At 70.3% G+C, this 53,795-nt stretch carries 44 protein-coding genes and 2 pseudogenes; 13 read left to right on the forward strand and 33 right to left on the reverse strand.

All coding sequences use genetic code 11. The features are described 5' to 3' along the window. The first annotated feature begins 92 nt into the window (after positions 1 to 92). The 4 genes and pseudogenes from ACIRF9_RS48065 to ACIRF9_RS48080 form a co-directional block, all read left to right on the forward strand. Entirely contained in the window at positions 93 to 302 is a 210-nt protein-coding gene (locus ACIRF9_RS48065) for a hypothetical protein (RefSeq protein WP_403836462.1), read from the forward strand. A gap of 63 nt (positions 303 to 365) precedes the next feature. Then, the gene (locus tag ACIRF9_RS48070; protein WP_403836464.1) at positions 366 to 2,003 is read left to right on the forward strand and encodes an alpha/beta hydrolase; all 1,638 of its coding nucleotides are present in this window, start codon (positions 366 to 368) and stop codon (positions 2,001 to 2,003) included. Positions 2,004 to 2,819: 816 nt separating this feature from the next. After that, positions 2,820 to 3,965, forward strand: coding sequence for an arabinogalactan endo-beta-1,4-galactanase (locus ACIRF9_RS48075; RefSeq protein WP_403836466.1), 1,146 nt, complete (start codon positions 2,820 to 2,822; stop codon positions 3,963 to 3,965). Positions 3,966 to 4,744: 779 nt separating this feature from the next. Further along, positions 4,745 to 4,882 (forward strand): annotated as a pseudogene (locus tag ACIRF9_RS48080) (IS5/IS1182 family transposase); the annotation flags it as partial. 152 nt (positions 4,883 to 5,034) lie between these two features. Here ACIRF9_RS48080 and ACIRF9_RS48085 read toward each other — a convergent pair. Beyond that, positions 5,035 to 8,073 (reverse strand): MGH1-like glycoside hydrolase domain-containing protein, encoded by a 3,039-nt coding sequence (locus tag ACIRF9_RS48085; protein ID WP_403836468.1) that lies wholly within the window; start codon positions 8,071 to 8,073, stop codon positions 5,035 to 5,037. A gap of 369 nt (positions 8,074 to 8,442) precedes the next feature. On the opposite strand from ACIRF9_RS48085, the gene ACIRF9_RS48090 reads away from it, so the two are divergent. From ACIRF9_RS48090 to ACIRF9_RS48105, 4 genes and pseudogenes are all read left to right on the forward strand, one after another. Then, a complete protein-coding gene (locus ACIRF9_RS48090) occupies positions 8,443 to 9,930 on the forward strand; it encodes a family 43 glycosylhydrolase (RefSeq protein WP_403836470.1) in 1,488 nt (495 codons plus the stop codon). Between the two features lie 50 nt (positions 9,931 to 9,980). Next, positions 9,981 to 11,414, forward strand: a complete 1,434-nt coding sequence (locus ACIRF9_RS48095) for a glycoside hydrolase family 43 protein (RefSeq protein ID WP_403836472.1) — start codon at positions 9,981 to 9,983, stop codon at positions 11,412 to 11,414. Positions 11,415 to 11,727: 313 nt separating this feature from the next. Beyond that, positions 11,728 to 12,291, forward strand: a complete 564-nt coding sequence (locus ACIRF9_RS48100; protein WP_403836474.1) for a DinB family protein — start codon at positions 11,728 to 11,730, stop codon at positions 12,289 to 12,291. Between the two features lie 142 nt (positions 12,292 to 12,433). Then, positions 12,434 to 13,289 (forward strand): annotated as a pseudogene (locus ACIRF9_RS48105) (transposase); the annotation flags it as partial. Positions 13,290 to 13,352: 63 nt separating this feature from the next. Here the strand turns inward: ACIRF9_RS48105 and ACIRF9_RS48110 are convergent. The 22 genes from ACIRF9_RS48110 to ACIRF9_RS48215 all read right to left on the reverse strand — a co-directional run bounded on the left by ACIRF9_RS48110 (position 13,353) and on the right by ACIRF9_RS48215 (position 41,907). Next, positions 13,353 to 16,550: a DUF6519 domain-containing protein gene (locus tag ACIRF9_RS48110; protein ID WP_403836476.1), complete on the reverse strand. Its 3,198-nt coding sequence runs from the start codon at positions 16,548 to 16,550 to the stop codon at positions 13,353 to 13,355. Between the two features lie 10 nt (positions 16,551 to 16,560). Further along, on the reverse strand, positions 16,561 to 18,579 hold the full coding sequence (locus tag ACIRF9_RS48115) for a hypothetical protein (protein WP_403836478.1): 2,019 nt from the start codon (positions 18,577 to 18,579) through the stop codon (positions 16,561 to 16,563). Beyond that, positions 18,576 to 21,248: a putative baseplate assembly protein gene (locus ACIRF9_RS48120; protein ID WP_403836480.1), complete on the reverse strand. Its 2,673-nt coding sequence runs from the start codon at positions 21,246 to 21,248 to the stop codon at positions 18,576 to 18,578. The genes ACIRF9_RS48115 and ACIRF9_RS48120 overlap by 4 nt, the downstream gene beginning before the upstream one ends. Then, positions 21,245 to 23,734, reverse strand: a complete 2,490-nt coding sequence (locus ACIRF9_RS48125) for a putative baseplate assembly protein (RefSeq protein ID WP_403836482.1) — start codon at positions 23,732 to 23,734, stop codon at positions 21,245 to 21,247. The genes ACIRF9_RS48120 and ACIRF9_RS48125 overlap by 4 nt, the downstream gene beginning before the upstream one ends. Beyond that, a complete protein-coding gene (locus ACIRF9_RS48130; RefSeq protein WP_403836484.1) occupies positions 23,731 to 24,096 on the reverse strand; it encodes a GPW/gp25 family protein in 366 nt (121 codons plus the stop codon). The genes ACIRF9_RS48125 and ACIRF9_RS48130 overlap by 4 nt, the downstream gene beginning before the upstream one ends. 1 nt (position 24,097) lies before the next feature. Then, positions 24,098 to 24,418 carry a hypothetical protein gene (locus ACIRF9_RS48135; protein WP_403836486.1) on the reverse strand — a complete coding sequence of 107 codons (321 nt, stop codon included), beginning with the start codon at positions 24,416 to 24,418 and terminating at the stop codon, positions 24,098 to 24,100. Then, positions 24,419 to 24,919, reverse strand: coding sequence for a phage baseplate assembly protein V (locus ACIRF9_RS48140; protein ID WP_403836488.1), 501 nt, complete (start codon positions 24,917 to 24,919; stop codon positions 24,419 to 24,421). It abuts the gene before it with no gap. Further along, a complete protein-coding gene (locus ACIRF9_RS48145; protein ID WP_403836490.1) occupies positions 24,916 to 26,013 on the reverse strand; it encodes a hypothetical protein in 1,098 nt (365 codons plus the stop codon). Before ACIRF9_RS48145 ends, ACIRF9_RS48140 begins: the two co-directional genes overlap by 4 nt. A gap of 5 nt (positions 26,014 to 26,018) precedes the next feature. Then, complete coding sequence (locus ACIRF9_RS48150; protein ID WP_403836492.1) at positions 26,019 to 26,321, reverse strand: hypothetical protein; 303 nt, start codon at positions 26,319 to 26,321, stop codon at positions 26,019 to 26,021. 2 nt (positions 26,322 to 26,323) lie between these two features. Then, the gene (locus ACIRF9_RS48155) at positions 26,324 to 26,884 is read right to left on the reverse strand and encodes a hypothetical protein (RefSeq protein WP_403836494.1); all 561 of its coding nucleotides are present in this window, start codon (positions 26,882 to 26,884) and stop codon (positions 26,324 to 26,326) included. 59 nt (positions 26,885 to 26,943) lie between these two features. Further along, entirely contained in the window at positions 26,944 to 30,957 is a 4,014-nt protein-coding gene (locus ACIRF9_RS48160; protein ID WP_403836496.1) for a DUF4157 domain-containing protein, read from the reverse strand. A gap of 95 nt (positions 30,958 to 31,052) precedes the next feature. Further along, positions 31,053 to 31,334, reverse strand: a complete 282-nt coding sequence (locus ACIRF9_RS48165) for a hypothetical protein (RefSeq protein ID WP_403836498.1) — start codon at positions 31,332 to 31,334, stop codon at positions 31,053 to 31,055. Continuing rightward, positions 31,331 to 33,235, reverse strand: a complete 1,905-nt coding sequence (locus ACIRF9_RS48170) for an ATP-binding protein (protein WP_403836500.1) — start codon at positions 33,233 to 33,235, stop codon at positions 31,331 to 31,333. Before ACIRF9_RS48170 ends, ACIRF9_RS48165 begins: the two co-directional genes overlap by 4 nt. Then, on the reverse strand, positions 33,232 to 34,494 hold the full coding sequence (locus ACIRF9_RS48175) for a DUF4255 domain-containing protein (RefSeq protein ID WP_403836502.1): 1,263 nt from the start codon (positions 34,492 to 34,494) through the stop codon (positions 33,232 to 33,234). The genes ACIRF9_RS48170 and ACIRF9_RS48175 overlap by 4 nt, the downstream gene beginning before the upstream one ends. Then, the gene (locus ACIRF9_RS48180; RefSeq protein ID WP_403836504.1) at positions 34,491 to 34,895 is read right to left on the reverse strand and encodes a hypothetical protein; all 405 of its coding nucleotides are present in this window, start codon (positions 34,893 to 34,895) and stop codon (positions 34,491 to 34,493) included. The genes ACIRF9_RS48175 and ACIRF9_RS48180 overlap by 4 nt, the downstream gene beginning before the upstream one ends. Before the next feature lie 394 nt (positions 34,896 to 35,289). Further along, positions 35,290 to 36,027, reverse strand: coding sequence for a hypothetical protein (locus ACIRF9_RS48185; RefSeq protein ID WP_403836506.1), 738 nt, complete (start codon positions 36,025 to 36,027; stop codon positions 35,290 to 35,292). Beyond that, positions 36,027 to 36,554 carry a phage tail protein gene (locus ACIRF9_RS48190; protein WP_403836508.1) on the reverse strand — a complete coding sequence of 176 codons (528 nt, stop codon included), beginning with the start codon at positions 36,552 to 36,554 and terminating at the stop codon, positions 36,027 to 36,029. Before ACIRF9_RS48190 ends, ACIRF9_RS48185 begins: the two co-directional genes overlap by 1 nt. A gap of 2 nt (positions 36,555 to 36,556) precedes the next feature. Next, a complete protein-coding gene (locus ACIRF9_RS48195; protein ID WP_403836510.1) occupies positions 36,557 to 38,089 on the reverse strand; it encodes a phage tail sheath family protein in 1,533 nt (510 codons plus the stop codon). Positions 38,090 to 38,136: 47 nt separating this feature from the next. Next, positions 38,137 to 38,619, reverse strand: coding sequence for a hypothetical protein (locus ACIRF9_RS48200; RefSeq protein ID WP_403836512.1), 483 nt, complete (start codon positions 38,617 to 38,619; stop codon positions 38,137 to 38,139). Between the two features lie 317 nt (positions 38,620 to 38,936). Further along, a complete protein-coding gene (locus ACIRF9_RS48205) occupies positions 38,937 to 39,953 on the reverse strand; it encodes an aminotransferase class I/II-fold pyridoxal phosphate-dependent enzyme (protein ID WP_403836514.1) in 1,017 nt (338 codons plus the stop codon). Beyond that, the gene (locus tag ACIRF9_RS48210; RefSeq protein WP_403836516.1) at positions 39,950 to 41,305 is read right to left on the reverse strand and encodes a radical SAM protein; all 1,356 of its coding nucleotides are present in this window, start codon (positions 41,303 to 41,305) and stop codon (positions 39,950 to 39,952) included. Before ACIRF9_RS48210 ends, ACIRF9_RS48205 begins: the two co-directional genes overlap by 4 nt. Positions 41,306 to 41,463: 158 nt before the next feature. Continuing rightward, positions 41,464 to 41,907 (reverse strand): nuclear transport factor 2 family protein, encoded by a 444-nt coding sequence (locus tag ACIRF9_RS48215; protein WP_403836544.1) that lies wholly within the window; start codon positions 41,905 to 41,907, stop codon positions 41,464 to 41,466. 989 nt (positions 41,908 to 42,896) lie between these two features. On the opposite strand from ACIRF9_RS48215, the gene ACIRF9_RS48220 reads away from it, so the two are divergent. Further along, positions 42,897 to 43,700 carry an MBL fold metallo-hydrolase gene (locus ACIRF9_RS48220; RefSeq protein ID WP_403836518.1) on the forward strand — a complete coding sequence of 268 codons (804 nt, stop codon included), beginning with the start codon at positions 42,897 to 42,899 and terminating at the stop codon, positions 43,698 to 43,700. Positions 43,701 to 43,947: 247 nt separating this feature from the next. Here the strand turns inward: ACIRF9_RS48220 and ACIRF9_RS48225 are convergent, their stop codons facing one another. From ACIRF9_RS48225 to ACIRF9_RS48240, 4 genes are all read right to left on the reverse strand, one after another. Beyond that, complete coding sequence (locus ACIRF9_RS48225) at positions 43,948 to 44,430, reverse strand: hypothetical protein (RefSeq protein ID WP_403836520.1); 483 nt, start codon at positions 44,428 to 44,430, stop codon at positions 43,948 to 43,950. Positions 44,431 to 44,623: 193 nt separating this feature from the next. After that, positions 44,624 to 45,103 carry a DUF4240 domain-containing protein gene (locus ACIRF9_RS48230; protein ID WP_403836522.1) on the reverse strand — a complete coding sequence of 160 codons (480 nt, stop codon included), beginning with the start codon at positions 45,101 to 45,103 and terminating at the stop codon, positions 44,624 to 44,626. A gap of 141 nt (positions 45,104 to 45,244) precedes the next feature. Continuing rightward, positions 45,245 to 46,150 (reverse strand): hypothetical protein, encoded by a 906-nt coding sequence (locus ACIRF9_RS48235; protein WP_403836524.1) that lies wholly within the window; start codon positions 46,148 to 46,150, stop codon positions 45,245 to 45,247. Then, a complete protein-coding gene (locus tag ACIRF9_RS48240) occupies positions 46,147 to 46,389 on the reverse strand; it encodes a hypothetical protein (protein WP_403836526.1) in 243 nt (80 codons plus the stop codon). The genes ACIRF9_RS48235 and ACIRF9_RS48240 overlap by 4 nt, the downstream gene beginning before the upstream one ends. Before the next feature lie 912 nt (positions 46,390 to 47,301). Between ACIRF9_RS48240 and ACIRF9_RS48245 the strand changes: the two genes are divergently transcribed. Then, a complete protein-coding gene (locus ACIRF9_RS48245; RefSeq protein WP_403836528.1) occupies positions 47,302 to 47,898 on the forward strand; it encodes a hypothetical protein in 597 nt (198 codons plus the stop codon). Between the two features lie 746 nt (positions 47,899 to 48,644). On the opposite strand, the gene ACIRF9_RS48250 is transcribed toward ACIRF9_RS48245, so the two are convergent. Together ACIRF9_RS48250 and ACIRF9_RS48255 are read right to left on the reverse strand one after the other, a co-directional pair. Then, positions 48,645 to 48,845 (reverse strand): hypothetical protein, encoded by a 201-nt coding sequence (locus ACIRF9_RS48250; protein ID WP_403836530.1) that lies wholly within the window; start codon positions 48,843 to 48,845, stop codon positions 48,645 to 48,647. Continuing rightward, a complete protein-coding gene (locus ACIRF9_RS48255) occupies positions 48,800 to 49,054 on the reverse strand; it encodes a hypothetical protein (protein WP_403836548.1) in 255 nt (84 codons plus the stop codon). Before ACIRF9_RS48255 ends, ACIRF9_RS48250 begins: the two co-directional genes overlap by 46 nt. On the opposite strand from ACIRF9_RS48255, the gene ACIRF9_RS48260 reads away from it, so the two are divergent. After that, positions 48,993 to 49,145, forward strand: a complete 153-nt coding sequence (locus tag ACIRF9_RS48260; RefSeq protein WP_403836546.1) for a hypothetical protein — start codon at positions 48,993 to 48,995, stop codon at positions 49,143 to 49,145. The genes ACIRF9_RS48255 and ACIRF9_RS48260 overlap by 62 nt on opposite strands. Before the next feature lie 50 nt (positions 49,146 to 49,195). On the opposite strand, the gene ACIRF9_RS48265 is transcribed toward ACIRF9_RS48260, so the two are convergent. Next, on the reverse strand, positions 49,196 to 49,420 hold the full coding sequence (locus tag ACIRF9_RS48265; RefSeq protein WP_403836532.1) for a hypothetical protein: 225 nt from the start codon (positions 49,418 to 49,420) through the stop codon (positions 49,196 to 49,198). After that, a complete protein-coding gene (locus ACIRF9_RS48270; protein ID WP_403836534.1) occupies positions 49,420 to 49,605 on the reverse strand; it encodes a hypothetical protein in 186 nt (61 codons plus the stop codon). Before ACIRF9_RS48270 ends, ACIRF9_RS48265 begins: the two co-directional genes overlap by 1 nt. 321 nt (positions 49,606 to 49,926) lie before the next feature. Between ACIRF9_RS48270 and ACIRF9_RS48275 the strand changes: the two genes are divergently transcribed. Next, positions 49,927 to 50,823, forward strand: coding sequence for an aminoglycoside phosphotransferase family protein (locus tag ACIRF9_RS48275; protein WP_403836536.1), 897 nt, complete (start codon positions 49,927 to 49,929; stop codon positions 50,821 to 50,823). A gap of 265 nt (positions 50,824 to 51,088) precedes the next feature. Here ACIRF9_RS48275 and ACIRF9_RS48280 read toward each other — a convergent pair whose 3' ends face one another. Then, a complete protein-coding gene (locus ACIRF9_RS48280) occupies positions 51,089 to 51,427 on the reverse strand; it encodes a DUF6233 domain-containing protein (RefSeq protein WP_403836538.1) in 339 nt (112 codons plus the stop codon). A 199-nt stretch (positions 51,428 to 51,626) separates the two neighbouring features. Next, complete coding sequence (locus tag ACIRF9_RS48285) at positions 51,627 to 52,334, reverse strand: alpha/beta fold hydrolase (protein ID WP_403836540.1); 708 nt, start codon at positions 52,332 to 52,334, stop codon at positions 51,627 to 51,629. A gap of 126 nt (positions 52,335 to 52,460) precedes the next feature. Between ACIRF9_RS48285 and ACIRF9_RS48290 the strand changes: the two genes are divergently transcribed. After that, positions 52,461 to 53,030, forward strand: a complete 570-nt coding sequence (locus tag ACIRF9_RS48290; protein WP_403836542.1) for a TetR/AcrR family transcriptional regulator — start codon at positions 52,461 to 52,463, stop codon at positions 53,028 to 53,030. Positions 53,031 to 53,795 lie beyond the last annotated feature (765 nt).

The raw sequence follows: 53,795 nt of genomic DNA on the forward strand, positions 1-53,795 counted from the left end.
CACGAAGGCCGCCGCGGAGTCGCTGCCTGTCTTCAAGGGGGACCTCATCGGTCAGAAGGACCCGAGGCATCCGCTCCGCACTGCATTAGAGGGTGGGCCTTCTGCAGCTGTCCGATCTGCGTTTGCAGGGCTCGTCGCTGTTCGTGGACGGCCGCGAGACGGGCCGGCGAACCCTGCTGCAGAAGTCGGACGAGTTCTCGCGGCATGCGCGGTTCGGTCGTGATTCAGGCGGATTCGTCGGCGCGGGCTCCCATTCGGCTGCGGATGTCTCGCGCGGTTTGCCGGACCGCGGTGTTGTTTGACACAGATGCGTGCCGACGTCCAGCGGCATGGGCGCGTCGCGCGCAGTCGCGAAAGGACAAGGCATGCACATATCCGGACCGATAGCAGGCCGTCGGAGTTGCGCCGCGGTCGTTGCCGCGGTGGTGGCCTGCTCGACGGTGTTCACAGGGCCGAACCCCGCCGTCGCCGGCGGTACTCCGACACCTTCGGGGCCCGCCCCGAAGCTGGACTGGAGACCCTGTGTTCAGGGCAGCCCGTTCGACTGCGCGACCGCGAAGGTGCCGCTGGACTACCGCACCCCCCGCGGCCGCACCATCGAACTGGCAGTCGTCAAGCGGAAGGCAACCGGTCCCGGACGGCGCATCGGCACCCTGTTCTTCAACCCCGGCGGCCCCGGCGGGCCCGGATCCGTGCAGATGCCGCAGAGCTACGAGCTCTTCCCGCGGGAGGTACGGGAGCGGTTCGACATCGTCAGCTGGGACCCCCGTGGGATCGGCAGCAGCACCGCGGTGAACTGCTTCGCGAGTCCCGAGGAAGCCGCCGCCTGGAATGCGAGCAAACCGGCAGGCTTCCCGGTGGGCGAACAGGAGCGGACGGCCTACAACGCTGCGTACAAGGAACTGGGCCGGCGCTGTCAGCAGCGTGACCCCGAGCTCCTGCGCCATGTGTCGACCGCCGACACCGCTCGCGACCTCGACCGGCTCCGGCAGGCGGTGGGCGACCCACAGCTCACCTACTACGGGATCTCCTACGGCACGTTCCTGGGCGCCACCTACGCCAACCTCTTCCCCGGCAACGTCCGCGCCATGGTCCTCGACAGCGACTGGGATCCGCAGGCCTGGACGAACCATGGATCCAAAGAGGCCCCCCGGTCCACGGCAATGCTGCGCCTGGGCTCGGACCGCGCCGCGGCAGAAACCCTGGATCAGTTCCTCACCCTGTGCGGGTCCACCACCACCGCCCGCTGCGCCTTCTCCGCCGGCGGCCCGAAAGCGACCCGGGACAAGTACCACCAGCTGATGAAGCGCCTCCGGGAGCATCCCGTGGGCGAGTGGACCTATGCCCGTACGGTCAGTGACATGGTGAGCGGCTTCTACGTCGTCCACCCCGGATGGACGAACGTCGCCGACAGACTGCAGAGCCTGTGGCAGGGCCGTGCCCCGGAGCCGTCCCCGCTCCCACCCGCCCCAGCGGTCCCGGATCCGAGTCCGTACCTGGGCGAAGAACAGGCCGGTGCGGTGTTCTGCGGCGACAGCCCCAACCCGCGTGACCCCGCTGCCTACCACGTCCTGGAGGAGGCCAGCGCCGCCCGTGCGGGCGATACCGGACGCCACTGGGCCTGGGCCGCCGCGGTGTGTGCCGACTGGCCGGGAGTCGCCGCCAACCCCTACCGCGGACCGTGGAACAAGCCGACAGCGCATCCCGTCCTGGTGGTCGGCACCACCTACGACCCCTCCACTCCCTACTCGGCCGCGAAGGCCATGACCCGAGAACTGGCCGACGCCCGCCTGCTCACCAACAGCGGGCACGGGCACACGGCACTGCTCAACCCGAGCAGTTGCGTCAACACGTACGAGAGCCGCTACCTCATCGACGGCATCCTCCCGCCGGCCGGAACAACGTGCCGCCAGGACATGCCGCCCTTCCCCGCACCCAAGCCGCGCGGCGGCGTCGCCACGGGTGGGGGCGGGACGGCCGACATCATCCCAGGCCGCCCGTGACTTGCAGCCTTGGGCACGCGCTGACTCGACACGAGCTTCGTCGCTGATCATTTCCAGGCACCCGGCGTCATCCCACTGCCGGAAGCGGTTGCCGTGTCTGTCGGTTGCGCTCGCGTCACGCAAGAAGATCTACCCGTCCAGGCCCCAGTCGCCCGCGGCGGTACCTGTCGGTGGGGCGCACCAGGCGCCAGGCAGCGCTGAGCGGGGCCGGAGTGCCCGTCACCCGCCCAGCGCACCGCTCGGCTCTGTGAGCGTTCACAGTGGAAATTCGCTTTTCCTCTTGTCAGCAGATCGAGCCTCGGGTTATCTACCTGTAGCTCAAAGGTGTCAACCGGAAACCCGCTCTGTGCACGTTCACGGGTTTGGTTGGTGCTATCCACCGATCCCCCCGGAGCAAGACATGCCCTCCTCCCCGCTCGACCGTCTGCCTCACGCATGTGGGGTGACGTGAACTTCGAGCAGTGGCGGCGCTGGCTATGGCACGAGGACATTGGGCCGACAGGGAAGCAGGGCGTCGAGCGCACAGGTCACCGACAAGCTCGCCAGCGGTTACGGCCGGTGCCTCGCCGGTAGCACCCCATCGCACTGGCCCACGGCATCGAAGCCGGTGCACGGGAAGACGAGCCGGTCGCCTTCCGCTTCGTTCGTCACCCACACCACCACCAGCTGACGTGCGCCCGCCGGAGCCGGCTCATTCGCGCCACAACACGGCAGCGGGAGCCCGGAACCAGATCCGACGGGGCGCCGCAGCAGCACGCCGCCACAGAAGCCCCCGTGTCATCCCCGAGTCGACCTCACTATGAAAGGACCCCTGACATGCGCAGACGTACGATTCTCACTGCAGCCGGCGCCGCGGCGCTGGCGGTGCCGACCATGGGCGCCGTACCGGCCTTGGCGAGCACCACGACGGGCAGCGCCGCGTCCCGCCGCCTCCCTATCCGCGCGATGGATATCTCCTCGCTGCCGAAGAACGAGGATCACGGCGCTGTCTATCGCCGCGCCGACGGCCGACTCGACGACCCGATCCACATCCTCGCCAAGGCGGGCATCACCCACGCCCGGCTGAAGGTCTGGGTGGACCCGGCCGACGACTACAACAACAAGAAGCACATTCTGCCGCTGGCCTGCCGCCTGAAGCGGGCGGGCATCCGCCTCTGGATCGACTTCCACTACTCGGACAGTTGGGCCGACCCGGCGCACCAGACCAAGCCGGCTGCCTGGGCCGACCTGGACGTGGCGGGCCTGACCAGGGCCGTCTACGACCACACCGCTGACGTCCTCGGCGCCCTCAAGCGCCAGGGCACGCCCGCCGACCTGGTGCAGATCGGCAACGAACTCAACGGCGGCATGCTCTGGCCGACCGGCAACTGGGACCACTGGGACAGTCTGGCCGCCTTCCTCAAGGCCGGTCTGCGCGCCGCACGCGACACCACCCCCCGCATCCGCACCATCCTCCACCTGGCCAACGGCGGCGACAACGGCCTGTACCGCTGGTGGTTCGACAACGCAGTGTCCTACGGCGTCGACTTCGACATCATCGGCCTGTCCTACTACCCCTTCTGGCACGGCTCCCTGGACCAGGCCGCCGCCAACATGGCCGACATCACGGCCCGTTACGGCAAGCCCTGCGTGATCGCCGAGACCGCCTACCCGTTCTCGCTGAGCAGCGAAGACGAGACCCACGACATCATGAACAGCCCCTCTCAGCTCACCGAGGGCTACCCCGCCACGCCCGAGGGGCAGGCCGCATGGCTCCGCGCGGTGGCCGACTTGGCGGCCGCCGTCCCCGACGGCAAGGGCCTGGGCTACTGCTACTGGGAGGGCGTGTGGACGTACCGAGCCGGCAGCGGCTGGAACCCGGAGGACCCGGCGTCGGGCAACGCGTGGGAGAACCTCGCCCTGTTCGACTTCGACGACAAGGCGCTGCCTGGCCTGCGGACCCTCGGCCACTATCGCTCCTGACCCCGCACCGGCGGCGACCGCGGTCCGCTACGGAGCCAGGGCCGGCGCAAGAACCCCGACTGCCTGCTCGCTGCCCTGTGCAGGTGCAGGTGCAGGATGGGGCACCGACAGGGCTCCTGCGCTCCTGGGCGTTGTGGCCACGACTCCCGCCATCCGATCGGTGGCCACACTGAAAGACCTCATTGCCGGCGGCGTGGAGAAGCCCACGGATCGCCTCAAGCCCGGCTCCGGGGAGCTCGCGTCGCACGCGTGATGCCGTAGCCGAGCAGCCAGGGCAGCACACTTGCGCCCAGGCTCCAGATAGCACCATCACCGGCAGCGCCGGGAGCACCAGCGACAACGTCTGCGGCAGTGGCGAGCCAGATCTGCGGGCGCACCATATCCCGAGCGGGCCCATGATGAAAGGCGCGATCCACATCCACAACACTGCCCAGATGAGAGCAAGATAGAATGAGACTTTCCCGATTGTCATAACCGTATCGAAAAGGCCTGACACCACACGCCCTTCCCGAATGCCTTTCGGGCGACTCTCCCTCGCGTATCTCCGGGAGTCATCAGAGAAACCACGTAGTCGAACACGTAAATCTCCTGATCCTCCGCGTGGTCACGCCCGTTGCGGTGACGCCCGGCAGGAGCTCCAGAGCCAGAGCTTCGGCGTAGCCGCGTGATGCGCGATTTGTAGCGATCTGCCAGTTCGGTGTGGCCACCGAAGTCTCAACTCAGCGGCGCAGGAGCCCTGTTGGTGCCCCATCCTGCCGCACGCGACCTGACCCATGCGTCTGCTGCGCGCTCTGCGGGAGGCGGACCCCGAGTTCGTCCTGCTCGACGGCACCCCGGCCGACTGTGACCGCCTCGGCGACGGCCGGGCCGACCACTCGGCCAAGCACCGCCGGCATGGAGTGAACGTGCAGGTGGTCCCTGGCCTGAGCTGCTCGTGTTCGGGGCAGATCGTAGTGGGTGATGCGGCCAGTCGGCGGTCGCCCGAGCCCCTCGGCCGGTTCTCCGGCGCGTGGGGCGATTCCCCGCTGTGGTGGTCCGCCGCGGCCGTGACACCGCGGCGGACGGTCGGTCAGGAGGTGAACGGTGTGGCTCCGTCGGCCGTGACGATGCGCCACAGATGGTCGGCGGTGCCGTTGTCGTCCCATTGCAGGGCTTGGGCCCCGGATGACGTCGACATCCCGTCGATGCCCAGCACCATGCCGCTGTTCTTGTTGACGAGCTTGGCGTAGCCGCCCCCGGCGTCCACGATCGACCAGAGATGGTCGGCGGTCAGGGTGTCACCCCACTGCAGCGCGGTGGCCCCGGCCGTCTTGGAGGCGTCCTTGATGCCGAGGACCTGTCCGCTGTTGGTGTTGAAGATCTTGTAGTAGCCGTTCTCGGCGGGGACGATCTTCCACCAGTGGTTGTCGGTGCTGTTGGCGGTCTGCTGCTGTACGGCGCCTCCGGGGGCGATCGAGGAGCCGGCGATCCCGAGTTCCAGGTTGCTGTTCTTGTTGGTGATCTTCACGGCCGGCGTCTCGGGGTACCAGGACTCCAGCTCCGTGACGCCGACGAACTTGCCCGCCTGCGGAGTGAAGACGACCCGGAACTGGGACGTGGTGATCGTCGGGAAGGTCACCTCGTTGGGGTCGTCGGCGACCGGCGCGGCAGGGCTCTTCGTCTGGTTGGGGACGTTCACCCACGAGCCGTTGTTGAGGTACTGGACGGTGTAGCTCGCCGGGACGCGGATGTTCGCGCCGTCGTCGTAGGTGTAGAACTTCACCTCGTTGATCTTGCGGGGTGCCCCGAAGTCGACGCCCAGGTGGTCGGTGGCGTTGGGCGAGCCGGAGTTGGTCCACCGGTCGTCGGGGATCTTGTCGTAGCGGATCCAGCCGTCGGTGGCCCGCAGCGGGGCGTCGAAGGTGGTGGGCTTGCAGGTCTGGCCGCTGTGGCAGTGGGGGCCGTTGGAGACTGTGTTGGTGTAGGAGGCGAAGGCCTTCGGGTAGGGCTGGGTGATCGTGCGGCCCAGCCAGTCCTGCTCGGCGGTGAGCGGGTTGGCGGCCACGTTCATCATCCGTGCGGGTTGCGCCGGGGTGACCGGGGCGGCCACGTTCACGGTGGTGTCGCCGACCGTCGCGGACTGGTGGATGCGTACGCCGTCCTGGAAAATCTGCAGACCGCTGCCCTTGCCGTAGTGCGAGCCGTCCCGGTCCCAGCGGATCGAGTACGTGTGCCCGTGGTAAGGGAGGCTCTCCACCGCGAAGTAGTCCCAGCCGGACGGGATCAGCGGCTTGAGCACCAGCGTGTTGTTCGCCTGCGGCTTGATGCCCAGCAGACCGCTCAGCACCAGGTCGTTGAAGCTGGAGTGGTTGTAGTGCTCGCTGAAGTTGAAGCCGTCGTAGATCCACTCGCCGGTGTCACCGTTGGCGGCCTCGGCGACATAGGGCTTGCCGTCCTTGTGCTGGAGGTCGGCGAACTGGGCCAGCATGGTCTGGTAGTCGGCCTTGGTGACGAAGTTCTGCGCGGGGTAGTCCTGGAGCAGGTTCGCGAGGCCGGTCAGGAGCTGGCTCGTCTGGTACGGCCAGCTCGGGCCGTTCCAGTGGCAGCAGTTGGCGTCGTCGCGCTTCTGCTCGGCGGGGATCGCCTCGTAGTTGAAGTACGGGTTCGCGGTGATCCGGTCGAGCTCGGCGAAGCCCGTGCCTTTGGTGAACTTCAGCGTGTTGGCGCCGGCCTTCATCGGGACCTGAACGGTGACGGACTTCGTCTCCGAGAAGCTTCCCCAGCTGCCGCCGGGGGCGTAGCTGACGGTGAGCGGGTTGGCGGTGTCACCGTTCACGACGACCTTGTGCGTCGAGGTGGCGGAGGTGGCGTTGGCGTAGTGGACCGTCACCGGGTACGTGCCGTTGCCGGGCGCGTCCACGGTGAAGGTGACCGAGCTGTCGTCGAAGTCGATCTGCCCGACGTACTTGCCGTTGGAGGCCGTCGAGGAGTTCTGGGTGTTCGCGTGGACGACGGTGGCCTGCTCGGCCTCGAAGTCGTGCACCCGCTCCAGCGTCGTCGGCCCGAACGCCGCCTTGAACCGCTTGGCGTCGGTCAGGTACTTCCACGCCGACGAGTACTGCGCGTCGGGCAGGTTGAACGCCCAGGGGGCGTACCCCATCGCCTCGCGCCAGGTCGTCCGGGTCTGCTTCAGCGTGCCGTTGGTGTTGTCGGTGTTGTAGACCTGCATGAAGAACTGGCGCTGCGGGTCCCACAGCGAGTTCTGCACGGCGGCCTTCAGCTGCGCGGCCTTGGCGTCGTACTCGCTCGCGGTCGCCGTGTCACCGTTCAGCGTCGCGATCTTGCTGATCGCCTGGGCCGCGCTGAACATGTAGGCGTTGATCGTGGGCCGGTAGCCGCGGCCGCCGCTGAACCAGTTGCTGCTGTGCATCGACGTCTCGGTGTACTCCGTGGCGTCGGACAGCGGGGTCTGGTGGTACAGGTCACTCGTCGACTGCGTGCCGTTCACCGTGACGTCGGTGTCGAAGTTCGAGTCCCACCGCCGGTACAGCGCGATCAGGTGCGGGAGCGCGGACTTGATCTGCGCCGCGTCCCCGGTGACGAGATACCGCTGGTAGGCGGCGCTGGTGATCCACTCGCTGAAGTTCCGCGCGCCCGAGTTGCCGGCCCCGCGCAGCCAGAAGTCCAGGTAGTCACCGGCGTAGTCGCGGTTGTGCAGCCAGCGCCCGTCCAGCAGGTGGTAGCCGGTCGCGTCCGGCAGCGCGGTGTACGGGTTCCCCGCGTACCCGATCGGCACGTCGTACTCGGTCGACACGTACCCCGTGCCCGGCACCGTGTAGCGCAGCGCACGCTTGAAGGTGCTCCAGCGGTAGTAGTAGACCTCGTCGATGTCGTCGTCGGGGGTGTCGAGGAACGGGATGTTGTCCTTGTACCACTGGCGCTCGTCGAGCTGGTTGGCGGCGAGGATCGCGTCCTTGTCCAGCGCGACCGTGTTGGGGTCGTCGGCGGCGTGGGCCGCAGGAGCCCCCGGTCCTGCCGACAACAGGCCGATGGACAACACCGAGCCGCACAGGGCGGCCAGCGCGCGGCTGCTACGTCTGGGGCGGTAACGCACAGAGGTGTCCTCCATTGGGCACTCATGCGGCAGTTCGAATTGTTCGAAATGGCGAACGTTGTTCGAAATTCTGCGAGACGGTAATAACGGATCCGAGGCGAAGTCAATACATTCGACGGCCCTGGAGCGGGTCGAAGCGGTCACTTCCTGACAGCCGCGATTTCGCTTCGCGTCAGGGCCCCCTTGCCTCCTCCCTCTTGACGCCCCCTCAGAACACCTCTAGCGTCTGGCCGAATTCACGAACGTTGTCCTAAATATCGAACCGGCAGAGTTCCGGCGTCAGGACACGAAGGTGTCCGAGTGCGCTGTCGGCGCGCATGTTCCCCGGCGTTCGCCGGCTCGCCCTCCGATCCCCTCCACGACACGAACAAGGATGTCCCTGTCATGAGCATCCCTCCCGGACGTGCCTCTCTCGCCCGTCGACTGTTTGCCACGGCAACAGCTCTGATCGTCATCGGCGGTGGGGCGACGGTGGTTTCGCCCAGTGCGCAGGCGGCCACGACGACGTTCACGAACCCGCTCAACAGTTCCGGCGCCGACCCGTTCATGACTTACTACAACGGCAACTACTTCGAGATGACTACGCCGTACAGCGGACCACTGACCATGCGGAAGGCACCCACGATCGAGGCGCTCAAGGCGGCCTCGCCGGTACCGGTGTTCAGCGCCCACGCCGCCGGCCGCGACCACTACATCTGGGCTCCCGAGATGCACCTTCTCGACGGCCCCAACGGCAAGCGCTGGTACATCTACTACTCCGCCGGTACGGGCGACATCGAGGACCAGCGCGTGCATGTGCTGGAGAGCGCCGGCACCGACCCGCTGGGCCCGTACACGTACAAGGGCGTGATCTTCGGTACGAACGACTGGTGGGGCATCGACGGCAGCGTGGTCACGATCAACGGCCGGCTGTACTTCACCTGGTCGGGCGTGTCGACGCCGCAGTGGGCCGGATCCAACCCGAGCATCTACATCGTCGCGCTGAGCAACCCGTGGACCGTGACCGGGCCTCGGACTCAGATCTCCACCCCGACCTACTCCTGGGAGACGCAGGGCACCCCGATGAACGAGGGCCCGGTCGCGTTGCAGCACGATGGAAAGACGTTCATCTCCTACTCGGCGAGCGCCTGCCAGGGCCCCGACTACAAGCTGGGCCTGCTCGCCCTCACCGGCGCCGACCCGCTGAACGCGAGTTCCTGGAGCAAGAGCACGCAGCCGGCCTTCCAGCGCAGTGACCCGAACAGTGTGTACGGTCCTGGCCACAACGGCTTCTTCCGGTCCCCGGACGGCACCGAGGACTGGATCGTCTACCACGCCAACTCCTCGTCCTCCCAGGGCTGCGGCACCACCCGCACCACCCGGATCCAGAAGATCACCTGGAACGCGGACGGGTCGCCGAACCTGGGCGTCCCGGTGGCGGCGAACGCCGCGCTGAACGTGCCCTCCGGCGAACCGGCGGTGACCTACTACCGGTTGACCAACCGCAACAGCGGCAAGGTCATGGACGTCCAGGCACCCAACACCGCCGACTTCGTGAAGATCGGCCAGTACGCCTCGAACGGCAGGCCCTGGCAGCAGTGGCGCTTCGTCGACGTGGGCGGGGGCTACTTCCAGATCGAAAGCCTCAACAGCGGCAAGTGCCTGGACGTGAACGGTGCGTCCAGCGCCGACGGTGCCTCCATGATCCAGTACCCCTGCCATTCCGGTACGAACCAGCAGTTCGCGTGGGTCGCGACCGACGGGTACTACCAGCTCAAGGCCCGTCACAGCGGCAAGTGTGTCAACGTGACGGGCGCTTCGACCGCGGACCTCGCCGTGCTCGAACAGCGCACCTGCGGCACCGCAACCAGCTTCCAGTGGTCACGTACCTGAGATCCGGCTTCCTCCCCGTCGTGGCACCCGTAGAAAGACAGGAAACGCACATGTCCGTGGTGTTCTCCCGGCTGGCGGCGATACTGGTCGCCGCCTGTCTGCTCTTCACATCCCAGGCCCTCACCACACCGGAACAAGCAGCCGCCGCCGACCCCGGCTACCTGATGGTGCACTTCACCGGGGAGGGGTCGACCAACCAGCAGTTGTACCTCTCCCACAGCACGGACGGCGTGCACTGGAACGACCTCAACGGCGGCGGCATGGTCCTGCGCTCCACGGTCGGCACGCGCGGGGTGCGCGATCCCGCACTGGTCCGGGCCCCGGGCGGTGACAAGTACTGGATCATCGCGACCGACCTGTGCATCGGCTGCGGGCAGAACTGGGACACCGCCCAGAACAACGGCAGTCGCAACCTGGTGGTGTGGGAGTCGACCGACCTGGTCACCTGGTCGCAGCCGTGGCTGCTCAATGTCGCGGGCGCGATCCCCGACGGGCGCAACGCGTGGGCGCCGGAGGCGATCTGGAACCCGGCGACCAACGACTACGTCCTGTACTGGGCGACGAACGCGACCCTCAACGGAGTGCTGAAGCACCGCATCTACTACGCCCGCACCACGGACTTCCGCACCATCACCACCCCGCAGCTGTACATCGACCGCCCCGGCACCCAGGGCATCATCGACACCCAGATCATCGACGTGCCCTCCGGCGTCGGCGACTACCGCTACGTGCGGGCCTCCGGCGACGGTCAGATCACGCTCGAAGGCAGCAACTCGATCCTGGGAACGTGGACCACCCTCGGCGACCTCTCCGGCATCGGCCTCACCGGATCCCAGGTCGAAGGCCCGATGTGGATGAAGTTCAACGGCCGCAACCAGTGGGGCCTCTACCTCGACCAGTACGCCTCGGGCGGCGGTTACATGCCGGTCCTGACGACCGACCCCTCCAACCCCGCGGCCTACCAGAAGCAGGCGTCGGGCAGCTACAACATGGGGGGTACGAAGAAGCGCCACGGTTGGGTCCTGAACCTGACGGCCGCCGAGGAGAGCCGCGTGCTCGCACGCTGGCCCAACACCACGGCCGGCCGGCTCCAGTCGTACAACTTCCAGGACCGCTACGTCCGGCACACCAACTTCGACGTGCGCATCGACCCGAACGTCAGCCCCGCCGAGGACGCCCAGTTCCGCCTCCGGACCGGCCTGGCCGGCTCCGGCACGGTCTCCTTCGAGTCGGTGAACTTCCCCGGCTACTTCCTGCGGCACTCCGGATTCGACTTCCAGCTGGCCTATGGCGACGGCACCGCCCAGTTCGCCGCGGACGCCAGCTTCCGCCAGGTCGCCGGGCTCGCCGACGCGACATGGTCGTCCTTCCAGTCATACAACTATCCCGACCGCTACCTCCGGCACTACGGGTTCCAGCTGCGGCTCGACCCGATCACCACCGCGACGGGACGCGGCGACGCCACCTTCCATGTGACGAGCTGACCCGACAGGGACCTGGGCCTCGTGCGGCGAAGTGCCGTGCGAGGCCCGGCCCGTTCCCGTCCTGCTGCCGACGAACGGCTCTTCACTGGGCCTGGAGAACCTCGGGGAAGGGAACACGGGCGGTGGCAGAATCCCATCGAATGCTGGCCAACAGGCTACCTGGAGACGTTCGAGCGGCTGCGGAGCATGGCCGTGTACAGGGCACATCAGCCCTCAGCGTCATCTCCCGGTGCGGTGTGCTCTCGCGGCCCACGGCCGGCGACGGCGTCCGCGAGGGGCGCAGCCAGGTCCCCGTTGTATGTAGTGTGCGGAAATGACAAGAAGCGAGCGGCTCGCGGAGCAGTTGGACTGGTACTGGCACAAGAACCTGCGGCCGCGGCTGGACGGTCTTACCGATGAGGAGTACTTCTGGGAGCCGGTGCGCGGCTGCTGGAGCATCCGCCCACGTGGCACGTCGGTCGCACCGATGTCGGAAGGTTCGGGGGAGTGGACGATGGACTTCGCGTCCCCTGGCCCGGTGCCGGCGCCGGTGACCACGATTGCCTGGCGGCTGGCACACATCATCGTCTCGTGCCTGGGCTATCGGGTCGGATGGTACTTCGGCGGCCAGGACGTCGACTCCCAGACATTCGCCTACGCGGGGACCGCTGACGAGGCGCTGAAACAGCTCGATGAGATGTACGGGAGATGGAACGATGGGGTCCGCGCGCTCTCGGACGCTGACCTGGAGAATCCGCCCACGGTGGGTCCCGAGCGGTTTCCCATGGAGAACAGGGTCCTGCACGTCAATAGGGAGCTGATCCATCACGGCGCCGAGATTTCCCTGCTGCGCGACCTCTACCGCTGGCAGGACGGAGCCGTACCGCACCGAATATGACTTTTCGGTAACTGCCGATCGAGCTTCGGAGCTCGTGCTGGTCGTGGGCGGCAGTCTGGCGTGGAGATCGTCTGGCAGGGATGGTGATGCGGATTCCCGCCCGTCGGTTCGGGTTGCGTCCCTACGTTCCGGCGCATGACGGATCCCGAGGTGCTGGAGCGGCTCGCGGCGCGACAGTACGTGCCTGACCGCGCGTGGGGACGCGCTGTTTGAGCTGACCGACGCGTCGCTGTGCGCGGACGGCCCGGTGACCACCGTCGGTGGACCTGACGCTGACGGCCAAGCACCAGCGCCGTCACAGTGCGATGTACGACGCGTTGGACAGCGGGAACGTCGACGTGTTGCGGCTGCGGCAGGTGCTCGCTGGGCTGCCGGAGCCCGAGGCCGCCGACGGGCGCCTGGTCCTGGCGGTGGACGTCATCCACTGGCTCCGGCCCGACGCACCGACCAGCGCGGACCGCCTGTTCTGCCACGTCCACGGCCGCAGCGGTTGGTCCTCGGACCAGTTCGTGCCCGGCTGGCGCTACTCGTTCGTTGCCGCTCTGGAGTCGGGCCGGACCTCGTGGTGCCAGCTCCTGGACGCGCTGCGGCTGGGGCCGGCCGACGACGTGGCCGAGGTCACCGCGACCCAGGGGAACTCCCGCTCATGGAGGGCATGTTGATCCGCCTGGAAGTCGAGCGCCTGCGCGGCGGCCACAATCCGCCGCCCGTCTGGCTGTGGTCGTCAGCCACCGGCAAGGCGAGCGAGGACGTCGACCTGCGCCGGCAGGTATTCCTGCGCAGCCGGCAGGCTCACCCCCGCCCGGGTCCGCCGGGGGTTCAGGAACCTCCGCCCCGGCTTGCCCTGCCCGACCCGTGCACCGAAACCCAGCCGACCCGGCCCCGGCCGACCGCCCGGCCCGAAGAACCGACGCCCCGCCACCCGCTACGAGGTGGGCAAAACGGACAGGCGGCCCGGGCCATTGCCGAACGTGACCAGGTCAGACCATAAGGAACAAGCCAAAGCTGCGGCGTGGGTGCTGGTTGCCGGCCGTGGCCGGGGAAGGGCGTGCTCCGCACGGTCAGACGACGTGGACGTCCAGGTTCAGACCCTCCGTGAAGGTCCTGGTCACTTGGCGGATGTGCACCGGGTGACTCCCGGGTGCCGCGTGGTTGGCCGAGATGATCGCCGAGTCGGCGATCACGAGGGCCGCGGTCCCGGTTCTGGCCGTGAGAGCCAGGGGCACGACGGCCCCGACGGCGAACTCGTTTCCGGACAGGGTGGTGTGGCGGGCCAGGACCACGCTGCCCCGGTTCTCGAAGACGTTGTCCACGACGTGGAGGGTGTCGTACACGGTCGTCAGCGCTGCCTCCTGGTCGGAGAGCCTCGTGAGCAGGGCACTGATCATCCCCGCGGAGACCGTCAGCCGGTGGACGTGGTTCTCCCGTACATGGACGGTTCCGCCGTGGGCCGTCAGCAGTGACCCCTTGCCCACCCAGCCCCCGAGCTCGGTGAGTTCCCCGGACGCCAGCGGTTCCCGGGAGCGCGCACCGTAGAGACTGAGGTCACCGGCGATGTCGTTGCGGGCGACCACGACATCGGCCTCGCGGATGAACGAGGGGTTCTCGATGCCGTCCTGGAACTCGTCCCGTGGGCCGATCTCCAGAGCGACGCCCGCCTCGAACCCGCCGAGCGCCGCCGGCAGCAGCTCCAGCACGCCCAGCAGAGCCGGCACGGTGACGACGTCGTGGCCGAGGATCAGGCCGAGACGGTCGAGCCGCCGTTCCAGGAGCCCGGGCAGCCGTCGCCGTTTGTCGGCGGCCAGTTGGCGCAGCGCGCCGCCGAGCTCCGCCCGGGGGCGCGCGGGCATCGCCTCCAGCTCGTCGGCGAGCGCGCGCACCGAGTCCTGGAACCTCTCGTGGCCCTCCAGCCAGGGGCGGCCGAGCGGCTTGAGGTCCTCCAGGAGACCGGCCAGCCGGGCCAGTGCCTTCCCGGGCAGCGGCACCAGGCGACAGCCGATGACCGACACCCGCTGCGCGTCGTGGATCCGCACCAGGGCCCGCTCGTCGACGCCGCCGGTGACATGGACGTTCTCCAGCTGTACCTCCTGCGTGTCCCGCGTCGTCAGTCCGCCGTCGCGGGGCAGCCACAAGTCGAGGTCGAGGAGCCGGAACGACGTCCAGCCGTCGAGCTCCCAGGCCTCCCCGAGGAAGACCCGGGTGCCTCGGCCGCAGCCGCGCAGCGAGAGGTGGAACGGACGGCGCCGCACCCCGGCGTCCAGGATCCCGCCCCGTACGAAGTGATCGCCCGGCGTGAGGCACAGGCACAGGGCGAGCTCGCCCAGGTCCACGAGGGCGGAGACGGCCTCGTCCACCGTCGGGAAGTCCCCGGCGGGGCCCACGGAGACACAGCAGTCCTTCCGGCCGAGCGTGGCGTTGAAGGCCACCACCTGATGGGCGATCCTGTTGCCGGGGCGGTCGAGCAGGTACGCCTCCACCGTCTGCGCCGGTGCGGACGGGCCCGGGGTCCAGTCGGCCCGGGCGATCCCCCGGCCGTCGGTCGTGGCCTGCGGCGGAGACACCTGGCCCGCGTCCCCGGGCACCTGGAAGGCCACCTTGGCCCCCGGGACCGGGAAAGGGCCGTTGGCGACGCGTACCGTCAAGGGAGCGGGCAAGGGGAGGACCGCGCCGGAGGACGCCCGCTGGGCCTCCTGCCCGTCCCCTCCGACGTAGAGCAGATTCGTCAGACCCGTCAGCGGTGGGACCAGCGGGCGGCAGTCGTGGGTGACCTCGGTCCGCTTCGTGCCCAGCCTCTCGGTGACCTTGACCTGGGCGAGCGGGCAGAGGTGGTGGTCGACCCCGGCGGGGGCCGTCTCCCTCGGGTCCTTGTTGTCGTCGTGCGGCCACTCGATCGTGCCGGAGTCCGGGTCGACGACGGCGGTGCGGGCCGCGAACTGCCAGTAGTCTCCGTTGGCGTAGTCGCCCGCCGTGAACCTGATCCGGATGCCCTCCTCCAGGTGGATCCACCCGGATCCGTCCTGGCCGAAGGTGATGGCGCGGGCCGCGTCCCAGCGGCGCAGCTTCGGGTGGAGGTCCGGGTCAACACCGCCGGGCCGTTCCGCCAGGGGGAGCGCCGGGGAGCTGAGGGTGATGATGCGCAGGTCCGGGTCGACGGCCTCTACCTGCCTCAACTGCCGTTTCAGCGCTTCGAGTTCGACGGTGTCGTCGGTGAGCTCGATCCACTGCCCGGGTGCGAAGCCGAGCACGCTGTCGGGCCCGAGATCGGTGACCGTCACCTGGGCGCCGTCGACACTGGTCACACCGGTCACCACCGACCCGTTCTCACGCGAGACGACCACCGCGGCCCGGGCCCTGCGCACGGCCGGCGCGTCGGCGGGCCCGATGCGCGGCACCCGCCCCGTGAGTGTGACGGTCGCGTTGTCGACCGCCACGACCTGGGCGAACGTCGCGTCGAAGGCGTCGCTGCCCGGCCCGGTCGCCACGAGCTCGACGACATCGCCCTCGGTGAGCTGGGCCGCGTGCGCCGGAGAGAGCTCGATCCGGTCGGCGGTGCCCTCCGGGAAGGCGACCACCGGCAGCAGCGGCGCCGTGCCGATGTCGAGGGCCGGACCGGAAACGAGCACCTCCACCCGGTAGAGCTGGTTCTCCAGACCGGTGTATCCGGCGCGCGGCGGCAGCAGGCAGGGGCTGGTCGGCGCGGACTCCGGATCGGCCTGGGCAGCCATCCGTCCGGTGGACCCCGGGCGCACGGGAAGTCCGTCCTCGCAGGTCCACCCGTCGTTCACCGGGACGTACCTGACCTGCCACACCGTGCGTTCCCGCGCCGACGTCGTCGGGCCGCCGAGCGCGACCTCGCGGATCGACGGATCGTCCAGCGCCGTCACGAGCCGCCGCCACACATCGAGATAGACGGCGTACGAACCTGGCGCGGGCGGCCAGACGGTGTGCTCGGGGTCCCGGTCGGGCTGTGCGTCGTACGCGACGTCCTCCTCGTTGACCACGAGGATGCCGTCCGCGTAGAAGCGCCCGGCCGACAGCCGCAGACCCACCCCGTCCGGGCTGGTCACCGCGAACCCGGCCGAACCCACCGGCGCCCCGCACCCGCCCGCGAGATCGGCGACGGCCGTCTCATGGGCGCCGGAGAGGATCCGGTGCTCCTCGTCGAGGTCCGCGTCGGTGAGCACCCGGCCCTGCTCGTGCAGCACCGCGCTGTAGTGCTTGTGCGGCTGGTGCGTCCGCCGACTGAAGTCGCCCTTCATGTCCGTCCTCTCATGTGGCGTACAGCAGGCCCACTTCGAGGCCGAAACGGAGGTAGTCGTCGAGGCGAGTCCGCAGGTATGCCTCGCGCAGCGGCTGGCGCAGGTGGTGGTACACACCGAGTTCCGACCCGTCGTCGGCGCCCCGCCACACCGCGTCCGGGGTGCGCCGGTCGAGCCGGCAGTACGCGGGATCGCCGTACCGGGCCGACTCCAGCACGGGCCGCAGCCGTATGTCCTCGGGCACGCAGCGGTGGCGCCGGGGGGTCCGCGAGCCCGGGGGCAGCCGGCTGAAACGCACACAGCCGCGCTGGCGCTGGTCGGCGAGGACGGGACCGGGCCAGTCGGCGGCTTCGGCGGCCAGGACGACCGAGTTGGACAGCCGCTCCAGGATCCGGGCGTGGACACGGCCGAGCACCGTGCAGGCGTCGTACGCGACCGTCCCGCCGCCCGTCGCCCGGCCGCCCGGCGCCGCATGGGCGATGCCGGACTCACCGGCGTCGACGACGCAGTCGCGGAAGGCGGCTTCGGCGTCGATGTGGCAGCGGACGCCGCCGAGGATGCTGCGCTCGACGGCCACCGACGTATCCCCGGTGTTCACATGCAGGCTGGCCTCGCCGGGCCGTACGGCGTCTCCCGCCGCGTCCAGGGCGATGCCGGGCACCAGAGTGCAGTGGCGTACGGCGAGACTGCCCTCGCCCGAGACGCGTACGGCGCCGCCCGCCACGAGCAGCCCGTTCAGTACGACGGCACCGCCGCCGGAGACGGTGACATCGAGGTCGGCCCGCAGCTCGACCGTCGGCCGGAACCCGTCGGCGGCCCGCACCTCCACGGTGACCGAGTCCGCGGTGACGGAGAACGCCTCGCCGTAGCGGGCGTTGTCCCGGATCTCGACCACCCCGCCTCCGGCCGGAAGGGCCGCCAGCGCGCCCGCGACGGTCGTGTGATCGGCGCCGCCGCCCGCCCGCACCGACACCACGACGGCTTCGGGACCGGCGAGGGCGAAGCTGTCGACCCGCTCGTACTCGCCGCCACCGAGATCGGCACCGGATCCCCGGCTGTACGACACTGTGGGCGCCTGCGCCTGCTCGTCACCGAACGCCACTCTGCCCAGCTCGGGGTCCAGCCGCACCCGGCCGCCCGGGACGGGCGTGTGCGCCCAGGCGCCGCCCGGCGTCACATCGCTGAGGTCGCACACCTCGACCAGGTCGCGGTCGATGTCGCGCAGGTCGACGGAGAGACCGGGGCCGTAGTAGGAGGCCAGGTCGGCGTCCATGGCCCAACGGGTGAGCGGCATGGGCACGTTGAGCGGCCCGGCCGGACGCGTGAGTTCGGTCTCGGGGACGGGCCTGGTGAACAACCGGACCGGTGCGCCCAGGGGATCGAGCACGAAGCGATGCGTGTCGCCCGGCCTGGCGGCGCGGGCGGTGACCTCGGAGACGGGGTAGGCCCGCAGCCGCCACAGGAACAGGCCCACGTTCGGGATGCCGTAGCGTCCGCCGCGTGTCGCGATGCGCCGCATCTCGGGCAGATGGACGAGGTCTGCCGTCGGGCCCCGCTCGAACGCGCCGCCCAGCCGGGCCAGTCGCCGCGCGTCCCGCACGTCGGCCGTGCACCGGTTGCCCGGCCGTGGGTGGTTGACGTGCTGGGTCGTCGCCAGCAGCTCGAAGAACTCGACGGCGCGGGCGGGCCGGCCGGTGATGTCGTGCGCGACCTGCTCCAGCACGGCCGCCGTGCCCTTGCGCATCCGGTAAGCGATCGTGTTGGCCACCTCGGCACGCGAGGCCGGCCCCGCCTCCTCCTGGCCCGGCAGCCCGTGCAGACCGATCAGATCGGCCAGGTATGGCAGCACCCATGGCGCCGCCGTCTCAACGAAGAGATCGTCGTGGAGCTGGTCGATCCCGTCGGCCACGACCGCCAACTGGGCCGTGAGCAGCCGGAGATACTCCCGGAGCGCACCGCCGGAGGTGGCGTCGCGCTCGCGGTAGAGGGCCGGCAGCAGGTCGTACAGATGGTCGCGCGGGACGCTCACCAGCCCACCTCCAGATCGATGCCTTCGCGGGTCAGCGTGAGGATCTCTGCCGGGGGCGCGTCCGGTGGCCCGCCCGGGAGCGGGGAGCGGGCCGGCAGCCGGGTGTGCAGCGCGGCTGCCTCGCCCCGCCGGTGGAGCCGGTCGACGCGGACGCCGCTCACCCCGGCGACGGAATGGGCCACCGCGGTCAGCTCGCTGAGGGAGACGTCCTGGCCGAAGTCCCGTACCGGGAGGGAGAAGGCGGCCAGCAGTGCCGCCGCCACCGCGTCCCGCACCTGCTCTGGATCGTGGTCCTCGGCCACCCGCAACGCCGCCCGGACGGCGAAGGAGGCCGGTTGGCAGGCCGACACGACCAGGGGGACCCGGGGATTGCCCGCGGCCAGCAGCCCCCGGCGGAGAGCGGCGAGGAGATCCGGCGGAACCGGCCCGTCGAGCGCCACGGTCACGGCGACGCCCTTGCGTGCCCGGTCCCAGGTCCATACGGCGGTGCCCTTGGCGACACCGGCATAGGAGGCGGCGAAGTCGGCGTAGTCCCGCAGCGAGACCACCCGGCCCAGGGTGAGGACGCTGCGTGGGGCGTTCGTGCGCGCGTCGGCGATGCTCTGCGGGTCCTGGCCGCCGATGGCCGGGAGCGGGTTGGTGACGGCGCCCAGGCCGAGCGGGCGGACCATCGGGAGGGTGAGCCGCTCGGCCCGTACGTTGCCGACGGCACCGATGCCCCAGCGGTAGGTGGCGGTGACGTTGTCGACGCCGGTCGGCGTGGCCGCGCCGCTGGTCCCGTCGCCGAACCCCACGGTGGTCGTGCCGTTCTCGTCGGTCCGGGTCGTGTGGACGCGATCGCGCGGGCCGGTCCCGTACAGGACCGGGGTCTCGTGCCAGGCGAGGCCGTTGACCCGCACCTGGAGCGTCGACGCGGCGCCCGTGACGGTCGAGGCGGGGATCCATGTCAGCGGCTTGTGGCGCAGGGCGAAGCGCTGGTACGGCCGTGCGGCGTCGGCGCTGCCCAGCACTTCGTCGGTGACGGTCTCGCCGTGGGTGGCGGCGGCGATGTTGCCGTAGAGCTCGACCGGTGTCGGGCCCCGGACGTCGTAGACGTGGGTGAGCGGTGTGCGCAGGGTCAGTGCGGACAGCGGGGCCGGCGCGGTCGTGCCGGTCACCGTGACGACCTCGCCGACGACCTCGTCCTCGGCGCGTGCGGGCAGGTACGTCACCGTCTCGGGCAGGCCGACGTGGCTGTGGTCGACGCCGTCGTCCGTACGAACCGTCCAGCGCAGGAGGCCCGGCAGTTCGGTGGCGGGGCGCACCGACAGGACGGTGGCCTCGACCTGGCGTGGCATCGGGCGGGGCCGGTGGCGGTTGAGGGGCGTGGGGCGTACCGTCGGGGTGAGCCGCACCTGTGCGCGGGCGCGCTTGCCACGGAGCAGGATCTGACGGTCGGCGGGCAGGGCCGGCAGGAGTTCCGCCAGCGGGACGGTCCGGCCGGTCAGCGGGTCGGTCGACGGTACCTCCGCGAGCGGTAGTTCCTTGCTCTGGAACTCGATCGCCGTCCGCCGGGAGGCCGTGCCCCCGTGCTCGCTCAGCCGTCCCTTGAGGAGCCGGATGCCGAGGACGGTGACGCGCCCGCTCACGCCGTAGTCGGCGGCCGAGGCGACCGACACCGAGTCCACCCGGGCGAGACCGATGGCGGTGTCCGACGTCAGCACGGCCCAACCGGCCGGACCGGTCCCCTCGTAGAGGGCGTCGAGCTTGATGCCCGCCGGGTCGAGAGCCGCGAAGTTCCAGTCGACCCGGGGCGTGGTGACCAGGTCGAGCCCCGACCTGACGGCCTTGTCGAAGAGCCGCGGATCCGGGGCGTTGAAGCCGAACAGGGCCGCCTGCCGGGCCAGTACGTGAACGGTCACCTCGTCCCCGGACACGGGATCGAGTCCGGACAGCGGCGGGGTGAAGGCGACCGCCGTCCGCCCCGCCGCCGAGTCCGCCGTCACGTCGACGACACGGGCCCTCGCCCACCGCAGGGCCTCCGACCACGGCTGCCGTCCGGCGACGAACAGCAGGGCGTCCCCGGTCCTGAGTCCGGTGGCCGTTCCGTCGAGCAGCACGGTCGAGTCGCCGGTGCGGGGCGGGCGCGGACCGGTCGCCCTCCACCGCGGCCGGTTCCAGGCGCCGACCGCTGTGACGGCCTCGGTGGTCTCGAACGTCTGGGGCGATTCACCGGGCCCCGGCAGGGACTGCACCCGTGTGCCGGTCGGCAGCACGGTCGACTCCGGGGCTCCCGGCGCGGTCTCCAGGAAGAACGCCAGCCAGGTGCGGGCGGCCACCCCGGGGGCGAGGCGGTAACCGACGAGCGCGGTGAGGTCGTTGACCGACCGGCGCTCGGTCGCCGTCCGCAGATAGTGCTCGTTGGCGATCCGCTCCGTGTAGAACGTGAGCACGTCGGCCACCGCCGCCCACGCGTCGATCAGCGCGATCGCCGGATCGTCGTCCGCGCGCGTGCGCAGCGCGGCGAGCTCGGGCGGTCCCGCAAGCCCCGCCCGCATGCTCGCCCGGAACGCGGCCCACGTGCCGGTCCGGTAGGCGACGGCCGGCAGCCCGGGCCGGTTGACGATCTCCACCGGCGTCCGCCCGGTCGGGCCCAGACAGCACGCGCAGCGGCAGACGGACGGGCTCATCGGCCTCCCTCCAACTCCAGGGCCAAGGTTCCGCGGTCGGGAAAGTCGGGGTCGTTGTCGAGACGGGCGATCTCCAGCTGTCCCATGGGGAGTTCGGCCGGAGGCATGGCGGGCCGGCGGACGGCGGCGCGTCGCCGGAAAGCGACGGGTTCGACGAAGTGGACGCCCGCGACCTCCTGCGCGGCGGCCAGCAGCGCGCTGAGGACGACGGGTTGGCCGAAGGTGAGACGGTCGGGGTGGAAGAACGCCGGGCGGCCGTCGGCCAGTCGACCCGAACCGAGCCGTTCGAGCAGCGAGCCGGCCACGTCCGAGCGGTGGTAGTCCGGGCGCACACAGACCCGCAGGACGACGTCCAGGGCGACGAAGGACGGGCCGTCGATCCGCAGATCGTCCCCGGCCATGCGGTACTTCTCCAGGAACTCCCGAAGACGCGCGGTGAATTCGGCGTCCACCGGACGTCCGCCGGTCCGGTCCACAGCGAGGAAGAGGGTGTACCAGGAGCCGGTGTGGCGGGGGACCGCCACGGCGCGCTGGACCTCGGGATGGCGGGCCGCCATGCGCGCGTAGTCCTCGGCGGTCACGGCCCGTTCGGGGACGAGGAAGGCCGCGGGCGCGTCCTGCCGTATCCGGGCGAGGCTGTCGGCGTCGGTGCCGCCGTGGCCCGGCAGGGGGTTGGTGACCCCGGTGATCCCCGGCAGGGTGGTGACGATGTGGGTCAGGGCGTCACCGCCGATGTTCCCCGCCCTGCCGTTGCCCTGCCGCCAGATCACGTCGAAGACCGTGCCGGCCCTCGGCCGCAGGCCGTGTCCGTCCGTCCCGAAGCGGCAGACGGCCGTGCCGTCGGACTCGACCTCGACGACGAAGCCGCGGTCGAACGCGTCACTGCCCAGCAGGTCGGCCACGGGCCGCCAGTCCTGGCGCTCACTGTCCCTCAGCCGTACGGCGGGCAGCACATGACGGCGTTCCCAGGCCAGCGCGGAGGCCGCCGGGGCGGTCGGGTCGAAGCGGGCCATGTCCCCGGGGCGACCGCCGGGCAGGGAACGGCCGAGCGTACCGGTCATGGTGACGTCCGGCTCGGGCACCGGCAGGGTGAAGCGGGCGGGTCGCGGAAGTGGCCGTACGGGGGAGCAGTGGGTGGCGGCGCCGGGCGGAGTCAGCCGGGGATCGGGGTCGGGGACCGTCGCGACGCGCTCGGCCGTCCGGGTGCGCCCGTGGTCGGCGAGCACGATGTTCCCCCACATCACGCCGATGTCCCGGACCACCCGGTCCGGCGTCCGCGCCGACAGGCACAGGGCGAACGGGAGCGCGTCCTCGGCGGCCCACACGATCTCGGTGACCTCCACCGCACCGAGCGGATCGGTGGTGGGGCGCACGTCGGTGAGCCGTACGGCATGCCGGTGCGCGGGATCGGCGTCGGCCGGCTCGCCGCTGCGCGCGCCGACGATTTCGCCCAGGACGACGACGTCGTGGCGGTCGAGCCGGGGACGGCCGAGCACGGTCGCCGACGTCGCCCCCGCGGGCAGGCAGCACTCGTCGTCGCCCCAGGTGTACAGAGGCAGCTCGTCGCGGCCCGCGACCACGACCGCGTCGTGCACGGTCTCGAAGACGACCGGCTCCTCGGACAGCGCCTGGCGATGGGCGGCGGAGCCGGGCTCCACGACCGGGCCGAGCCAGGGCAGCCGGGTGAGCAGCTGGGTGCCCGCCGGAACGGTCGTGTCGGGGGTCCCGGGCGTCGTCCGGACACGGACCCACGTACGGGCGTTGCTGCCGTCGTGCGGACGGTGGGCGACGAGGCGGGCGTGGCGGCGTGCGGAGATCCGGGAGCGGGCCGTGGTCAGCGTCGACTCCATACCGATCGCGTCCAGACGGTAGCTCTGGTGGTCGGCGCTGTAGGCGAGGGCCTCGACGAGAACGACCGCGAGGTCCGCGGCGTGCCGCTCGCGCAGCTCCGGGGCGATCACGGCGAGCCGGTCGAGCATCAGGCCGCGGAAACCGGCGTAGTCGCGCGTCAGATAGTCGATGTCGGGCGGCCGGGGCGGTGCCGGGTCCGGGCCGTGGCCCGGGCAGCGGCGGTCGCAGTCGAAGTCCGAGGGGCAGTCGACCTTGAAGGAGAAGCCGATCTCGCTCAGTGGCCCGTCCAGGTCGGGCAGGGGCGCTCCGGACCGCGTCCGCAGGCGCAGCGTGTAGACGGAGTGGTCGCCGGGCCGTCCGACCCGCACGGTGAGCACGCCGTCCGCCCACGCGACGCCCTCCACGGGCACCTCGGGGATCCGTACTCCGCCGCTGACGGTGACGCAGTCCGGGGTGAGTGCCGACACGAGCGCGGGAGAGGGCTCGCGCAGGAAGTGCACGTCCAGCATCCGCTGCCGGTCGACCGCCGGTACCCCGGGACCGTCGTGGACCTCCAGGTGGTCGATGCCGTTGGACACACCGTCACGCCGGACGGCTTCGCGGCGGTCGTTCCGGCGGCAGACGAGGTCCGTCACGGCGTCACCGGCCCGCGGAAGGCGGCGGTCGTCCGTTCGCCGGTCGCCCGGACCACGTAACCGACCTGGACCGCGAGCGTCGACTCGACCGCCCGGACGGTCACCGTCTCCACCTGGATCACCTCGCCGAGCCACCGGTGCAGCGCCCCCTCGACCCGGGCGCGCACGGCCGACGCCAGCGCCTCGCTGTTGGGCTCGAAGACGAGGCCGAGCAGGCCCGATCCGAAGTCCGGCCGGTTGACCCGCTCGCCCGGCGCGGTGAACAGCACCTGCTCCACCAGGTCACGCACATGGCCGTCGGCGCCGGTCGTGGCGGTACGGCCGTCGCCGCCGATCCCGAAGGGATGGCCGAGGTACGTCATGTCACACGCCCTTCACCTTGGTCTGGCCGCCGCTCACCGTCACGGAGGTGCCATTCGGGGCGCACACCGCCCGGCTGTCCTGAAGCAGCACCGGAGAGCCGAGCGAGGTCACCCGGGTCGCGGCCGACGTCCACTGGGCGAGGACACAGGGCATCGGGGAACCACCGGCGTTGAACGGGCAGCCGGTCACGGTGTGCGGGGTGCTCATGACCGTGACCGGGTTGCCGCCGGCCCGGACACGCGGGCTCGGCATCGTGGACGCGGCGCTGCCGCCGTGTGCGCAGGACACCGTCGCCGAGACGTCCAGGAGCGGGCCGGGCACTCAAGTCACCTCCAGGGCACCGTCGTTGAGCGAGATACGCGCCCCTTTGAGGCGAATCTCGCCCTGGCCGGCGTCGATCTCGATGCCACTCGCCGTCAGGGCGATCGTCTGTCCGCTCGCGGTCTGGAGGGTGATGCCGCCGCCCGGGGTGTCGTCGAGGAGGAGGCTCGCGCCGTCGGCCGTGCGCAGGAGGGCCTTGCCCGCCTGGGGCGGGGTGACGGCCGCGCTCGGCATCTCGGCCGCCGACCCCCACCACGACCCCGTCCAGATCGGCCGGTCCCGGTCGCCCTGCTCGTACTCGATCCACACCCACGCCCCCTTCGCGGGCAGCGCGAAGAAGCCCGTCCCGGAACCGGCGAACGGCATGCACGGCAAGGCCCAGCCGGTCTCGCAGTCGCCGAAGGCGGGCATCCGGGCGTTGATCCGCCCCATCCGCTCCGGGTCGTCGTTGTCGACGACGACCCCCCGGTACTTCCCGAAGAACTTGGCCTCATGGCTCATACCGGAACTCCCGGGGTCGTCGTGCCCAGCCCTTCGCGGCTGATCCGGAAGCGCTGGGTGTACTCACCGCGTGCGAGCTTGTGGGTGACGGAGTCGACCAGGTACAGGCCGTCCAGGGACAGACCGCAGCCGCGTACGCCCACCGGCCTGCGCGGGCGCAGCACATGTCCGTAGGCGGCGGTGTCGAGTTCGCCCTCGCCCGACACGGCGTTCGGGGCCGCTGTGGCCGTGGCGAGCAGTTCGGTCGCCGCCGTGGCCGCGTCCATGCCGGGGGTGGTCCGCAGCTTCGTGGACCGCAGGGTCGGGGCGGGCGAGGCGGCGAGGGGCGGGATCCGCAGGGAGGGCAGGGCCGGGATCGAGAGGCTCAGCTTGAAGAAGGGATCCGTGAAGACGCCCTGGGGTGCCACGGGTTCGAGGGCGTCGAAGGAGAACGAGAGGGACTTGACGTTCGACATCGAGCCCATGTCCTTGCTCAGGGCGGCCTGGGGCAGTCCGAGGCGGTTCTCGGGCCCCCAGTGGGCGGTGCTGACGCCGAGGGTCAGTGGCTCGACGTAGAAGACGAACCCGTTGCGCCGGGCGATGCGTTCGAGGAAGAGGCGGTCCGTCTCGTGCTGCTGGGGGATGGGCTGCGTGGGCGGCGGCACATGGGTGGTGGGGGTGACGTCGGGGACCAGGCCGAAACTCGCGTAACGCGCGATGACCCGCGTGGCGATCGCCGCGTCCGACTGGTTCCGGTACGTGTCGTCCTTCTCCTCCAGGCTCATCACCCCGCCGACGACGTCCTGCCCGGTGAGGGTGAGCGTGTCCCCGCTGACCTGCTGGTGCGTGAGGGTCCCGTCCATCAGGACGTGCGGGACGATGCCGGTGAGCACGCCGATGACGACCCTGGTGCCGGGCGCGAACAGCGGCTCGCGCAGCAGCGGGAAGTCGAGCGTGCGGTCCTTGACCAGGGAGAAGGCCAGCTGGAAACCGTCCCCCTTCTCGCGGTCGGCGGTCACCTCGGCCGAGGTGAGGGCGCGCAGCACGGACGGCGGCGCGGGGCGCGGAACGCTCGCCCCCAGCCACAGCAGCAGCCGGGTCCCGAGATCGGGCACGCGGTTCACCGCCTCGCCATCGCGATGCGCACGACCCGTCCCACCGCTTCGAGTTCGGCGGGATCGAGGACGGAGTTCGCGTCGCAGATCATCCAGAACAGCGTGGGATCCCCGGCATGACGGGCCGTCAGCACATCGAGACGCTCCCCCTCCGTAACCTGGTGCTCGGCGAGGACCGGCTGGTCCTCGTACGAGGGGATCACGCGACGCCGGGTGTACGCGATCGTCCGTGAGGTGCCGTCGGCGTCCGGAATCCGGAGGTGGGCCGTCTCCACCCCGAGGTAGCGGCTGCTGGGCTCGTACGTCATGGTCACCCTCCCAGTCCGGCGAGCACTTCGCGTCCCACGTGCGCCGCCATCGACAGCGCGCCGGCCTCGCTCAGCAACGGCACGTCCGGGTGGCTGACGACCTTCAGGCCCAGATCGACCTTGGCGCGGACGGGGTTGAGGGCGGTGTCGAAGGCATCCTCGGTGACGGAGAACTCCGTGACCCGGACCGGGAGGACGCGCTGGGCGCCCCAGACGAGGACGGTCAGCGGCGCCTCCGCGGGGAGGATCTCGACGACTCCGGCGCGCAGCATGGCCTCGTTGGCGATGACGGTCGCCGCGGCGGGCTGCACCAGCAGTTCGAGCCGGGCCAGCGCGGGCGCGATGCCGACGGCCCTCGCCAGCGGGTCGCCCCGCTCCAACTGATCGGTGGCGTCCAGCTCGACCGCCAACTTCAACGCCTGCTCCGCGATCCCGGCGAACCGCGCCGGACCGGAGCCGCTCTGGTCACCGGCGGTGCGGGCGGTGAGGGTGCGGGTGAGGGTTTCCGGGTTGTACTGGAAGACGATGACGCCGGTGGCGGGGCGCAGGGGGTCGGTGGTCACGAGGGCGCCTTTGAAGAGGGGTGGAGATATCGGGCTTGACGTCATCTTGCTGCTCCTGTTCATTTCGCGCCTGCGTCGATCCGCCTCTTCGCTTCCTGCTTGGCCTCGTTCAGCAGTGCGGTGAAATCCCTTTCCTGGCGGGTCATTTCGCCCTCCGGCTTCGCCAGAAGCTGCCTGAGTTCCCATCCGGCGACGGCGAGCCGGATGAGGTAGTTACGCGTGGTCTTCAGAGCGATCCGCTTCTTGGTCTGGCCGAGCTTGTCCTTGATGAGGTCGTACGACGCGCCGCGGAGTATCTTTACGATCTTCAGCGCCGCAGCCTCGTTCGCGGCGATCTCTGCGGGGATCACACCCTTGCCGTGGTAGGAGCTGGTGGGCGCGAGGGTGAACTTCGCGTGTTTCGTCAGTTCTGGATGGGCCTCGCGGGCGGCCGTCAGCTTGTCAACGAGAAGCTCTGAACAGAGCTGGCACGGACCGCGGTTGACCGCGATCCCCACCGTCTGCTCCAGCGCTCCAGCCTTGATCTTTCCGGACACATTGGTGATCACCTCGTCCCAATAGGCGCTGACCAGCGCCGCCTCGGCGTGGCCGGCCTGGCTGTTGCTGTGCTTCTCCTTGTGGAGGCTGCCGTTCAGCGACAAGGCCGCGTATGTGTTCCAGCCGCTCTTCTCGAACCCTTGGAGCGGACTGCCTTCCCTGAACATCTCGGCCCACCTCAGCCGCACCTCGTCCGGCGCGCTCGCCGTGGCGACGAGCCGGCCGTTCAGGGTCGCGTCGTCGGTGACCTGGAAGCGCAGCGACGTCAGGCCGCGAGGCCGGAACTGGCCGAACACGGACGAGATGATCTCCGGTATCTGCCTCACCCGGGTCAGACGCCCCGTGCCGAGACGGCGGGACGCCGCCTTGAGGGCGTCCTGCTTCACGGTCGGGCTCTTGCCCGCCGCGGCGGCACCCCCCTTGCGTGAGCCGAACCCCGCGGCGGCGCGCCGGAGCAGCGTGTCGATGCCCCGGTCGACCACGCCGCGAATCCGCTCCACGATCTCGCGGACCTTGTCGTCGACACCCCCGAGCCCGAGCAGCCGGGCCAGGAAGTCGATCGCGAGGGGGAGGAGCCGGGCCAGGACGCCCTCCACGGCGGTGGAGGCCTTGCCGATCACGCCGCGTGCGATGTCGCCGATCGCGTTCACCACTGTCGCGACCAGCTCTCCCAGACTGCGCAACTTGTCCCGCAGGAACGTGTAGAGGTTCCAGAGCGAGAGCACGAGCTGGACCAGCGCGCCGACCGGTGAGAACAGCGAGGCCAGTTTGGTGATCGCCGCCATCACGACCCGCTCGACGAGGAAGTTCCGGATGGCGCCGAAGACGGTGTCCCGCACTGTCGCGACCGAGTCCATGATCCTGGCCCAGAGCGCGGACCACCCCTGAGTGATCAGCGTGCTGATGAACTCGTAGACCACTGTGAGGCGTTCGACGTTCTTCTCGCCGATCAGCCGGGCGGCCTTCACCCGCAGCCGGTCCCAGGTCAGCCCCAGGATCTGCCGCGCGAGGTCCAGCACGCCCATGACGTCGAACGTCCGCGGCACCACGATCCCGGCACCGCCGAGCGCGCCGGTCAGCCACCCCGTGACCCCGGCCACCAGGTGCGTGCCCAGGTTCCGGCCGAAGCCCCGTACGCCACCGGACACCGCGTCGACGACATGCCCGAGGAAGGCCCCGGGCGAGGACACGATGATCTGCCAGGTCTCCCGGGCCCGCCCGACGAACGCGTAGAACGCACTCGGCTCCACCCCGACCAGCGCCAGCACCGCTTCGAGGACCTTCCGCGCCAGCATCCCCCAGTCGCCGGTCACGACGGCGCCGATGATCGTGATCGCCTCGGTGACCGCACTCCGGAAGGCGTCGATCGCCGCCATGAGAGCCGTGCGCAGCTTCTCCGCCAGGGCGTTCACGCCGGCCTTGAGGCCGTTCGCGACATCGTCGACCGCACGCGTCGCACGCGCCGCCGCCCGGTCGATGAGCCGCGTCAACGCCCTCGCCAACTCGGGGAAGATCTGCCCGAGCAGCCCTTCGACGGCGGCCTTGAGCAGCCCCGCGAAGACGGTGATCGCCTCCCGGAGAAAGGCCGCCACCCCGTCGATGAGGGCCAGTACGGTGGCCTTCACGGCATCGAGGACCGCGTTGACCGCCGCCCGCACGGCGTCGAAGATCACACCGATCGCGCGCACCAGCGCCTGCAAGGCGGCCCGGACCCAGCCGACGGCGCGGTCCCACCAGCTTTCCTCCTCGGCAGCCCGCTCGGCCCGGGCCTTCTCGTCCGCGGCCTTCCGCTCACCGTCGGCCACGTGCGCGTCGATCTGCGTCTGCGCGCCCGCGTACTCGGCGTGGATCTTCTGCTGGTCGTCGGCGACCCGCGTCCGCATGCGCTCCTCGTCGGCCTGTCGCCGAGTCTCGGCGTCGGCCGCGACCCGGTCGACCTCGCGCGCCTGTGCCTCCAGCGTCTCCTGCCGGGCCGACCGGATGTCGTGACGGGCCTCGGCCACCGCGTCGGTCTGTCGCTGCTGCGCCGACTCGTTCAGGTTGGCGGTGGCGTTCTCCGCCTCGGACACGGCCGTCCGCCGGGCCTCCTCACGGGCGGCCGTCGCCGCCTCCACCTGGACCGTGACACCGGCGGCCGCCCCCTGCATCGCCGCGTGTTGCCGTTGGTCGAACGACGCCTGCACCTCGGCGGGCAGCCCCAGAGCCAGATACGCCTGCGGGCCGTCCCTCAGGCCTTCCGGCGCAGGTTCGGCCACTGGCACCACCACGGGTTGCACCACCAACTCGCCGACCCCGAACCGCTCGTCGACGCCCCGCGGCTGGACCCGCTCGGGGCCCGGACCCTCCAGCACGGCACGGGCCGCCTCGGCACCGGCGGCGCCCGCCTCGTCCCACGCGGCCGTCCGCGCCGCCGCCAGGCGCGCCGCACCGTGCTCCCCGGTGAGGGCGATCTCGGGCACCGGCCCCAACGAACGCTGTGGAGCGGGGTCTTGAACCGGTACGGCACTCAGCGACGCGTCGATCCGGTCGGCCGGCACCTCGGGCGCGGCGGCGGTGAGCCCGTTGAGGGGGAGGGACATGTCCGGCGGGGGCCGGTAGGCGGCCGGCGGTGGCGGTGCCTGGATCTGCGGCTGCGGAGCCGGGGAGACGGAAAGTCCGGACACGTCGATCGTGCGGGGCGACGGCGCCGTGACCACCGTAGGCCCGGGTGGCACCGCCGCCCCGTCCAGCCGGGCGCGCAGCTCGGGGACGCCGGCCGGCAGCGAGCGTGCCTCCTCGTCGGCCAGACGCGCGACGGCGGTCCCCAGCGCGGAGGCCTGCTGGGCCTTGGCGGTCGGAGACGCGGCGGCGAAGGCCCGTAGCCACTGGGTGGGTGAAGTGGGCGGGGCGAGTGAGGTGGGCTCGGGCACGGCGGGCTTCTCCGCCCTCGGCGTCGGCACTTCGCCGAGCGCTGTAGCCGTAGAGGCCTCAGGCAGCTCGGCAGGGGCCGGAAGTTCAGCGGGCGCAGGGAGTAGGGCGGGCGCAGGGAGTAGGGCGGGTGCCGGGAGTGGGGCGGGTGCCGGGAGCGGGGCGGGGGCCGGCTGCGACTGCTCCGGCTCGGACGCTCGTACGGCCTCGACCGGTACCGGCGGCGCTGCGCCCTCCGCCACCCCGCCGACCGACGGCGACCTCCGCAGCAGCGCCACCGCCTGCCACGGCAGCGCCGCCTCGACCGGGACCGCCGTCTGTGCCGCGCCGAAGGCGAAGGCCACCGAGTCGGCGACGCGTACGGCCTCCCGCTCAGCCGACGCACCCGGCGCCACGACCACGGAAGGGCCGCCACCGGGCACCGCACGCTGCAGGGCGTGCACCACCTCATGGGCCACCACGCGGAGTTCGGGTGCACGGTCGGCCAGGAAGACGCGCCCGCCCTGGACCGCCGCGAGGGCGTCGTACGCGTCGAGAGCCGAGGCCACCTGCGGCCCGCTGTAGACGGGAATCGAGTCCAGCGGTCGCCCGAAGCGCTCCTCCAGCCGGGACTGGTGGGGCAGAGGCACGCGCTCGGACGCGGGAGCGGGCAGCGTGCGCGGAACGGTCCGCACATGGGCTGTGGGTCGTGCAACGCTGTCACGGCGTCGCTCGGCGGTGGCCCTCATCCCGCACCTCCCGCCGCACCGAAGACCGCGTCGTAGAGGCCGGCGGCCAGGGCCCGCGTCAGGCCCTCGTCACCGCCGCGTCCGTCCCACCCGAGGTCGAGCGTCACGCAAGAGCGGTCGTCCGGTGCGGACAGCCATCCGACCGGCACCCCCCGCTTCGCGACAAGCAGCGCGAAGTGCCGTTCGACGCCCGCCCGCAGAGCATGCTCAGTGCGGTGGCCGACACCTTCGACGGTCAGCCGGCTGATCGTCAGCTCGACCGCGGAGGGGAACGTCATGTCCATCCGCGCACCTGCGCTTCCGGCAACGGGCGATCGAGTTTCGCGAACTCGGCGCGGGCGGCACGCAGGACGTGGACCATCCGCACGGGCGCCTCCTCGGCGGCGGCGTGGAAGGCGGCGTTCAGGGCCATGGTACGAATGCTGCCGCCGGCCACGTTGAGCTGACCGAGCCGCTCGAAGTCCAGTCCCTCCGTGGGGACTTGGCTCGGGAACGCCCGGCGCCAGATCCGGACTCGGGCGGCCTCGTCGGGGAAGGGGAAGGACACCACGAAACGCAGACGGCGCAGGAAGGCCGGGTCCAGGGCCTCGCGCAGGTTCGTGGTGAGAACGGCCAGGCCGTTGTACGTCTCCATGCGCTGGAGCAGATAGCCGACCTCCAGGTTGGCGTAACGGTCGTGGCTGTCGCGTACCTCGCCGCGCCGCCCGAAGAGGGCGTCGGCCTCGTCGAACAGGAGGATGACGCCCGCGCCCTCGGCCCGGTCGAAGACGTCGGCGAGGTTCTTCTCGGTCTCACCGATGTATTTGCTGACGACCCGGCTGAGGTCGATACGGTGCAGATCCAGGCCGAGTTCGGTGGCGACCACCTCGGCCGTCATGGTCTTGCCCGTCCCGCTAGGGCCGCTGAACAGCGCGGAGATCCCGGTGCCCCGGCCGCCGTGCGCGGCGAAGCCCCACTCGCCGTACACCTTGGCCCTGGCCCGTACCTGCGCCGCCAGGTCGCGTACGACGGACAACTGGTCCGGGGGCAGCACCAGCAGGTCCCAGGCGACGTGGGGCGTCACCTGCTCGGTGAGATGGTCGAGGCGGGGCCGTGCCCGCTCGCGCACGAGGTGCCAGAAGCGGGTGGCGTCCTGCTTGTCCTGTACGGCGAACTCGGCGGCGGTCGCGCGGATGGCGGCCGGGTCGAGGTCGAACCACTCGGCCGCCCGCGCGACCTGGCCGTCGAGCGCCGCCGCGGCCGGACCGAGCGCGCTCGACCACGACTGCAGCCGCTCCTGCGCCGTCGCGCCGGGGACTACGAGCCGCACGTCGGCGCGGCGGGTCGGCCATGCGTGCCGTGCCAGCAGAACCACCGGCCCGGACATCTCGTCGGCCAGCCGGGCCGCCGCCTCGCCCGAGCCGTTCACGGCGTCCACGGCGACCAGCACACCGGCGAGCACGGCCTCCCGTTCCAGCCCGCGCGCGAGAGCCGCGCGCCCGGCACCGTCGGTGGGCACGTCGGCCGCGTCCAGGACGGCCACGGCGAGCCCCAGATCACGCGCGGCGGCGCAGGCGACGGCGGTCGCCGTGTCCGCCGACCGGCCCACGAGCTGGAGCACGGGAGCGGCCCCCGCCGCCAGGGCCGAGGCCGCCTGCTCAGCCACCCGGAACTGTCCCGACGTGAGAGCGGGCGTCTCGCCCGGCGTCCGCAACCCGGTCGTCCCGTCGAGATACCGGACTCCGACCAGGGCGTGCAGCACGCGCTCGGCGACGGCCAGTTCACGTGCCGTCAGGATCCGCCCGGCCGCGAGGCCGAGTTCGACGAGCCCCCAGCGGCGCAGCGGCGCCTGCGGGGCCAGCGCGCTCCAGTGCGGCTCGGGCAGCACGGCCAGCGCCACCCCGAACGTCACCGCACCAGGGCCGGGGCCGTCCGCCGACCGCGCCAGCTCCTGCCGTACGCCGGAGTCGAGCTCCGTGGCCGTGCACAACATGATCACGTCGCATTCGAACCCGCTCAGGCCGAAGGCCTCGCGCAGCGCGGTGATGACCGGCGGCTGGGTCATCTCGGCCCGGATCCTGGCGAGTTCGGCCTCGGTCGCGGTGACGTCCGCGTCCGGTCCCTTCGCGAGCAGCGCCGCGGAACGCCGTACCAGCAGCGTGGTGCAGCGCTGGTTCTGCGTGGCCCAGGACGCCGTCACGGCACACTCACCCGCGGTTCCACAGGGGTCCCGGCGTCGGCCGTGCCGAGCGGACTGTGGGCGCCCGAGACGACAAGGCGGACCAGGTAGTCGCCGCCGGGCAGGCGGGTGAACGGGATGGCGAGTTCATGGGCCTCGGCAGGGCTGCCGGGGCCGTCGCGGCGGTCGTCGAAGAAGGCGAACCCGGCCCCGCCGCCGACCGGGTCGAGCAGCACCGACACATCCTGTGCGGCCCGTACGGCCGGATCGACCGTCACCTGGAGCGTTCCGCTGTGCAGCCCCGCCGGGTCCTGCGTCAGGCCGGTGACCGAGACCTGATGGCCACTAGGAGCGCGACGGATCCGGGGGTGCACGACGACGGGGCAGACATTCGAACGGCCGGACAGGCGCAGGCGCGGCGGAGTGCCCAGGCGCCGCCGATGCTCCACGACCACGGGAACCGTCCCCGCCGTGACCGTGTCCGGGACGGTGGCCAGCAGGCGCGCCCGGCTCGTCGACGACGGCACCGCCTCGGAGTCGCCGAACCGGACGACGGTCACCTCGTCACCGGCCAGATCGGCTCCGGTCAGCGCCACGGCGCTACCGGCGAAGAGGGGCGCCTCGGCGTCCGGGGCCCCGACCACCCGGTGCAGCGCCAACCCGCGTGAGGTCGACACGACCAGGCGCCGCTCACGGACCGGAAGCGGGGACGCGGGCGCCGATGACGGCGTCAGCAGCACGGTCTCGGCCTGATAGGCCACCGACAACCGGTAGTCCACCTGGAAGAACGACGACCACAGACCGGCCAGGTCGCCCGTGCTGAGGGGCACCGGCGCGAGCCTGATCAGATCGGGCTGGGTGGCCACGTCGACCCCGGCGAGCGGGTGGCCCGCACTGCGGGACGTGGCCATCCGCGCGATGTCCGCGCGTGACAGCACCGGACGGAAGTGCAGCGCCCCGGCGACGCTGCCGAGCATCCGCTGCGGCTCGTACTCGGTCTCGTTGCCGGCGAAGGTCAGCAGATAGTGCAGGGTGAGAGCGGCCTGGGGCCGCACACGGAGACCTCCGTCGGCCGCACGGGTCGGAAGGTCCTCGTTCCGCCAGGCCGCGTTGGGCTCGACCCGGTACAGGAACACCACCACTTGAGGGTGCGCGTCCGACAGACTCTTGTCCGGCCGTCCCGCCGAGGCGGTGGCGCCGGGCAGATCCCGGGCCACCACCTCGTCCAGCAACTGGACGACGGTGGCGGTCACTCCGGCCAGCGCGAGGTGGTTGCTCATGACCGCCGCCGGGCTCGTTCGAGGTAGGCGTCGAGGGTCAGCGGTGAGCTGTCCGCGGCGGCGGCCCGTGCCGCCGGTGCGGAACGGTGAGTGGTGGTCGGCGGGGGCGCGGGATGCGCCCGCACGTCCACGCGCTCGATGCGCACGCGGACGACGACCGGCCGGTCGGAGACGTGCCGGGGAGTGGCGGGTACGGGCGGGGCCTGTGGTGGCGGGCCGGTCGCCAACGGGGGGTCGACGGGGCGTACCTCTCGGGGTGCGGCACCTTCGGCCGCCGGGGAGACGGCAGGGGGAGCGGGCTCGGGGGTGCGGGGTCGAACGGCGGAGGGCTGTGCCGTTCGTACGGCGGTGGGAGGCGGTCCGCTCAGGTGGTCCGGGCCGACAGGGGCGGCGCGGGTCACCGGTGGTGTGTCCGGCAGGGGGCGTGCGGTGGGGCGGGGTTGCCGCGCCTCCCGTACGGAGGGAATGGGCTGGACATCCGGTGGGCGATGCGTCGGCCGTGGCTGTGAGGTGACCGGAGCGGCCGCGGGTAGCGGGTCGACCGGTGCCGATGGAGCCTCGGCGCGTTCGAGAACCTCCTCCCCAACCTGAGACGCCTCCGGCATGTCGGCCACGTCGCGCACCGCACGCACCGCACGCACCTCAGGCACCTCAGGCACCTCAGGAACTTCCGGACCCGCCACCGCGTTACCGGACAACACGCCGACCTGCTCGGCCGGTTCATAAGGCCCCGCACGTGGCGGCGTCAGCACGAACGCCGTCCCCTCGGCCCTGTCCAGCAGCCGGTCGAAGTAGTCAGCCATCGCGCACCAGCCCCAGATAGACCGCCCGGCGTGAGGCGGGCACGGCGAGAACATCGTGCTCACGCCACCCGTAGGCGCGGGCGAGGACGTGCACGTCGCCCATCAAGCGGCGGCCCCAGTAGGCCAGTTCGCGCCATACGTAGTGCGCCGGGTCGAGGACGGCCTCCCACGAGCCACCGCACTGCGCGCAGACCAGGCACAGCCGGAGCTCCGCGAACGGGTCGGCCTCGGCGACGGCCCGGACCACCGACGCAGCTACCGGGGGCGGGAGTACTTCGGCGGGAACCGGCAGTCCGTCCCGCTCCGCGTCGACGACGCACGCGGCCAGCAGTCGCAGTCTCGCCCCGGCCCGGTCGGGCGCGCGCAGCGCATGGGCGACATCCGTGCTCGTCAGCGCACGACAGGTGACCGTCCAGCCGTCGAGTTCCACCCGCGCGGGAGTGGCCAAGGTCGGCGGGACTTCTTCGAACTGATCGACCGTCAGCACGCAGGTCATCACCTCGGCGCAGTGCGGGCAGGTGTCCTGGACGTGCACCGACGTGCCGAAGAGGAGGCCGTGCAGACGCAGGACGCGCCGGTCCCGCAGCCCGAGCGGCAGGTCGGCGATCGCGACGTCGCTCGCCGGACCCGCCGCCCCCGCGAGGAGAACGGCCCTCTCGTGGGGCGACCGTGTCTCGCCCTCGTCGAGCAGGCCGAGCAGGGCCCGCTCGTCCGTCGGGCGGCTGTTCATCAGACCCCCGGTTCGCTGAAGGAGGGCTCGGTGGGCTCGGTGACGTCGTAGTCGCGTTCCCAGCCCTCGTTCTCCAGCTTCAGGCTGGCTATCAGCACGGCGTTGGCGTTGGCGTCGAGCTCCGCGGTCGCCTGGTACTCCGAGACCCAGCAGCCGAAGATCCGGTAGGAGAGCGCGAGTTGGCCGGCCTCGTTGTAGATCTCCAGGGTGAGGTCCTTGCGGAAATCTGCGAGCGACACCTCGGCACCCAGTCCGGAGCCGAGGTTCCACACCTTGTTCGCCCAGCGCTCGAACTCGGTGTCGTGCGTGACCCCTTGCTCCAGCGTGATCGCCTCGTAGGTCGAACGCCCCGGCTGCGGACGTCCGTTGCTGGGGTCCCCGCCCGCCCGGTGGGACACCACCTCCGTGGTGCGCTTGAGGGGGCTCACCTTGCTGATGCCGGCGACGTAGCGGCCGTCCCACATCACGCGGAACTTGAAGTTCTTGTAGGGGTCGAAACGCTGGGTGTTGACGGTGAACTGCGCCATGGTCACGCCCCCGGCCGGATCTGCTGGATGCTGATGACGACGAACTCCGCCGGCTTGACCGGGGCGAAGCCGACGACGACGTTGACGATGCCGCGGTCGATGTCCTCCTGCGGGTTGACCGTCCGGTCGCACCGCACGAAGTAGGCCTGTGCCGGTGTGGTGCCCTGGAAGGCGCCGCGGCGGAACAGCCCCTTCATGAACGCGCCCACGTTGAGCCGTATCTGGGCCCACAAGGGCTCGTCGTTCGGCTCGAAGACCACCCACTGCGTGCCGCGGTAGAGGCTCTCCTCGATGTACAGGGCGAGCCGCCGCACCGGCAGATACGCCCACTGGTCGGCCAGTTGGTCGGCGCCGACGCCGGTACGGGCGCCCCACACCACGCGGCCCGCGGCGGGCAAGGTGCGCAGGCAGTTGACCCCTTCGGGGTTGAGCTTGCCCTGCTGCTGGTCGGTGAGCCGCACGGTGAGCCCGGCGACGCCGTTCAGCGTCGCCTCCTGGCCCGCGGGTGCCTTCCACACACCACGGGTGGCGTCGGTACGGGCGATGACACCGGCGACGGCGCCGCAGGGGACGAACGTCCCCAGCCGGTTCTCACGCAGCGGGTCGGCGGCCCGGATCCGCGGGAAGTAGACGGCGGCGTTGGCGGAACGCGTCATGAGCGAGGGTACGGCGGCGGGCACACCGCCGGGGTCGGTCCATCCTTCCGGCGGGTCCACGATCAGCATCGCCCGATGGTCCGCGCAGTACTTTGCCGCGCTGTCCCAGGTGGCCTGGTCGGGGTCCACGTCCGGCGCGAACGGCGGGATGCACAGCAGGTTGAACAGGTCCGCGCCGTCCAGGGCGTAGATGCCCTTCCTCTCGTCCTCAAGTCCGCCGTCCGACACCTGGGCGGCGGTGATGCGCCGGCCGTCGTCGCCGCCGGTGAAGGCGATCGGCTCCTGGGCGACCTGGGGTCGGCCGGCCGGAGGCGGTGCGGTTGCGTCGACGGCGGCCAGCCGGGACTGCGCGGCCAGGATGTCGCCCACGTACCGTGGATCGCCCTGGGCCGTGCTCAGGTTGAGGAAGCGTTCCTCGTTCACGACCTGGCGCGGGTTGGCGACCGAGACCTCCTGCAAGGTCAGGTGGAAGGAATTGGCGCCCGCGGGGTGCGGAGGGACGACGGCGCGCACCTGCCGCCCCCAGGTGCCGGGCGCGGCGGCGACGAGCCGCAGCGGCATTCCGCCGTCGGCGGGTACGTCGACCGCGGCGAGGTCGTTCGCGTTCTCGGCGCTCGGACGGTGCACCCGGACGATCAGCGCCTCCGAGCCGCCGTTGGCGAAGAACTGCGCGACGGCGTGGCCCATGGGGCTCTCGTCCCACAGGTCGCCGAACCGGCGGACGTACTCACCGAAGGTGTTGACGGTGGTGGGGGAGTCGACCGGACCGCGCCGGGCCCGGCCGACGAAGGCCGTGATGGACGTCGACACGCCGGTGATGACCCGCACCCCCGAGTCCAGCTCCTGGATGTACACACCGGGGTAGGACGTAGTCACCATGGTGCGGGGACCCTTTCGTGAGGGACCGGGGAGTCCGGACGGAGCCGTCAGGGAGTGGGAGCGGGAGTGGGATCGCGCCCGACGAGGATGTCGACCGTGACGTCCGCCGCGGTGCCGTTGCTGAGGCGCAGTGTTCCCGGGGCGTCGGCGAGCAACTGGACGGCCCCCGATCCGATCAGCACGAAGGGCCCGTCGAGGGGATAGGGCGTGCCTCCGTCGGCGCTCAGCGTGACGTCCGCGGCGGGGCTGCTCGCCCGCACCACAAGCAGGCTTACCTGCTTCGCGGTCTTCGCCGGCTGCAGTTCGACAGGGACGTCCTTGGCCCCCGCAGGGACGGGGATGCTCAATCTGTCGTACGCGTTCACGCAGACGGAGTCCGATGCGGACACCGACGGCCCTTGCGCAACACTCACCGAAAATGACCAGCGGATGATTTCAGGCATCCCGCCCCCTGGAATACCGGCGATGATAAGCATCGCGGAGAAATGCTCATCAGCAGCAAACGAGAGGCATGATTCCGGCGTGAGCATCGACGAAACGGGATTACCGGGTTCAGCGGCCTCGCGTAGTCAAGTGGCAGCAGTGTGCCGCGCTGGGAATCGATCAACAAGCCCTTTGGAGAATCTTGTTATCCGCGATACGAAGAGTGGAGAATGAGCTCAGATGTGACGAGCTCCGGAGGGTCGCAGGCGACCTGCCGTCGGCACAGAGGATCTGCGGACGGGGGCGGTGGCTGTGTAGGAGGCCGGGCCGGACAGGTTCGGGCGCGACCGAGCCGACTTCCAAGCCGCGATGACCGAACTCCAGAACCTGATGCTGCGTCCACCGGGGTGCGCCTTCAGTGGTTTCATCGTGCCGCCGTCGGCGTCGGGCCGAAAGCGTCGGCAAGGCTGGTCAGGATGGAGCCGGGCCAGCTGCTCTCCCCGAACACGCCGACTGGGATAGCGAGCACGCCGCACTCGCGCTGGAGCGTCTCCGCTGGGATTTCGACCGGGAAGAAGTAGTTGCCGGGACAAGTCCGGCTCGCCGTGGGAATCGCCTTGAGCACTTCGTCCGGCAACCGTTCGAACAGCCGTTCAGCCCGTGCGGCCAGGTGGTCGGCGACCTGCCCGGGTACGTCGCTGTGCTCGGTCAGCAGACGGTCGGCGAGCCTGAGCTGTGCCGGCGTCGGCGGATCCGCCCGGAACGCTTCGGCCCATTCGGCTTGCGCCGGACCCAGCAGGACCACGCCGAACGTGCGTGGCCACAGCCATCCCTTGGTGACCGAATGCAGCAGGACCGCACAACCGGTGTCCAGCAATCGCCGTGTGCCGGCAGCGAACGGGGCGCCGAGGTCGTAGACGCTGTCGATCAGCAGGCGGCGGCGTGGTGATTCCCGCAGCCACGAAATCACCGCGGCGCACTCGGCATCGGACAGGTACCGGCCGAGCGGCTTGCTGGGGTTGGCGAGCAGCAGGTATTCGGGCCGGTGGTCCGTCGGCGACCTCGGCAGGGCCGGCGCCGGTAGCGTCGGGTAGGACGCGGGTGCCAGGCCGGCAGCGCGGGCCAGCTCGAAGTAGACGGGGTACACGTCGCTGGGCAGCCACAACCGCGCTTGCACGGCGCGCAGCCGGTGGAACACCACACCGAGCCCGTGCCGGACCCCTCGACAGACCATGGCGTCGCCGGACCACTCTTCCGGCAGCTCGAAGCGCCGCAGCCAGGCACGGGCGAGATCGCACCGGTGCACCGTACTCATGTCGGTCGGCGGTTCCGGTCGCAGCGGAGCGAGCGCCCGGTACACGTTGGTCTCGGCGGCGTCCAGAAGCGACGAGGAAGTCTTGAGTTGCCGCTGCCGAAGTTCCTGGAACTCGTCGAACCTCATGCCGCTGCGTCTTCCGGCAGGATCTCGCTGGCCCGGTCTTCCAGGGAGGCGTAGCAGCGTCCGTCGGCCATGACGTTCCAGCTGCGTGCGATCCCGCTGGTGCGTTCCCAGAGCAGGCTGGGCTCGGTGTAAGCGGCGATCCGCATCGGCCGTCCGTCCCAGCTGCCGTGGTAGACCGGCGCGCCCCAGGGCAGGCGGCTCGCCAGTTCGAAGCCGTGCTGCTCCGCGAACCGGGTGACGACGGACAGCGACACCTGGTGCTCTCGGCTCCAGACGTTGGCGGCGCGGTCGAAGTAGAGCGACTCGGTGCTGGTGGATACGTAGAGCTCTTTGAAGCAGACTTCCTCGACACCGAGAGCCGCGGCCCACGAAAGGTAGTCGGCGACCTCGGCCGCGTCGGCGACACCACCATGCTGGAGCACGCAGATCAGCCTCATCCGCAGCCTGGGCCAGCGGTCACGTTCCACGCGCCAGGTGTCGATCACAGAGCTCACCGGCGTGCGCAGCATCATCAGCCGCTCGCTGACGGCGTCGTCCTGATGGTGCCGGGAGACCGCCAGCACGCTCAGGCCTGCGGCGCTCAGGGCTGCGAGGCGGCCGGCCCGGTCAGCATGCCGGCCTTTCGCCAGGGTGTGCGCGTTGGTGATCAGGACCACCTTCGGGAAGGCCGCCGAGCAGGCGGACACCAGTCGCAGCTGCTGTTCGAAGGGTATGAGCGTAGGCTCCCCGCCACCGGTGATCACTGCACGCTCGGCGCCCGCCGCACGGGAGCGCTCCAGCCAGTGGGCGACCGCGTCCCACGGGACCCGTGCCGGCGCTTGGTCGCTGGAGATCGAAGCCGAGGAGAAGCAGAACGAACACCGGGCTTGGCAGGCGGAGGCGACCGGCAGAAGCGATACCGAGCGCGGTCGCGTCTCGGCGTAGCGACGCTGTGCCGATCCGTGCAGGCGCAGGGAGGCCGCCATCGCGTCCTCGACGGTTGTCGGGCGCAGAGTGAACTCGTCGCCCGCTTGGTCGAGCTCGTGGACTGCTGACAACCGGATGCGAGCCTCGTGCAGTTCCATGCCGAGGCCGGTCGACACGTTGGGCACCAGCTTGTTGGCGTCCACCATGGTTTCCAGCACCAGCAGCCGGTCGCCCGGAATGGCCAGACGGTCCAGCAAGCGCCGCGCCTTGCCGATGCCGATTCCCAACTCCGCCCGGGTCAGCAGGTGGAACCGGTCGGGATAGGTACTCTCCGGAATCCCCGCCTTGCCGTAAGCGAACGCGTACTTGTCGAAGCCCTTCGCGAAGTTCGACAGCACGATGACGTGGAAGCGCTGGTCGCTATGGTCCATGTCGTCATCATGCATGAACGGGACCTGCCCTTCGTCATGAGTACCCGATCGCGCCCCGGATGCCAATGCCGGCGGCGCCGCAATCGGTTCTCCTTGAGTCCTCAGTGGACTTGCTTCAGGTTCCCGTCATTGCAGGCGTGCTCGAAAGTGCGGTGGGTTCGTCGGCACTGAGTTCAGGAAACATCCGTCCGTAACGACGCGATGAGGCGGTCAAGGTCCCCGCGTGCCGTGTACGTACGGATCGGGTCGATGTAGTCGCGTGACTCGATGATCTGACCGTCCCGCACACGCATGACGAAGACGCAGGGCACCTTGGCCCTGGAGTCGTCCGGCAACGTGAACTCGTAGGCGAACTCGGCGACGATCACTTCCGGATCGGCGGTCTCGTGGACGATGACATCGACGACACTCCTCTTCGGCAAGGACTCCCGAACTTCGGGCGGCACCGTGAAGTGTTCCCGGAGCGCACGCCGACTCGTCAACGGCTCGGACTCCGGCGTCGCCATCGGATGCCGGACATCGGTGACCTCGCCATACAGGTCAGGCAACTCGCTTGAGTTCCCGTCGGCGACCCCATGAACAAGCCGGAGAAACACCTCGCGCGGACTCAGACTCACAAGAACCCCCAAGTAACACCCACAGGCAGCTAGCGATCATTATCGCCTGATGTGGGCCCCGTACTGCGGACTTTCTCGACCAGCAGCACCCCACCCGCCCGACCCCACTCGTGGTGCTGGACGCGGACATGCGGTCTTCACCTGAGAAGTGCAGACGGCACCGCTCGTGAAAGCCCGAGGTTCAGTGAGTGGGCAGGTAGCTGCGACAGTCGACGATCTCGCACGTGCATGCGCCTCTGTCGGCGCCCTGCTCGCCCAGTGCTTCGCTGCTGGCAGCTTTCTCCGCCCCTGGGGCGCTCGAGCGGAGTCATCGTGGACCCTTGGGGAGCGCCACGGGCGCCGAGCGCTTACAGATCCGCCTGTACGATCTGCTCGCTCACGGATGAGACCTCGCCCAGGCCACCGGAATCCCGGCCCGGCTGCCCGAAGACCTTGCCGAGCAGGCTCTGGCGTCCGCTCAGGCCCGACTCTCCCCCCCAGTCCCGAACGGGACGATTCGCCGAGCCGCGCCCCGTCGAGGAGACCGCTCCGGCCATTGATCGCCTTGCCGCGTTTCTCGGCCGGCCGGTCCCGCCAGAGACCGATCGAGTGCAACTGACCGCCCCGAAGCCGCGCCCGCTGATGATCTCCGGGCCGGCGCCCCGCTCGATCTGGTCGTCGAGCGCCTACGTCCACGACAACAGTCCGGACGTTGCCGGGCGAGCCGTGGCACTGCTGGAGCACCTGGGACACGGCAGCCTGCCCCGCCGCACGTCCTGGAACAGCACCCGGCAGGCGGCGTTCGCCGACACCCACCACGTGCCGACGGCGAGCCCAGGCGAGGTGAAAGGGGGCCTTCCCCGTGCGGCCCTCCTGAGACGGAGGCGGCTGATGCCCGGGCCGTGCACAGGGTCGAGGTCTGCCGGTTCCACGAGGCGCCCACGACCGGGAGCGGACTCTGGGGCGACTCACGTGGTCGTGGGCCGCCCTCCGGTGGCACCATCTGTGGGATGCCCCCTTCCCTTCAGGTCGGTCCGTACACCGTCATCGCGCTCGCCGACGGCGTGGGCCCCTTCTTCTCCCCTAGGTCGGAGGCGTTCCCCGACGCCACCACCGAGCAGTGGGCGGCGGCCGACCGCCTCGATCCCGGCGCGCTCGACGCCAATGGGCGCTGGCGGCTCCAGTTCCGCGCGTTCGCGATCCGCAGCGACCAGGGCGTGACGCTGGTCGACGCGGGGATCGGCCCGGCCGACAGCCCGGCGGCCTCGTGGGCGCCCGTGCCCGGTGCGCTCCCGGCCTCGTTGGCCGCCGCGGGTATCGAACCGTCCGAAGTGGACACCGTGGTGCTCACGCACCTCCACACCGACCACGTGGGCTGGGCCGTCGTCGGCGGCGAGCAGAGGCGACCGTTCTTCCCGAACGCCGCATACCTGTTGCAGCAAGCCGAACTCAACGCGCTCGAGGAGATCAACCCGCAGCTGCGGTCCACCGTGATCGACCCGCTCCAAAAGGCCGGTCAGCTACGGCTGCTCGACGGCGACACCCCGCTGCGCAGCGGCGAGCGCGTGTTCGCCACGCCCGGTCACACACCTGGACACCAGAGCGTGCTCGTCGCGTCCGGGCGCGAACTGGTCGCCGTCACCGGTGATCTGCTCGTGCACGCGATCCAGGTGCTTCACCCCAAACTCGCCTACGCTCACGAAATGGACCCTGGGCAGGCAAGGGCCTCAAGGGAACAAGTGCTCCAGAGCCGGGCCGCCGACACGCTCTACCTCGCGACCCCACACCTGACCGAGCCGTTCATCACCCGCTGACCCATCCGGCGGCCGAGGTGGCGGGTCGGGACCACCGGCCAGAAGCCTGATGCCCCGCCAGCCGCCGGGCCTGGTCGGACTGCGCACCCGGCCGTCGCAGTCCGTGACGGCCATGGTTCTGATGGCGTTCTGCTTGCTCTTGCCGGAGGTGAACGTGCCCGGTCCTTGCGTCCGGGTGCCGGTCGGGCACCCGGATCTCGGTGCCGTCGATGGTCAGGCCGGCGGGCAATGGCGCCACTGCCGCCGCCTACACCTGATGCCGCCATGCGCCGCTGTCGACGAACCGCTGGACGCGAGCCATAAGGGCGTCGGTGTCGATGGGCGGCCCGATGGGTTCACGTTGCTGTCCCCACAGAGCTCGTGCGGGCAAAAGGTTTGCAAGGCATTCGATGACGTTGACGAAGTGGGCGACCAGGCCCGAGCTGTCCAGTTCAGGGTCGTAGTGCAGTCGCAGGCCTTCGAACGGTCCCGGATGGTGGTGCACGACGGATCCCCGGGCCAGGGGATACAGCCAGATGACGGGCTCGTCCGTGCCGTCGTCGAGGATCGCGAAGTAGTCGTCGACCTGTTCGAATTGCAAGTGGTCCAGCGATCCCCAACGGGGGTCCGTGGGCGGGAAGTTCGGGTTGTCGTCACCACAGAGAAGGAAGACATCACCGAAGCTGGGCCGCTGTGGCCCGGTGAACATGACGTCGATCACGCACTCGTGCTCGACGTTGAGGGGATCCATGGGTTCAAGCCTTCCATTCCATGACGGCATCCTCTCGCAACGCGCACCATAACCACCGCCACTGACATCCCCGGCCCCCATCGCTTCCCAAGCAGCATCCCGTCACAAGAACAGGTAATTCCACCTACATCCAACCCCCAGAACACCGACCCGTGCGCTGGACTACCGAGCCGGGTCCACCCACTGCACCGGGTCACAAGGGCGAGGGCTTGCACTGGGTGGGCTGCCAGCCGTCGGTATTGCTGAAGCTCTCCCAGGAGACGCTCGTGAGCTGGTCGTGAGGCGCTCCGGTCTGGGCCTCGTACGCATTGCTGGCGAGGTACAGGAGAGACTCGAATTCCAGCCCGGCCGGGAAACGCGAGGGATCCGCGAGTACGCCCTCGTAGAACTCCCGTCCGTTCGCCACCACGACACAACGCGCGTACAGGAAGTCGTCAGCGGAGATGTAATCGTCTCCATCGTCCGGATCCGCCTCTCCCTGATAGCACCAACGAGCGTGCTCTCGGGTATCCAGGGCGAAGAGCTTGGCGGCAAGCAGGTCCTCGAACGCTACGATCTCCCGCGGTGGCAGCCCCTGAAGCACCTGCGAGGCAGGAGCGAGAACCGCCTCGTCATCACCGGCCCGTTCCCAGTCGAACGATGCGATGAGGGCCCAGAAACGTATGTCGTCCATGGTCCGATCCTTGCATGGGCTCAAGGCCGCTCAGCCTGCAGGAGCCGCGTCCACCGACTCGCGTCATTTCACTTCTGTACATGGCCGCCTTGCCATCGGCCACGTTGTGCGGAGCCCAGCGACGGTTCGAAAACAAGCACTTCAGGGGCGATGCAGGGGGATGACCGAGGGCGTGCCCGGGTCTCCCTTGACGACGAACAGTTGCGGCCGGTCGACCGTGCCGGCCGCCTGCCAGTCACGGAGGGCGCCGCAGCCCGGGATCGTGAGCGTGATGCTGTCCCGCGGTCCGCCGTGGGCCGGGCGGCCGGCCTCGGGCTGCGGCACGAAGGTCCACGTCCCGGTGCCCGAGCATGTGTCCCACGGCCCGGCGTTCTCGTCGACCAGCGGCAGGTTGTCGCCCTCGGCCTCGCCGTTCTCGCTCAGCCGCAGCCGGTACGCGCCGCCGCCGATCCAGTCCCCGACGTACTGGCTCCGGTCGAGCCGGGGCGGCTCGTACGCGTGCCAGTGGGTCCACTCCTGGAGGAACCCGCCGACCACGGCGAGGAGCAGGGCCGCTCCGGTGACAGCGCCGATCCGGGCCGCCATCGCGCCCCACCCCAGCGACCGGTGGTGCGCGTACCAGGCCGCCGTCACCGGGAGCAGCCCGGTGCCCGTGATCCAGGCCACCGTCCACCGGACCGGGACGTCCCACGCGGAGGCGGCCCACGCCAGGTGGGCCGCGGTGACAGCAGTGGCCCCGAGTGCCGCCCGCAGCGCCGCCCATGGAGGGGCTGCCAGAAGCCGGGCCAGTGCCATGGCGGGCAGGGTGAACAGCAGCCAGTGCAGGTATCCGGCAAGGACTATGAGGAGGAGCACCCGGGGGGTCCAGGTGAGGGCGCCACCGGCGAAGCCGATGCCATGGTCGTCGCGCATGCCGGCGGTGGCGAGGAAGACCGCTCCCGCGACGACGAGCTGCGCCATGAAGGCCAGCTCCGCCCCGGTCGCCAGGTGCGACCACCTCCCGCCGGGCGCTGGGGCGGCAGGCTGCGGACTCGGCTGCACAGTCATGACTGGCACCCCCGATCCCTGGTCATCAGCCCGGCTGTCACCCTGACGAGGCGAATCACGTGGCGCGCTTGAGGCGTGCGCACGGCGCGCGTCACCCGCGTGATGCCGTAGCCGAGCAGCCAGGGCAGCAGGGTGAGGCCCATGACGAAGACGTATAGGTACCCGAGGAGACTGCCCTCCCCGGTCTCCCGTGACAGGACGGCGGCGACGCCCAGGGCCGCCACCGGCTCAAACGGCACCAGCACTGAGTGCATCAACGGCCGTCGGCCGGTCCTGCGGGCACACCACACTCCCAGGGCGGCCACGACCAAGGGGCCAGTCGCCACCCACAGGACCGACGGGAGGAGAGACAGAGTGATCCACTCTTCCGCGCTCATCGCCGCATCCCCCGCCATGGCAAACCGTGAACACCGCGCGCGCCGCAGGGCCCGTCCTGCGAGTCATAGCCGATCGCCCGTTTCACCCGGGAGTTTCCCAGACGGCCCCCTCGGCCGCCTCGGGGGAACTACGCATTGGCACACGTATGCCGGGCGGCTCGGCAGCGGACTCGACCGAGAACGTGGCGGGGGCCGTCGCCCCCTGATCACCACACGGCAGGGCGGTACCTCGCCCCCGGCCCGGCGACCACCGGCGATCGCGCTGCACAGGGCGGGCGCGGCGGCGCCCGACCCGCTCGAGCGGCAGGCCGTCCGGTGAAGTCCGGTCCGGCGTTGCGCTCGGCACGTGGGGCGGCCCGGCGGACTGCAGGGGGTGTTGTTCGCGTTGGACTCGGGGTCCCCGGGCGACGAAAGTCTGCGGGTTTTCGATTTCGACGCCGACCCCGACATGGACCCGGCTACGTCAGCACTCTCGCCGCCTGCGGACGGGTCAGGAAGGGCGAGCCATTCTGTCTGACCGGCGGTTCCGGCACCGGTAGTCCCGCCTGCTGACAACCCCAGGCCACCGGGGCCGCGATGCACGGCTTCCGCGTCCGCTCCGTGCCGGCCACCAAACTTGTCGACGAGGTCGTCGAGGCCGCCGACGAGAGGCAGTTGTCGAAGACGACCGCCCGCTGCGGCCAGGCAGGAAGAGAAACCGTGAGGACGCCACGATCTCATGCGTCGCCCAGCACAATGGGGCAGGGACTACTCGTTACCGTCGTCAGGAGGCCCATGTCGATCATCGAGTCGGTAGGCGCCCCGTTGCTCACGGCGGCCGTCACTCTCGGCGGAGGCTGGCTTGTGACGGTCCGGGTCACTGACCGCTGGGAACAAGTCAAGAAGAGCCGTGAGATGGACCTGGCAGCCGCGCAGGACTTCCAACGTCTCTACGGAGAATTCGTAGCCATCTGGAAGACGTGGGACTCCCTGACAGACGGCCACACACCCGTCACCACGCCCGAACATGTCGGTTGGGGCTGCCTCGAACGGGCAACCGCCGCCGAAGGACAGATCGAGGCCCTCATGGCCAAGCTGGCTGCCGAGCGCTTCCTCACCGAGGACGACATCGACACGCTCGGCGGTGTCCGCCAGGCGTTCAAGGTCGTCCGCCGGAGCATCAAACGAGGACAACCCGTCGGCTGGAGGTCTTCCGGAGCCGCGCCCTACATGGCGATCAAGTCGTTGTCGGCGGCCACGTCCGTCCTGCTGAACACAGAGCCAAGGACCAGGGGCCGGCCAAGTGCCGCTGTCGCTGCCCGTAACTTCAAGGCAATCACCGACAATCGTCACGAGACCTCCTGGACCGACGCCGCGCGACGCTTCGTCTGACACACGGTTGACCTGCTGCCTTGACAACACTGATTCCACAAAATGCTTCGCTACCTCTCCGGCGCCCGCATGCCGGCGGCCGTCCGGTTTACCTCCGCCCGGGCCTGCCTGACCGATGAGCGGTGCCGGGTGATGTCGCCCGGTATCCCCTCGACGCCGGGGCATGAGTTGGCTGCCGCCACTGTCACCGCTGATGGCCACCACCTTGCGTGCACGGCGAGCGGCCTCCTGCTTGCCCGCTGGGCGACGGCTGACCGCGACAACTCGGGCGCACGAGCCTTCTACGAGTCGCGTGGGTTCACCGGGTCCGATGGGAAGATCCTCTACCGGGTCGACCCTGGCGCCGTATGAGGGCGAAAGAGACCGTGACCGTGAAGGATCAGCGCCGTGAGGTGTGCGACCTCATCGTCGGGATGGGGTGCCCGGGGCTGTGGGCCGGCCCGAGCCAGGGGAGAGGTGCGTACGGCGAGGTAGTTGAGCGGACGCAGTGGCAGTGTTTCCCGTCCGGCACCATCCTGAACTCGCGGACTGGCTACGCGCACGTGGAGGAGCCCGAGTAGGGCAGGCCAGCCTGGCCGGTGGGCAGGGGAGGGGTTGGCGCTTTCCGCCTTCGATTCGTAGACGGTGGGGCGCAGTGACGCCTGTGATCCGTAGGCAGGAGATCGCGCGGCCGCATGCCACTGAGGAAGCCGCGACGCCGCGACCTGCCGGCTGTGGGTGGCAGGTGGCGTGTGAGGGGGCAGCCCTCAGAGTGCGGCTTCCAGCAGGACGTCGGTGAGGTGTTCCGCCGCGTCGGGCCGGCCGAGGGCGCGGGCCTGTTGTGCCATCTGGGTCCGGCGCTCGGTTGAGCTGAGGATCGGGGCTGCTGCCGTACGCAGGCCGTCGGGGATGACCGCTTCCTTCAGCAGGGCGACGGCCGCTCCGGCCTGTTGGAGGTGGCGCCGCACTGGTGGATGACGTTGGCGTGGGGGAGCAGCCAGGGCAGGATGGCGCGCACGACGGTGTTGATCGGTACGCATCCCTGGGCGCCGCCGGTGATGTAGACGGTGGGCAGGGCGCGGCCGAAGCCGTTCGTCCTGGTGGTGAAGGCGCTGGTGCTCGGCGGTGGTGCTGCTGCTCTGTATGGGGTGAGGCACCCCGTCGCGGCAGGCGCCATGGCGGTTGTGACGGCTGCCAAGATTGCGGGCGCCGAGACTTTCCGGACCTCCCTGTCGACCGGCGGCGAATCGACCGGACAGACTGGGTAGGCGCGTCACCGCAGTTTGGTGAACCGGGCCTGGTTCTCATGCCGTGACGGTCACGGAGGAGCTGCTGGTCCGGCGTGGGCGTCCCCCACATGCTTGCGGACGCCGAGTGCGGGCGATGGCTTGGCGAACATCCGGCCGAGGTCCGCCCGGGTGACGAGCGCAACGGTGGAGCGGCCTCTGAGGATCTCCACCGCAGCCGACGTACTCCGGGACAGCAGTTGCTCGTCGGCGACGATCAACGCGTCCCGAAGCTGCGCCGCGTGGTCGAGGCGCATCAACGCGTGCTGGTGGTCGTTCGGACCTGGTAGGTGTTCGGCTCGCGCGGATCATCGAGCACTTGGACGTCGAACTGTGAGATGGCAAGGACCAGGCGTTGCCCGTGGAGTACCTCGACGCGGTCGGCGATGCCCTTGCGGATCCACCAGCTCGCTATGCCGGCGGCTTGGGCGAGAACGTTCACCCCCGTCACGTCCAGCTGGCTCGGGGGTTCAGTCTGCCCGTACCCTGGCGAAGCCGTCACGCCTCAGGGGGTGCGCGGGCCGCGCATCCGACAGTCCCGCCTGGCTGGCGAAAACGACCGGTGCGAGTGCCGTGCCCCGAACGATATGGTCCGGCGCGATCAGCTTCGGTCTCGTGACTTCTGTGGACTTGGGGCCGGTCCGTCCCGGAGTCACTGATCCGCAGTTCTCTGAAACCGAATCGGTGATGCCACAGGCATCACAGCGAGATGTTCCGGAGAGCGAGAGCCGTTCCGCCTGCTGCCTCAGTACTGTGACTTCGCATGACCGACACCGAGATCGAGATCACCGCAGACTTGGTCCGCGACCTGCTGCAGGAGCAGCATCCAGACCTTGCAGGGCTGGCCGTCCGCGAGGTGGCAGGCGGGTGGGGGAACCAAATGTGGCGTCTCGGGGACGAGTTGGCCGTGCGCATGCAGCGCATGGACCCCACCCCGGAGCTCCAGCTCAAGGAACGGCGGTGGCTACCCGTGCTGGCTCCGCGCCTGCCGCTTCCGGTGCCGATTCCGGTACGGTTCGGCGAACCGTCCGAGCGTTTCCCCAAGCACTGGACCGTGATGACGTGGGTTCCCGGCGAGCCGCTGGACCACGGCTCGATCAGCCGCGGCGCCCACGCGGCCGACACATTGGCCAGCTTCCTCCGGGCGCTCCACGTGGAGGCGCCCACCGAGGCGCTGATCAGCTCGGACTTCGGCGCTCACCCCAAGAAGTGCACGGACGGCTTCGACCACTTCTTTGAAGCCGTTGTCCCCGGCGGTATCGCAGATGAGGTCCGGGCCGTCTGGGACGATGCCGTTGCGGCTCCCGAGTGGGAGGGCCCGCCGGTATGGGTGCACGGTGACCTTCATCCCGCGAACGTCGTCGTCTCGCACGGAACGCTCTCGGGCATCGTCGACTTCGGTGCCATGTTCGCCGGCGACCCGGCCTGGGACCTCGCCGCCGCATGGGTGCTGCTGCCCGCGGGCACGGTTTCACGGTTCTTCGACATGTACGCGCATGCGGACGAGGCGGCGATCCGGCGCGCCCGCGGGCTGGCCGCGATGAAGAGCCTCTTCCTGATGCTCATGGGGCAGAACGGGGATCGGGGCCTTCCCGGCGGTAAGCCGCACTGGGGACCTGCAGGCCGGGCGGCACTTGACCGTGTTCTGAAGGGCGTTTGACGCACGCTTCTCTGAACTTGTTCTCGATCTTGGTTGGGGGACGTGCGGCAGCCCGCCTTCGTGGGTTCATCGATCACCACGCGTGATGGGGATGCCCAGGTCCACGGCCGTCTGCTGCCCGTGGCCCGGATCGAGCCGGCGGAGCTTCTCCTCGGCGCCGGCCAGGCTGACCTGGAGACCTTCGACCTCGCCGAGCCGGCCTTCCGCCGGCCCGGAATTGCCGCGGTGAAGAAGACGGCGGCCCGCGAGCCCCGCAGTGCCCGACTCATCCCTCCGGGTAGCCGAGCGCGCTGTCCGGCCGGCAGTGCGGGCAGGCCGGTACGCCGTCGGTGAGCGCGCGCAGGGCCGTCGCCCGGTCGACGCCCTTCGAACGCTTCCCCGCGTTCCAGCAGTCGCCGGTGTGCACGTACACCGGGTCCTGGCCGGACAGGCCGCGCTCGATCAGCCAGTCCGGCGCGGGAGGCCGGGCCGCGAGGCCGTGCTGCCGCTCCGCTTCCCGCCGTTCCTCCGTGGAGATCCACCGGTCGATCTGGGTGAGTTGCTGTTCGGCGACGCGGCGGGCGAAACGCAGCATTTCCAGTCGGGACGGCGATCTATCGGTCACATGTTCGATTCTAGGGGGTAGGCTGCCCACCGGCATGACGAGGGGCGAGCGCAGGTGTCCTGTGCCATCGAACCTTGATCGCGTGCCACCGAAACTTGATGATCAGTAAGTTCGTGCCATTGAAGTCTGATCGGCACCGGCCCCGGTCCGTCGCCGCCGCCGCAGCCAGTAGGCCGTGGTAGCGGCGACGAGGGAGGGGTCAGCGGGTGGCCTTGGCGGCCTCGATGATGAGGTCGGCCACGGCGTCGGGCTGCGAGATGGCTACCGAGTGCGACGCCTCCATGCGCACGACGTGCGATCCGGCGCGCTCGGCCATGAACTCCTGCGCTTGGCCGGGGATGGCATTGTCCTGAGTCGCGATCACTGCCCACGACGGCAGCGTGCGCCAGGCCGGCCGGCCGGACAGCTCCGCCGTCAGGGCCTGCACGCGCACCGAGCGCTGGGTGACCGCGAGGACGTCGGTGACCTCGGCAGGGAGGTCACCGGCGATGACGTCCCGGTAGTGCTCCGGCAGGATGCGCAGCTCCGGTTCGCCCTCGTGCTCGGTGGCGATGGTGGTGCCCGGTCCCATCTTGGCGCCCGGGAAGCGAGAGGCGTTCTCCAGGCAGCTCTCGCCCTCGTCGGGCTGGAAGGCGGCTACGTAGACCAGGGCCTCGACGTTCGACGCGTCGCGGGCGGCGCGGGTAATGATCGCGCCGGCGTAGGAGTGGCCGACCAGGACGACCGGGCCGTCCACGGTCTTGGCGACGGTGGCCGCGTACTGGGCGTCGGACTCCAGGCCGCGAAGCGGGTTCGAGACGGCGAGGGTGGTGTAGCCCTGTGCCTGGAGCCTGGCGATGACGCCCTTCCACATGCCGGAGTCACCGAAGGCGCCGTGGACGAAAACAATCATGGGGGTGGTGCTCATGGGTTCCGTACCCTCTCAGAGAGAATGATCGGTCTTTCTTCGAGAAAGACTAGTCGTTCTCCCTGGGGGTGGCAAAGCGACGAGGGCGACCGTCCAGAACGACTGGTCTTTCTCTACGATGGGTGTATGACGACTGCCTCGGAGCTCCACCCCAAGGACCGGCTGCTGCGCACCGCCTCCCGCCTCTTCTACGCGGAGGGCATCCAGGCCGTGGGAATCGACCGACTGGTCACCGAGGCCAAGGTCACCCGCGCCACCTTCTACCGGCACTACCCCAGCAAGGACGACCTCGTCTCCGCCTACCTCACGACCACCGCCGAACAGATCCGGGACGCCGTCGGACAGGCGCGGCAGGGCAAGAAGCCGCGCGAGGCACTGCGCGCGGTCATGGCCGTACTCGGCGACGCGACCCTCGAAGACGGCTTCCGCGGCTGCCAGTTCCTCAATGCCGCCGCCGAATACCCCGACCGCACCCACCCGGTGCGCGCGGTCATCGACGACCAGCGCACCTGGCTGTTCGGCGTGCTGCGCGACCTCTCGGCCGCCATGGGGCACCCCGACCCCGACCACGCCGCACGCGTCCTCGTCCTGCTCCATGACGGCGCGTTCCAGGCCGCCGAACTCGACGACGCCAAGGCTGTCCGCGAAACGCTGCGCCGCGCCGTCGACGAGGTGTTTCCCGCTCAGGACGGCTGACGACGGAAGTTTGATCGGCATCGAGTTGGTGTCCTGATGGGACGTGCGCCAAGGGTGGGGGATCCGCTGCTCGTATTGCCCGTGCTGTTCCACCTGTTGTGGTCAGGGCTCCTGGTGACGGACGTGGCCCGCCCTCACCCACGAACTGAACGGGGGAGTCGACTGGCCGGTGGTCGGCGATGGGGAGCATGTCACCGGCGACCTGCTGCACCTCGTTCGCTTCGGAGACTGCGACGCCCTCAGCCTCGGCCTCCCCGAGATCGCGCGTGCCCTCGTCTGCACCGGTCCGCACAGCCATGTGCGCGCCTACGACGCCGCAGCCGACGAGTTCATCGACTACGGTCCATCGATCCCGACAGGCCGCTCCCCCTCATCGAGTCAGGGTCATCCGCCTGACGGGACTTCCAGCATCAGGTGGCCGTGCCCGTGCAGGGCGACGGGGCCGCCTCCTCGTGGACAGGGGGACATCCGTCTGAGCGACACGGTCGGACGCTCCGGCGCGCACGATCCTGCTCGACGGTCGAGCCCAGGCTGCCTCCCGCTGATGCCCGCAAGGCTGCTGTGACTGGCTGGAATCCGATGTTCCGACCAGGGCGCCGTCGGCGACCTGAACGCCGACGGTGCCCGGTCAGGCCCGGGGGGCGGGGACCACGCTGAGGTGGCTCGCGGTGCGCCGGGTGGTGCGGGTTCTGCGGGGCGCGGGCGCCGGCCGGGGCTCGCGCAGCACCATCGTCAGCCGCGTGTACCCCATGTCCCGCAGGGTCC

Origin of the sequence: Streptomyces sp. NPDC096132 (genome assembly GCF_044763345.1) — a bacterium.
In the GTDB taxonomy this organism is placed as follows: domain Bacteria; phylum Actinomycetota; class Actinomycetes; order Streptomycetales; family Streptomycetaceae; genus Streptomyces.

Excerpts from the sequence above, each read along its gene's own strand:
- ACIRF9_RS48085 (WP_403836468.1), bottom strand. The coding sequence starts at position 8,073 with ATGGAGGACACCTCTGTGCGTTACCGCCCCAGACGTAGCAGCCGCGCG.
- ACIRF9_RS48175 (WP_403836502.1), bottom strand. The coding sequence starts at position 34,494 with ATGAGCAACCACCTCGCGCTGGCCGGAGTGACCGCCACCGTCGTCCAG.
- ACIRF9_RS48235 (WP_403836524.1), bottom strand. The coding sequence starts at position 46,150 with ATGACTGTGCAGCCGAGTCCGCAGCCTGCCGCCCCAGCGCCCGGCGGG.
- ACIRF9_RS48220 (WP_403836518.1), top strand. The coding sequence starts at position 42,897 with ATGCCCCCTTCCCTTCAGGTCGGTCCGTACACCGTCATCGCGCTCGCC.
- ACIRF9_RS48230 (WP_403836522.1), bottom strand. The coding sequence starts at position 45,103 with ATGGACGACATACGTTTCTGGGCCCTCATCGCATCGTTCGACTGGGAA.
- ACIRF9_RS48245 (WP_403836528.1), top strand. The coding sequence starts at position 47,302 with ATGTCGATCATCGAGTCGGTAGGCGCCCCGTTGCTCACGGCGGCCGTC.
- ACIRF9_RS48110 (WP_403836476.1), bottom strand. The coding sequence starts at position 16,550 with ATGAAGGGCGACTTCAGTCGGCGGACGCACCAGCCGCACAAGCACTAC.
- ACIRF9_RS48225 (WP_403836520.1), bottom strand. The coding sequence starts at position 44,430 with ATGGATCCCCTCAACGTCGAGCACGAGTGCGTGATCGACGTCATGTTC.
- ACIRF9_RS48140 (WP_403836488.1), bottom strand. The coding sequence starts at position 24,919 with ATGAGCCATGAGGCCAAGTTCTTCGGGAAGTACCGGGGGGTCGTCGTC.
- ACIRF9_RS48150 (WP_403836492.1), bottom strand. The coding sequence starts at position 26,321 with ATGACGTACGAGCCCAGCAGCCGCTACCTCGGGGTGGAGACGGCCCAC.
- ACIRF9_RS48285 (WP_403836540.1), bottom strand. The coding sequence starts at position 52,334 with ATGAGCACCACCCCCATGATTGTTTTCGTCCACGGCGCCTTCGGTGAC.
- ACIRF9_RS48195 (WP_403836510.1), bottom strand. The coding sequence starts at position 38,089 with ATGGTGACTACGTCCTACCCCGGTGTGTACATCCAGGAGCTGGACTCG.
- ACIRF9_RS48070 (WP_403836464.1), top strand. The coding sequence starts at position 366 with ATGCACATATCCGGACCGATAGCAGGCCGTCGGAGTTGCGCCGCGGTC.
- ACIRF9_RS48210 (WP_403836516.1), bottom strand. The coding sequence starts at position 41,305 with ATGCATGATGACGACATGGACCATAGCGACCAGCGCTTCCACGTCATC.
- ACIRF9_RS48165 (WP_403836498.1), bottom strand. The coding sequence starts at position 31,334 with ATGACGTTCCCCTCCGCGGTCGAGCTGACGATCAGCCGGCTGACCGTC.
- ACIRF9_RS48255 (WP_403836548.1), bottom strand. The coding sequence starts at position 49,054 with ATGGCGCCTGCCGCGACGGGGTGCCTCACCCCATACAGAGCAGCAGCA.
- ACIRF9_RS48075 (WP_403836466.1), top strand. The coding sequence starts at position 2,820 with ATGCGCAGACGTACGATTCTCACTGCAGCCGGCGCCGCGGCGCTGGCG.
- ACIRF9_RS48200 (WP_403836512.1), bottom strand. The coding sequence starts at position 38,619 with ATGCTCACGCCGGAATCATGCCTCTCGTTTGCTGCTGATGAGCATTTC.
- ACIRF9_RS48185 (WP_403836506.1), bottom strand. The coding sequence starts at position 36,027 with ATGAACAGCCGCCCGACGGACGAGCGGGCCCTGCTCGGCCTGCTCGAC.
- ACIRF9_RS48275 (WP_403836536.1), top strand. The coding sequence starts at position 49,927 with ATGACCGACACCGAGATCGAGATCACCGCAGACTTGGTCCGCGACCTG.
- ACIRF9_RS48290 (WP_403836542.1), top strand. The coding sequence starts at position 52,461 with ATGACGACTGCCTCGGAGCTCCACCCCAAGGACCGGCTGCTGCGCACC.
- ACIRF9_RS48205 (WP_403836514.1), bottom strand. The coding sequence starts at position 39,953 with ATGAGGTTCGACGAGTTCCAGGAACTTCGGCAGCGGCAACTCAAGACT.
- ACIRF9_RS48100 (WP_403836474.1), top strand. The coding sequence starts at position 11,728 with ATGACAAGAAGCGAGCGGCTCGCGGAGCAGTTGGACTGGTACTGGCAC.
- ACIRF9_RS48265 (WP_403836532.1), bottom strand. The coding sequence starts at position 49,420 with ATGCGCCTCGACCACGCGGCGCAGCTTCGGGACGCGTTGATCGTCGCC.
- ACIRF9_RS48090 (WP_403836470.1), top strand. The coding sequence starts at position 8,443 with ATGAGCATCCCTCCCGGACGTGCCTCTCTCGCCCGTCGACTGTTTGCC.
- ACIRF9_RS48095 (WP_403836472.1), top strand. The coding sequence starts at position 9,981 with ATGTCCGTGGTGTTCTCCCGGCTGGCGGCGATACTGGTCGCCGCCTGT.
- ACIRF9_RS48130 (WP_403836484.1), bottom strand. The coding sequence starts at position 24,096 with ATGACGTACCTCGGCCATCCCTTCGGGATCGGCGGCGACGGCCGTACC.
- ACIRF9_RS48120 (WP_403836480.1), bottom strand. The coding sequence starts at position 21,248 with ATGAGCCCGTCCGTCTGCCGCTGCGCGTGCTGTCTGGGCCCGACCGGG.
- ACIRF9_RS48190 (WP_403836508.1), bottom strand. The coding sequence starts at position 36,554 with ATGGCGCAGTTCACCGTCAACACCCAGCGTTTCGACCCCTACAAGAAC.